Here is a 56,255-nt window from a genome sequence, read left to right as displayed (position 1 = left end):
CATCGAGGCCCCGAAACATCCCGACGGCAACCTCGATCGGCTTCCCGCCGGGATAATCGGCGTAGTGGTGTACCCGGTCGATCCGCGGGTTGGGCTCGACCCGCTCGACCTCGAGGCGAGGAACGGTGATCTCGATCCGGCCGTCCGTTACCGCGAGCACGACCGGTCGTTCCGTCTGGATGTGATGGAACCCGGTGAGATACTCGATCGACGTCGCACCGAACCACGCGGCCGCGTCGGCATCGGTGTCCGCCAACCGGTCACGGATCGCGGCCAGCCGGTCGTCGAACTCGGTGTCAGGAACTCGTGTCGCCATACGAACGATCCGGCGAACCGTCGGATAAACGGTGGGGTAGCGGCGGATCGGTTGAGACAGCGAAAACGTGAACGGTTAGTTCTCCCGTCGAGCGAACGCGAGGTTGCCGGAGACGTTCTTGATGTACGCACGAACCGTCTCGCCCTCCTGTGCGCCGGGGACGAAAACGGTGTACTCGCCGCGCTCGGCGACGCCGTCACCTTTGCGACCGGTGCCGACGATCTCCAGTTCGTACGTCTTGCCCGACTCGATCGCCTCTTCTTGGCGCTGGGTGTTCGACGTCGTCTGTTTCGCGACTGGCCGGAACGCTCCACAAGCCTCACAACGGAGCATCGGGGTGCGGTTCTCGGTTTCGAGGCGCGTGTCCGGCAACCCACACTCCGAGCAGGTGACGTACGACTCGATGTACGAGTCGATCGCGGCTTGGAAGTCCCGTTCACGGAAGTTGCCGTTGTATCTGGCGCGTCCGTCCTCGTACTGCCCGGCAGTACCGAGCTCCTGTTGGATCTTCGAATGAACGTGTTCCGGGTCCCGTCCGAGCGCGTCCGCGATATCGGAGAGGTTCGTCAGTCGAGTGAACGCGCCGTCCTTCTGGTGTTCGGGGTCGGGGACCGTCAGCCGCTCGTCGGAGCCGCCGAGGTCCGGGACCGCGTCCATGGCGCGGTCGAGGCTCGATTCGTATTCCATGTTCGGATGAACGCCCGGCGGACGGAAATCGCTTCCGGGTTGGGCCGAGAGGCCGGGGGCTAAACGGGTTCAGGCGACCGTTCTCGCCGGCAGTTCGAGGAGAAGTAGCGGGAGGTAGATTTGAACTACCGATCTCCGGGTTATGAGCCCGGCGGAATCTCCTGGCTATCCCATCCCGCTACTGGAAACAAACCTCGGTAAACTGTTAAGGGTTCTGATCCCGCCGCCAGTGTGCGGTTACTTGCCGCACGGCGAACCCCGTTACGGCCCGGGGACGTCACGCCTCGGCGGCCGCGACGTATCGTTGCCGGATCCACACACAGACGAGACTCGCAAGACCGAACACGATCGGGAGGGCGAGGTCGGCAGCGGATCCGGAGAGCGCGGGGAACACGCTCATCCCGGCCATCAGCGCGAACAGGAACGCCAACAGCCCGGTTATCGGCACGACGTATCCGTCGCTGAACGTAACGCCGCCGGACGCGTCGGTCATCGTTCGGAGTTGCCGCCCGATCGGATAAAACCCCCGTACGGATCCGGCCGAGTTGCGCCGGTCGCAAACGCTTTTTATGTTTGATCGATAGTGATGAACGATGCGAAAGCCACTACTGGTGACGGATTTCTTGGACCGAGCTCGACGACACTACGCGGACGAGGAAGCGGTGCTCGCCACGGACGGCACCCGCTACACCTACGGGGAGCTCGGCGAGCGGGCCGATCGCTTCTCCGCTGCGTTACAGGCTCGCGGAGTCGAGAAGGGGGACCGTGTCGCGGTGTTAGACCCGAACACCCACTATCACCTCGAGGCCGCCTACGGGACGATGGGGATCGGCGCGATCCACACGCCGCTGAACTACAGACTGACACCGGACGACTTCTCATACATGCTTTCGGACGCGGGAGTCGATGCGATCTACGCCGACGCCGAGTACGCCGGGAAGGTTCAGGCAGTCCGCGAGGACGTCCCCACGACGACGTTCCTCACTGACGACCCGAGTGCCGTCGACGGCGACTGGGAGTCGATCGAGGACGCCCTCGCGGACGCCGACCCGAACGGCGTCGAACGCCCGGAGATGGAGGAGGACGACGTGATTACGATCAACTACACCTCCGGGACGACGGGGGATCCCAAAGGCGTCTGTCGGACCCACCGCGCGGAAACGCTCCACGCGTACCTGATAACGATCCACCAGGAGATCACCGACGACGACGTCTATCTCTGGACACTGCCGATGTTCCACGTCAACGGGTGGGGACACATCTACGCGATCACGGGGATGGGCGCGAGACACGTCTGTACCCGTGGCGTCGATGTCGACGAGGTCTTCGAGCGGATCCGCGGGGAAGACGTCTCGTACTTCTGTGCCGCGCCGACGGTGCTCAACATGCTCGGCGACCACTACGACGAGCACGGCGGTGCGACCGCGGGAGACAACGACGTCCGCGTCGCGACCGCCGGTGCCGCCCCGCCCGAAGCCACGATCCGGACGGTCGAGGAGACGTTCGGCTGGGACCTGAAGCACGTGTACGGTGCGACGGAAACGGGACCGCTCGTCACCACGTCGGACGCGAAGCGACACTTCGACGCGGACGCCGACGGCCGGTTCGCCGTCAAGAAGACGCAGGGGATCGGCTATCTCGGGACGGACGTGCGCGTCGTCGACGAGGACGGTGCGGACGTCCCCGCCGACGGCGAGACGATCGGGGAGATCGTCGTCCGCGGGAACCAGGTGATGGACCGGTACTGGAACAAGCCCGACGCGACTGAGGAGGCGTTCTCCGAGCGGCTCGACGGCTACTATCACATGGGCGATCTCGCCGTCGTCGACGGGAACGGGTTCGTCTCGATCCAGGACCGCAAGAAGGACATCATCATCTCCGGCGGTGAGAACATCTCGTCGATCGAACTGGAAGACACCCTGTTCGAGCACGACGTCGTCTCCGATGTCGCCGTCATCCCCGTCCCCGACGACCAGTGGGGGGAGACCCCGAAGGCGTTCGTCGTTCCCGAAAGCGGTGATCCGAACGACGCAGGCGCGACCGAAGAGGAGCTCCGCGAGTTCGTTCGCGAGCGTGTCGCGACGTACAAGACGCCCGGCGAGGTCGAGTTCGTCTCGGCGCTGCCGACGACCGCCACCGGCAAGATCCAGAAGTACGAACTCAGAGAACGCGAGTGGGACGAGGAGGACCGGATGGTCGGCGAGGGGTGATCGGGTCGGCCGACGGCGTGCCGACGATCGACGGCGGGGTCGTGCCCTGACGCCGCTCGCCGTCCGGGGTTCGCCGCCTTCCGCTCACTCCTTGCCGAGAAGGCTGTCGACGAGCGCCTCGGGGTCGAACCGAGTGATGTCGTCGTATCCCTGTCCGGTCCCCAAAAACAGGATCGGCTTGCCCGTGACGTACGCGATAGATATCGCCGCTCCGCCGGAGGAGTCGGCGTCCGCCTTCGTCAACACCGCGCCGTCGATCGCCGCGGCCTCGTTGAACTCCTTGGCGCGGTTGACGGCGTCCTGCCCGGCGACCGCCTCGTCGACGAACAACGTCATGTCGGGGTCGACGACGCGGTCGATCTTCTCGAGCTGTGCCATGAGGTCGTCGCTAGTGTGGAGGCGACCCGCGGTGTCGCCGAGCACGACATCGATGTCGTTGGCCTGTGCGTACTCGATCCCGTCGTAGATGACGGCCGCGGGGTCACCGCCCTGGTCGTGGGAGATCAGCTGCCGGTCGAGGCGGTCGGCGTGCTCGCCGATCTGTTCGTTCGCGCCGGCGCGGTACGTGTCCCCGTTCGCCAACACCGATGAATAGCCGCGCTCGGCGAGCCACTCCGAGAGCTTGGCGATCGTCGTCGTCTTCCCCACGCCGTTGACGCCGGTGAAGACGATCGTGACGGGTTTCTCCGCCTCGGCGATGCGCTCCTCGAAGTCGAACTGCCCGACCGCGATGACGTCGAGCAGGGCGTCGTGTAACGCCGCCTCGACGAGCTCGCCGGTCGTTTCGACCTGTTTTCGGGATTCACCGAGCATCGTCTCGCGGACGGTTTCGAGGATCCGCTCGGCGACGCTCATTTCCACGTCGCTTTCGAGCAGCGCCATCTCGAGGTCCCACAACGGGTCCTCCAAGTCCTCCTCCTCGATGATTATCCGGCCGGTCGCGAACGCCTTCGCGCGCTGGAAGGTGCTCGGCTCGGTCGAATCGTCCGGCTCGGACGAGTCGTCGCCGGTCTCTTCCACCGGTGACGCTGTCGCTTCGGTCCGGTCGCCGGACCCCGTGGAGACGTCACTCTCGGCCGGGTCGTCGACGTCCGCCTCCTCAGGAGCGTCCGCGTCGGCGTCGGTCGACTCCTCGACGTCCTCCCGGAAGCTGTTCAGCTTGTCTTTCAGTCCGTCGAACACGGTCGATTACCTCACTCGTCGTCGGCCTGGGCCTGCATCTGCTGCATCTGCTGTTGTTGCATCTGCTGTTGCATCTGCTGGGCCTGCTGTTCGAGCTCCTTGCTCTCGGATTCGAGCTCGTCGACCTCGTCCTGCGTCTCCTCGATGCGGTCGTCGAGCGCCTCCTGTTTGCGACGGAGGACGTCGATGGCGTCGTCCTGCTCTTGCTCGGCGGAGTAGTTGCCACCGAGCGAGACGACGATCTCGTCGATGTCCTGAACCTCGGCGCGGACGTACGCGCCGCCCCCGAGCGGGACCTGAACCGTGGCACCCGTATCGAGCGTCTCGATCGCCTCGACGGCGTCGTCGATGTCGGATTGCTCCTCGCGGTACTCCTCGATCTCGGCTTCGAGCGCCTCGATCTCCTCGTCGAGCGCTTGGAGCTCCTGGGAGAGCTGCTGGAGCTGCTGTTGTCCGCCACCCATCATGCCGCGGACACCTCCTCGATCTCGATCTGGGTGCGCTTTCGGTTGTGCTGGCTCCCCACGAGCGTGTATATCCGCTCGCGCGCGAGGTCTTCGTTCTCCGCTTCGACGTCCTTGGTGAACGGCTGGTCGCCGTCACGACTCTGGAACCGCCCACTCACCGTGTAGGTACTCATGTCCACGGATCCGGTAGGGACAGGGAAGTATCTTCCTAAAAGCGGAGAGCGACTCACGGGACGGGTCCCGACGTCGGGCGGCCCTAAGCGACGCGAAACGCCTGCCGGTAGTCAGGAGAGATCAGCCCGACTGAACCGGACGACTGCGACGGTCACGAGCGCCAGCGTGACCGCGAGGAGCACCGCACCTCCGGCCCAGTCGTACTCACCGGCGACGAGCACGGCGCTCGGGTCGTAGTGGGCGGTCGGACTCACGGCTCCGAGCCAGTCGTACTCCGACACCGACGCCAGCGACTCGAACATGAACAGCGCGAAGAGCGTTCCGAGCGATACCCGTTGGGCGATCCCGGGCCGGGAGGTGATGGTCGAGACGGCGACGCCGATCGCGACACACGAGAGGTGATACGGGACCGCGAGCGCGTGGACGACGACGAGCCGCTCGACCGCGATCGTCTCGCCGACGCCGATCACTCCCGCGTAGACGACCAAGGGAAGTACGAGGTTCAACAGGAAGACCAGCGGCCACAGGCCGAGGAACTTCCCGACGACGACGTCTCGGCGCGGGACGGGTCCCGAGAGCGTCAGGTCCATCCGGCCCGACGCCACGTCCCCGGCGATACTCTCGCCGCTCAAATACGCGAGGTACAGGCCCACGAGCAGGAGCCACGCGAACTGGTAGAACTCGACGGCGAGGAACCCCTCAATCGTCGAGATGGTGACGACCCCGAACGCCTCGCGGAACGCGGGCGGGAACGCGTCCACGTACGCGTCGAGATCGATGTCGGCGGCCGCGAGCGACGGGAAGAACGCGAGGAAGACGAGCAGGAACGCCGAAAGCAGCGCCGTCAGGACGCCAGCCCCCCTCGCGCGACCCGCCGCCTCGTACCGGGCGATCGCGAGCCACGGCGCGGACCGGTCGCTCACGATACACCTCCAGCGTCCGCACCGTCACCACGCTCCCCATCGTAAAACGTCATGAACGCCTCCTCCAGCGGGGCGTCGACGACCTCCAGATCGTGAACCGTGAACCGGCCCAGCAGGTCGACGAGCGCGTCGTACTCGCCGGTCCACGTGAACGAGACGGTCTCTCCCATTCGGAGGTTCATCACGCCGCGGATCTCGAACTCGGCGCGGGTGACGTCCTCGGCGACGCGAACCCGAACCTGCTTGCCGCCGCGCGAGCGAAGCGCATCGACGGACTCGACCGCGGCGAGTCGCCCGTCGCGGATCACGCCGACCCGGTCACAGAGCGCGGCGACCTCGCCGAGGACGTGTGAGGAGAGCATGACGCTCGCGCCCGCGTTCACCCGCTCGCGTACGAGCTCGTTGAACCGCTCCTGTAAGAGCGGGTCGAGCCCCGAGGTCGGCTCGTCGAGCAGCAGCAGCTCCGGGTCGTGCATGAACGCGGCGACGAGCGCCACCTTCTGTCGATTTCCCCGCGAGAGGTCGCCGATCCGGCGGGACTCGTCGAGTCCGAACCGCGCCACCAGATCGGCCCGGCGGACCTCGCCGCGGAGGTCGGCCTGATGGTCGAGGAACGCGCCGGCAGTTCGGTCCCGGTCAAGCCCCGGGTCGCCGGGCAGGTAGCCGATCCGTTCGCGAGCGCGTTGGAGGGCAGCCCCGTCGGTGATGTCGTGGCCGAGGAGCGATCCGCCGCCGTCCGTCGGCCGAAGGAATCCGAGCAACGTCCGGATCGCGGTCGTCTTCCCGGCCCCGTTCGGACCGAGGAACCCGAACACCTCGCCGTTCTCGACAGTAAAGGAGACGTCTTCGATCCCGCGGACCTCGCCGTAGTACTTCGTGAGATCGCGGCACTCGATCGCGGGCATACCGGCGACGACTCGGTCCAGTCGGTTAAAATGGTGGGAGGAGTGGAGGTGATCGAACCGACGAGTCAGTCGATGAACCCCAGCGTCTCCTCGATCCGGCCGAGCTCGGGGCCGGTGGTGTCCTCGCCCACGACGTACCCGTCGTCGTTCGCGACGAGTCCGGAGCCGACGAGGGGCGCGCCGTAGTTGATCGTCCCGAGGTCGGCGCGAACGTCTAGGGCCTCCTCGATCGCCTGAAGTTCGGCCTCGCGGGACTTGGGATGACAGAGGACGCCGGTGTCGTTGGCGACGGCCGCGGTCCCCACGGTCCTAACGTCGGCGAGGTCGCCGCGCTCGACGGGCACGGACAGCGTCTCCTTGATCGTCGTGATCGCCTCCCGCGGGAGGTCCGGGTGGACGTACGCGCCGTAGTCGTTGGCGAGGACGACGTTGCCGGCGGCGTTGATCCGCCCGGGGAGCGCGCGGACCTCACGGTCCGCGGCCTCGGCGATCCGCTCGCGCTCACGCTCGGTCGCTCGCTCGGAGACGAGCACGCCGTTCTCGTTGCCGGCGACGAGCGAGCCGACGGTGTTCGATCCGCCGACGGTAGTCGCAAGCACGTCCGCGTCGAGCTCGTCGCCGAGGGACGCGGCGAGGTCGTCGTCGACGTCCGGCCTGACGAGCAGAAGGTCGTCGACGACGCGGGCGAAGACCCCCACGTACGACGAGCCGGTGAAGGTCGCCCGTAACACGTTACTCGGCGTGCTCGGCTTCGACGACGGGCTCGCCGTCCTCGACGAACCGGGCCGCACGGACGCGGAGCTTGCTCGGCGGGTTCTGTCGCCCGTTCGCCCAGATCGCCTCGTTGATCGAGGCGTCGAGAACGACCTCCTCGCCGTCGACGGAGAAGTGTTTCGCGAGGTGCTCGCGGACGATCTTCACGGCGTAGTCGGCGCGCTGTTGGATCGGTTTCTCCTTGGCGTCACGGAGCGGGACGGTGACCACACGCTCCTCGAACTCACTGGTGCTCATTTATTCGTCCAGGTCGTTGCGCCGCCAGTTGCGCCGCTTGGGGTTTCGCGTGACGTTCATGTCGGTCTTCATCATGACCCACGCGGGGACGCGGGTGTTCTGGCGCTCCGCCTTCGCCAGACGCTTCTTTTTGGCCTTCGATTTGTCTCCCATAGTAGCACACAGTTCCCGCGGACCGCATAAAACCCCTTCCATACGAACCGGTCGGAGCGGGCCGGGGGGCCGCGTTCCCAGTCGCCTCCGTTCCGCTCATCGCCGCGGACCGGAGTCGTCGACTGCCGTGGGTAACGATCGTAGCCGCCGCGACTCACCACTCGCGCTCGGCGAGCTCGCGGTAGGTCTCGTAACACCGTTCGAGGACACCGATCGAGACGCTCTCCGTGTCGGTGTGCGCTTCGCCCGGCTCGGAGGGACCACACACCACAGCCGCCGTTCCGGCGGCCGACAACCATCCCGCGTCGGTCGCGTGCGGCTTCACGACGTGCTCGGGCGTGTCCAGTCCGCGGTCGGCGTGGACCGCTCGCGCCGCGTCGAGCGCCGCGTCCGCGAACGTCGCGTCCCGACACGCCATCGGCGGGAGGTCCTGATCGACGGTCCACTCGACGCCGGGAACCGCATCGGTCGCGCGGCTGATATCGGCGCGGTCCCTGGGGACCGTCCGCTCGTCGATCGTAACCGTACACCGGTCGGGGACCGCGTTCCAGGTCTCGCCGCCATGGAGCTTCGTCACGACGACGGAGCCCGTCACCGACTCGCCGAAGACGGTCGCCGTCGGCGCGTCGAGCTCCCTGACGACCGCGACCGCGTCGCAGGCGCGGTACACCGCGTTCTCGCCCGCCTCCGGTTCGGAGGCGTGTGCCGCCGTCCCGGTCGCCACGAGCGTCGACGCCCGCCGTCCCTTGTGAGCGACGGCGACGTCAGTCACGCCCGGCTTCGAGTAGTCCGTCGACCCCTCGGCGACGAGCGCGTGGTTGGGGACGAACCCCGCGTCGATCGCGTGACGTGCTCCTTCCCCACCGACCTCCTCGCCGACGAACGAGGCGACCGCGAGCTCGCGGCCGGGCGGCGGGGTCGCGTCCCGAAACGCCAGCAAGCAGGCAGCGACGGCTCCCTTCATGTCCGCCGAACCCCGGCCGTGGATCCGGCCGTCACGCCGCTCGACGACGTACTCGCCGGCGGTCCCCTCGCCCGTCGTCTGTCGCTCCGCGGGGGGGACCACGTCGTGATGGCCCACGAGCGCGAGGGTGTCGACTGCGTCCGCCTCGTCGGGACCCCCGTCGCTGCCGTCGGGAGCCGTGTCGCCGTCGGGTCCTCGTTGATAAGCGATCACGTTCCCGACGGCGTCGCGCTCGACGGTCGCGTCGGTTTCTGCCCGGAGCCACGCCTCGATCGCGTCACCGGCGGCGGTCTCGTCCTCGTGGGAAGGGATCGCGACCAGCCGCTCGGTCAGCTCGGCGAGCTCGTTCGCTACTCCGGTCCTATCGACCGTCTCCGTCGCGCCGGCCGTCCCCGTCTCGTCCGTCTCCTCCATGCCGATCCCGTCCGTTCGAGGGTATATAAACCCGGTTCGGTGCGGGTCGTATTCCAACCCGGGCACCGGGGCGGATCACGTCGTGAACAGCTCGGTGTCGTCGGGCACCGCGAACAGTCCCATCCGGACCCCGGCATCGAGCCAGCCGTAGCCGTACGAGTACGACGCCAGCGCGTTCACGGGGTCGTCGTCCGCACGGAAGTGGCGGCCGTCCGCCAGATACGACTCCGCCATCTCCAAGACATCGGCGGCGGCTGTGCCGAGCGGCGTGTCCGTCGGTGGCCGGGGTTCGGCCGCCGCGATCGCGTCCGCGAGCATTCGCTCGTACCGGTCCGTCTTCTCCGCCAAGTCGGCGCTCATACGGGGACGTGTCCGGGCGTGAGTAAAACGTCGGCGGCGGAGCGGGGACGCGGTGGGGGAGAAGAGAGTATATAAGCCGGGACGACGGTCTCGGGAGGCGCTTATAACTCGTCCATGATCTCGCGGCGCTCCTCGTCGCTGAGCGAGGACCACGCTGCGATCTGTTCGAGCGTGCGCCCGCAGGCGGTACACTCGCCGCCTTCGAGCTCACAGACGTCGATACAGGGCGACTCCGTCACGCTGAGACTCCCCCGTCGTTCGCTCGATCCGCGTGCATGCCGTGAGGGTGTGGCGGAGCGAGAATAAACGTACGGGTCGGCCGTGATCCGATCGATGAGCCGAGGCGTCGACGAGGGGCGTGGGAGTGTCGCACCGACGAGATTCCGCGAGATCCGTACGCGGATCGCGTTTCTGATTTGGTCCTATCAGCACTTCGAGCGTCCCACGATCAACTGACGCCCAGACGTAATGTTCGGTGCCATCAGTCCCAATTTTCGCCTCATCGACGGCGATTTCTTGTCGATCCCGGCAGTCGGGCTCGAAGAGGTGATCCAGTCGATGAAAGCACTGTCTGTTCGCTTCATACGAACGATCAACAAACGGTTTGATTCGCCGGTACGAGAGGCCAGTATGGTCAAGAACGCCGCGAGGACACGCCGCTCCATCGACGTGTCCTCACGGGAAACTACTTCGTGCTGACGGGCCTTTTCGACCATATGGTCGAGTATTGTTCAACTCACCAAGTTACCCTTGCCCGGCCGCTTCCTTCACGCCAAGGTTGACGCTCTTTCTAGATCTCAGTTCAGTCGGTTTATTAGTAGGACCGGAAGATCATGAACCACGGTCGCTGGCGCTCCCTGATTCAAATCCCTCCTCAGCACACTGCTGCCGCTCTCGAACGTGCTCGCGACGGCAGAGAATGGGGCCGGAGGGATTTGAACCCCCGATCGACTGATATCTCCGGTACGCCTCGGAACTCCAGAGGGTCGTCAATACGACCGATGATCAGTCGGCCGCTCGGTATATCAGTCTGGAGTGTCGTCCCGGGCGTAGCCTCTGGAGTCAGTCGCCATGCCTGGCTTGGCCACAGCCCCGCGTGATCTTGCGATCAAGTGTTGCCGAAACACGGATAAAGGGGTTTCGATCCGGGACGATCCGCGGCCCGCTCACCGGCACGTCGACGAGCCTTGGATCGACGGCGCGTCCCTACCGATCGTCGTCCGCCCAATCACACTCTTGGCACTTGTATCCGGTCACGAACTCGGTGACGCTCGGCATGTAGCCGACGCTGATGACGTCGCCGCCACAATCGGGGCAGTCCCGGTCGGCGTCCGCGATATCCTCCGTCTCCAACACGGGCTCCCCTTCGACGAGCTCGGCAAGCTTGGCCGGCGTCACCATTCGACCTTGCACGACGCGGTTCGACATACCCGCTGTAGACGACGGAACTACCTAAATCCCGTCACCCGTGCCGGCCGCGGCGCAGTCGGAACACGAGGAGAAAACCCGCGACGATCCCCGGTTACAGCCACGGCGCGCGGGAGTCGTCCTCGACGAACGGATCCGTGGAGTCGTCACCGCCGGCGTCCGGCTCGTCGTCCGTGGACGCCACCGCGGGCTCGTCTTCGGCCGCCGTCACCGCTACATCGTCGTCGACGATACGGCCGGTGACCTCCGGCGCGTCGAGCGGCGTCTTCCGCGGGGTGGACGGGGCGTCCGGCGTGTCGCCCACGTCGACCTCGTCCGACGCGCTGTCGGCCGGGCCGTCACCGCGGGACCCCCCTTCGTCCGGGGTGTCGGGGTCGTCGTCGTCCGTATCGGAGCCGGTGTCGGAGGCGATCCCGGCCGCCTCGGGGTCATATGCGAACAGCGCCGTGACGCCGAGCACCGCCAGCGCGACTGGGACTTCCGTCTGCATCAGGTCGAACGGCCGCAACAGGATCGGGAGCGCGAGCACGCCGAGCGCGACCGCGGAGCCGAACCGGAAGCGGTCGATGTCGACCCGACCGCGCAGGTGTGGGGCGAGCAGCGCAACGGCGAGCGCGAAGGCGACGCCGATCGCCGCGGCCGCGGTGCCGTTAACGACGTATTCGGTCGAGGTTTCGATCGCGAATCCGCTCGGGGTCACGCTCGCGATCAGGCCGAGGCCGATGATGACTCCTGGGCTCGGCAGATACTCGCCGAACTCCGCGCTCGCCGTCTTCGCCGCGATAGCGAGGATCACGAGCCCCGCGAACCGCTCGAAGATATCGAGGTTCAAGAACCCCTCGAGCGTCGGGGCGAGCGCCGCCTGGACCGCGGCGACCGGGATAATGACTGCGCCGATGAGCAACACCGACGCCGCCATCTGCTTCCGGGATCCCTCCATCTCGGCGAGGATGACGGCCATGGTGGCCGAACCGCCGAAGATGAGGATCCCTGTCTCGATCACGCCGGTCGGCGTCGCCAACACCCCTGCGACGACGAGCGCCGCGAATATCCCGTCGATCAGCGGGAGCGCCATCACGGTAGCGAGCAGCTTCGTCGCGCCGCCGACCCGCTGTTCCAACCGCAGCGCGACGGGGTGACGTGAGACGCTCATTCAGGGACGTTGCCCGTGACCGACGGGGGCGCGGTAGGAAACAGGCGACTCACGATAGCCGAGGGACCGGCATACTGAGTCGGATCCGAAACGGGTCCGACGAGTCCATGTAAACGGTTTGCGCATATTGCCGGCTGTAAAGCGGGCGCCGAGCTCGAGGTTCGGCTGACCGGCGATGCGGACGTTCACGGGACTGTCGGAGTCCATACTTCATATATCAGTTTCGCTTGGGTTAAAGTTTGTGTGAGGGTTGTCCGCACGACACAGCAGTTCAGTAACCAGATTATATAAATACTGCCGTCGATCTCGGAGTATATCCGGACTTACATCGATGATCCATCGCTTTTGTGGCCGGAGCGCGTCATGCGGATCGATTCCCGTGGACCGCTCTGCTCGATCCGTTCGATATCGATCCACGAGAATGTATAACTAAGCGAACTGATTGATAATTAGGTGCACGTCCATGGCGACTCGCAACGTTTTTGATTGCCCCGTGACGACGGTTTATATGGCGACAGACTCCGATCCGTTTTCCTCGAAACTCGACGTGCCGGAAGCGCTGACCTTCGACGACGTGCTGCTGCGACCGAAGGAGAGCCGCGTCGAACCGGACGACGCTGATCTCTCCTCGCGGGTGTCACGGAACGTCGAGCTCACCGTTCCCGTGCTCTCGGCGGCGATGGACACCGTCACCGAGAGCGACCTCGCCATCGCGATGGCGCGCGAGGGTGGTCTCGGCGTTCTCCACCGGAACATGACCGTCGAGGAGACGGCTGCGGAGGTCGAACGCGTCAAACGAGCCCACGAGCTCGTCATCCGCCGCGAGAACGTCGTCACCGTCTCCCCGGACGACACGGTCCGGGAAGCCGATCGGCTGATGGAACGCGAGGGCGTCTCCGGGGCCCCGGTCGTCGACGACGGCGACGCCGTCCTCGGGATCATCTCGGGGACCGACATCCGTCCGTATCTGGAGGTTGGCGAGGAGGACGCGGTTCGCGAGGCGATGACGGACGAGGTGATCACCGCGCCCGAGTCGGTCAACGCCCGCGAGGCGCTCGAACTCATGTACGATCACAAGATCGAGCGCGTCCCGGTGGTCGCCGACGGGAACCGCCTCGTCGGGCTGGTGACGATGCAGGGCGTGCTCCAGCGCCGAGAGCACGAGGACGCCGCTCGCGACGAGGACGGCCGACTGCTCGCCGGCGTCGCAGTCGGTCCCTTCGAGGAGGAGCGGGCGGTCGCCGCCGACGAGGCCGGGGTAGACGTCCTGTTCATCGACTGTGCACACGCACACAACCTCAACGTCCTCGACTCCGCGAGGGCGATAAAAGGGACCGTCGACGCCGACGTCGTCGTCGGCAACGTCGGGACGCGGGAGGCGGCCGAGGCCGCCGTCGACTTCGCGGATGGGCTGAAAGTGGGTATCGGACCCGGCTCGATCTGTACCACACGGGTCGTCAGCGGCGCCGGGATGCCACAGATCACGGCCGTTTCGGAGGTCGCGGACGTCGCCGCCGATCACGACGTTCCAGTCATCGCCGACGGCGGGATCCGCTACTCCGGCGACGCGATCAAGGCGATCGCCGCGGGCGCGGACGCAGTGATGCTCGGGTCGTACTTCGCGGGGACCGAGGAGGCTCCCGGTCGCGTCATCACGATGCAAGGAAAGAAGTACAAACAGTACCGCGGGATGGGCTCCGTCGGGGCGATGAAATCCGGCGGCGGCGACCGGTACCTGAAAGACGATGACGACGACGAGGAGTTCGTCCCGGAAGGGGTCGAGGCGGCGACTCCGTACAAGGGGACGCTCGCGTCGGAGCTCCACCAGCTGACCGGCGGGATGCGCTCCGGGATGGGGTACGTCGGAGCGGACACGATCTCCGATGTCCACGAGCGTGCGGAGTTCGTCCGCGTCTCCTCTGCGGGCCAGACAGAGGGCCATCCCCACGACGTGATGATCACCGACGAGGCACCGAACTACAGCCCGAGCGAGTGATCGGGCGCCGAGCCCCTCGGTAAGGGATCGGGAGCTCGACTGGCACCTCGATCATGGCGGAGATCCGCTACGGTACACGGCTTCCGACCGCGACCGAAGAGGTATTTTAATATAGCACGCGGGGATACGAAACGTGTGAGCGATACTCGTCGCTCGGGTGACCCATGAGTGAACAACCGACCGTCCTCGTGGTGGAGGACGAACCCGATCTGGCCGACCTGTACGCCGCGTGGCTGGGCGACGACTATCAGGTCTACACCGCATACGGCGGCCAGGAAGCCCTCGAAACTCTCGACGACTTGGACGACGAAGTCGGCGCTATTCTCCTCGATAGACGGATGCCGGGGCTCTCGGGCGACGAGGTTCTCGCGGCGGTCCGCGAGCGCGGTATCGACTGCCGTGTCGCGATGGTGACGGCCGTCGAACCCGACTTCGACATCCTCGCGATGGGGTTCGACGACTACCTCGTCAAACCCGTCAGCAGCGACACCCTCCGTGACACCGTCGCGGGACTCCTCCGCCGCGGCGAGTACGACTCGGGCGTACAGGAGCTGTTCTCGTTGACCTCGAAGAAGGCGATGCTCGAGGCTGAAAAGAGCGCGAGCGAGCTCGCCGACAACGAGGAGTATCAGGAACTCTCGACGCGGATCGAGCGGCTCCGTTCGGATGTCGACGAGTCGCTTCACGCGGTCACGGAAGACGACGACGACTTCGAGGAACTGTTCCGGGAGTTCGACGCCGACGAGTAAGCGTTTCTCGCCTACCTCGGGCACGCGACGACTGACAACCCCCGATCACAGGCGTTGCCCGACCCACAGACTCTCCTCGACGCCCGGACACTATTTAAATACGGTCGCGCCGAACTCACGGTCGAATGCGTGTCTCCGATCTGCCGCTTCCAGGGCCGTTTGTCGACCACGTCGCCGAGGCGGGGATCCGCGAGCTCTACCCGCCCCAGGCGGCTGCCGTCGACGCCGGTATCTGCCGCGGTGCGAACGTCGTCGCCGCGATCCCGACCGCCTCGGGAAAGACGTTCATCGCCGAGTTGGCCCTGATGACGGCCGACGGGCCGGGGCTCTACGTCTGTCCGCTCCGGGCGCTCGCCCGCGAGAAGTACGAGACGTTCGCGGCACTACCGGGCGTCGACGCCGCCATCTCCACCGGGGACTTCGACGCGACCGGCGAGGAGCTGGCCGGACACGACGTGGTCGTCGCCACGAGCGAAAAGGTGGACTCCGCGATCCGGAACGGCGCGACGTGGGTGGACGACCTCGCCTGTGTCGTCGTCGACGAGGTCCATCTTCTCGACGCGGAACGACGGGGACCGACTCTCGAGGTCACACTCGCGACGCTCAGACGTCGGATATCCGACCTTCAAGTGGTCGCGCTCTCCGCGACCGTCGACAACCCGGAGGAGATCGCCGACTGGCTGGACGCGACGCTCGTCGAGTCGGAGTGGCGACCGGTCGACCTCCGCACCGGCGTCTGTGTCGGGGGCCATGTCGTCTTCGACGACGGGACGGAGCGGGACGTACCGGTCGACGCGAACGGCCGCGATGTGGACGACCCGAGCCAGGATCAGGGACCCGACGACACCGCGGTCACGGCAGCATTGGTGGCCGACACGGTCGCGGACGGCGGGCAGTGTCTGGCGTTCGTCCGGTCCCGAGCGGAGGCCGCCGCGCTCGCGGAGCATCTCGCGGACGCAGGGCTGGCCGAGGCGATGGGGATCGAGGACGACGCGGCACGGGTGGCCGCCGATGCGGCCGACATCGACGGGACGCTGACGGGTCGACAGCTCGCCGACTGTCTCCGGTCCGGCGTCGCGTTCCATCACGCGGGGCTCCGAGCGGGCCATCGGACGGTCGTCGAACGCGGGTTCCGCGAGCGTTCCATCGCCTGTATCTGTGCGACACCCACGCTCGCAGCGGGGGTCAACGTCCCCGCGAGACGCGTCGTCGTCCGCGATCAGCGGCGGTACACCGGCTCGTCGATGGAGTGGCTGCCGACACTCGAAGTGCACCAGATGTGCGGCCGTGCGGGTCGCCCCGGCCTCGATCCGCACGGCGAGGCGGTACTGGTGGGGGAGCCGGCGACGAGAGCGGAGCTGGTAGCGCGCTACGTCGAGGGCGACCCCGAAGCCGTCGAGTCAACGCTCGCCGACCCCGCGTCGCTGCGGACACACGTGCTCTCGGCGATCGCGACCGGGTTCGCGGGGACGGAAGCGGAGATCCTCGACGTGTTCGACGGGACGTTTTACGCGCGGGAGGCCGGTGCCGGCGGCCTGGCCGACGCGGTCGCCGTCGCCGTCGACGATCTCGTCGACGCCGGAATGGTCCGCCGCGAGACCGGGGGCGTCGACGCGTATCGGCTCGTTGCGACCCCGGTCGGCGAGACGACCTCCAGACAGTACGTCCGCCCGGAGACGGGCGAGCGGATCGTCGAGGGGCTCCACACGGCCGCCGAGATGGCGAGCGCGACGACGCTTACCGCGTTCGAGATCGTCTGTGACACCCCGGACATGCAGGACACGTATCTCGGGAACCGCGAGCGGGCCGAGATGTATAGCTTTGCCGACAACAATGCCGCCGCGCTGACGACCCGGATGGGCGAGGCCGACGACTTCGAGGGGTGGCTGGAGGCGGTGAAAACCGCGCGGATCCTCGACGAGTGGATCGGTGGCGCGACGGTGGAGGAGCTGGTCGAGGCGTACCGGATCGGGCCAGGGGACCTCGACTCGCGCGTCGAGCGGGCGGAGTGGCTGTTGAGCGCGGCCGAGGCGCTGGGTGACACGATCGAGGTGTCGGTGCCGGCAGTGCCGCGTGCGCGGTCACGGCTATAGCGGTACGGCTCCGAAGGCTGTGCGCTGGCAGTGCACCCTCGAAAGACGTTCCTACAGCGTCACCGCCCGAAAAGCGGGTTGCGGCGTTAGTCGGCCGGCTCGACGGCGCGGTGATACGGCGTTCTGGCGATCGTCTCGCGCAGCTCTGCGAGCGAGTCGCGTCCGGCGTCGCCCGCGACGGACATCACGGCAAACACTTCTTGTCTGGAGATCTTCACGCCCGCCTCCGTCAGCGCGTCCTCCGGACGGGAGCCGAGCTCGCGGAGCGTGCCCACGGCGAGCAGGTACGGTACCGTCCACGCCTCCATCGTGTTACCGTGGGACAGCGGCATCGTCTCCAAGTACGCCTGCGCGTCGTCAAGGAACGACCGAGCGTACTCGGCGGTACGGTTGACGACCCGCGCGGATGACTCGCGGTTCTCCGGATCGATCACGGCCTCCTGGTCGACGCCCTCCGCCTCCAGCCACTCGGCGGGGAGGTACACGTTGTTCTCCTCGGTGTAGTCGTCGTAGACGTCCTTCGAGACGTTCACGAGCTGTAAGAGGAGCCCGAACTCCTCGGCCGTCTCCCGGAGCTGTCGGGCGCGGTCGTCGCGGACGTCCCCCCGCGTGAGGAGGTTGGTGATGAGGTTCCCCACGGTGCCGGCGGCGTAGTAGCAGTACTGTTCGAGCTCGTCGCGGTCGTCGATCCGGAGGCCTCCTTCCGCGGCGTGGCGATCGAGGAACATCGCCATCCCGTCGACCATCTCGACGACGGGCGGGATGATAGCCTCCTGTGCGTCGGGATCGAGCTCGTTGAACGTCGCGACGACCGTTGGGGACTCGGCGACGACCTCCCAGTCGTCGTTCCGCTCGTCGGGGGCCGGGAGCCACTCGTCGACCTCCGTGCGGAACCGTTCGATCCCGACATCGGTCTCCGGGTCGATCGCCTGCTTGTACGTCTCGAGCACCGCGGTCTGTTCCTCGGGTGGGATGTGCCCTGCGTCCTCGACGGTATCGGCGACCCGACAAAGCAGGTACCCGAGACAGATCTGTGAGGCCATCGGTTCCTCCAACACGTCGACGGTCAGCGCGAAGGTACGGGACACCCCTTGGACCGCCTCGTGACACCACGGGAGGTCGGGCTCAGCGGGGTAGTGTTCTCGTCCGCTCATTCAGTTACCCGACCTTACGGTACGACCCATAAAAAAGCCTCGCGGCACGTGCCCGCATGTGATCGGTGAGGATCGCGGGTCGCTACCGGCGGATCTCGGGATGAGACACCGCCCCAGTCGTGCGATCGAGTCGACATCGACTGGTGCGCGACACGTGAAAACGGCTAAGTTCCCCGGACCGAACGAACGATCATGGACTTCACGCTCTCATCGGAGCAGGAGCAGATCCGCGACACCGTCGCGGAGTTCGTCGACGAGGAGGTCGTCCCGCGGGCCGCCGAGATCGACGAGGCCGACGAGTTCCCCGCCGACCTGATCGACGAAATGGCCGACCTCGGGTTGTTGGGGATGCCGTTCCCGATAGAGTACGGCGGGCCCGGACTCGACTACCACAGCTACGCGATCGGGCTATCGGAGATATCACGCGGCTCGGGCGGGCTCGGGACCGTCGTGGCCGCACACACGTCACTCGCCGGCAACATGGTGTACGCGTTCGGCGACGAGCGACAAAAGGAGACGTACCTCACCCCGCTGAACACCGGCGAGGACATCGGCGCGTTCGCGCTGTCGGAGGCGGAGGCCGGCTCGGACGTGCCCGCGATGTCGACGACGGCCGAACACGACGGCGACGGCTACGTCGTGAACGGCGGGAAGCTGTGGATATCGAACGGGTCCGTCGCGGACACGGTGACCGTGTTCGCGAAGACCGACCCCGAGGCGGGCCGGAAGGGGATCTCGTCGTTCGTCGTCCGACCCGAGGAGGACGACGGGTTCATCGTCGAGGGGACGGAGGACAAACTCGGCGACAAAGGGTGTCCGACGGCCGAGCTCCGGTTCGACGACATGTGGATCCCGGAAGACCGGCTCCTCGGCGACGAGGGCGACGGGTTCGTCCAAGCGCTCAAGACGTTAAACGGCGGACGGATCACCATCGCGGCGCGCTCGGTCGGGATCGCACAGGCCGCCCTCGACGCGGCCGTGGAGTACGCGACGGAGCGCGAGCAGTTCGGCGGGCCGATCGCCGACTTCCAGGCGATCCAGCACAAGCTCGCCGATATGGACACCAAGGTCCGGGCCGCGCGGCTACTGATGCACGAAGCGGCGGATCTGAAGGAGCGGGACGAGGGATTCATCAAGGAGGCCGCACAGGCGAAACTGTACGCCTCGGAGGTCTCCCGGGAGGTCGCCAACGAGGGGATCCAGATCCACGGTGGCTACGGGTACACCAAGGACTTCCCCGCCGAGCGGTTCTATCGCGACGCCAAACTCAACGAGATCTACGAGGGGACGAGCGAGGTGCTTCGGAACACGATCGCACAACAGCTGCTCGACGAGTGAGAGTCGGCATCAGCGACCATTGACATCCTCCCCGCACTGAAGCGCGAGGATTCCTTCGTGGGGCGTCGGGCCGTTCCGTCAGTCCCCGAAGGCAACTTCCTCACCTCGCGTGGTGAGTACCGGGTTCGTGCGCTACACGTCGGCCCTCGAAACGAGGGTATGGTGTATTCAACGTCCGAGATGGACGCGGTATCCGCTTGTGCCGTACCCGATACCGCTTGACCGAAGCGTCCGAATACCGGGCAACCGCCCACGGTTGGAACGGGGGCGGACACGGGTCGTGCCATCGACCGTACTCCGCCGACGAGGGCGGAGTGCAACCGCGAACGGGGCGTGTTTTGATGTGCTGTCACCCCCTCGTGTGCGCGGTCGTTGCCGACCGTCTCCAGTGACGGGTAGGGGTACTGTGAGGACGGCGGACGAACCTCAACCACGTACTCCCCACCGGGTTTGCCGGTAGTGGGCGTGGAACCGTCCGTATCAGCGGGAAGTGGCCCCGGTTCTTCCGATTGGGAGTTTACGCGAGTTGTCTTACCACATGATACGACGCCGGGATAGTTGATAATGTCGGTTGTGTAGGGTTTGTCGGCTTCATCCCCGCCCTGAAGGGCGAGGCTTTCGCCTCGTATTCTTCGTAAGGGTCGGCATCAGCGACGTGTGAGAGTCGGCGTCAGCTACCTCCCGGACTCGTCGTCGGAGGCCTCGCTGGAGGCGTCGCCGGAGGGATCCTCGGGTTCCGAATCGTCGGTGGCCGACTCGTCGCCGGAATTCTCCTGTGGACGGTGCGCCACGTCGGTGTCAGACGGGAACTGATCGACGGCGTACTCGCCCGTGTCGATACGCTCTGCGGGCTGTGAGTAGTCCCGCGTCGTCGTCGAGAAGTCCGGACGGACGACCCCGTCGTCGGGGAGATCGTCCACCGGATCATCTTGGGGTTCGCCCGTAGTCGACTCGTCGCCGTCGGCGTCGTCCGGTGCCGGTTCGACGCCGGCATCGTCTTCGACCGGCTCCTCGTCACTGGATTCGTCCCCGATCGCGTCCGCCGGCTCGTCGCTCCCGATATTCCCCTCGAACCACTCGAACGCGGTTCGCCGGGCCCGCCGGTCCGCGAGCGCGTCCCCCAGCCGGGCTCTGAGCTCGTCGCGGAGCGCGATCGCCTCCTCGGTGTCGAAGTCGATCGCGGCGGCGTCGCTCCCAACGAGCGATCCGGTTCCGGCGGTGTCCGCGACGATCGTCGCGACGTTCCAACGCCGCTGGAACACGGTCCGGCTGTCGATGACGTTCTGGATGCGGTAGTACGGGACCGCCTTCACTTCGCGACTCCAGAACCCGTTGCGGGTCAACAGGTGGTCCTCGCCCAGCCAGTAGCCGCGATGTTTCCACTTCAGGTGGGCCGCGGGCGGGACCGCGACGAGCAGCGCGAGCACCGCGTACCAGGGGAGATCAGGCGTAACGTACCAGTCGACCGCGAACGCGATCCCCGCCAGAACGCCGAGGACCATCGTGTAACGGAACACGTACCGCCACCGGATCCGCTTCGGCGGCCGGTTAAACTCGGGATCGCCGAACGACTCGACCTCGCGGGCCAGCTCGTACACGCGGTCAGTCGACGCGATGGGGACCGCCGCTTGGCTCCCGTAATCGCCGCCTTGTCCGGGCGCGTACCCCGCGGTTTCGATCGAGAGGCTTGCGTAGCCGAGCAGGCGTTTCGCCGGGTTGTCAGAGACCGTCAGGGTCTGTACCTTCTCCGTCGGGATCGAGCCGCTGTACCGGCGGAACAAGCCGCGCTCGTAGCGGAGCTCGTCGCCGGCGCGCGAGAGTCGGAACCCGTAGTAGTTCGAGAACGCCAGTCCCGCACCGATCACCCACGAAGCGAGGAAGAGGACGCCGACGGCGACGATCGCGAACGCGGTGAGCACCGCGGCCGACGCGTCGGGGAGGAACCCGGACAACACCGGGAACGAACCGGATCCGAGGAACGCGAGTAAGCCGATGAGCCGGCCGTCGAACGAGAGCGCGCCGACGAGGGCGAGCTCGCGCGGCGAGATCGCGAACAGGTCCTCCTCCGTCGGGCCGACCGGGTCGCCGTTCTCGTCGGTGTCGGCCGACGTCGACGCCGCGGACTTCCGGCGTTGGACCTCGCGCTGGAGCCGCGTGGCCTCTTCAGGGGTCACGAACCGGATCGACCCTTCGGTGCTCGAACCGCCAGCGGTCTCCAAGTCGACGGCGGCGACGCCGATCGCCCGCTGGATCACGCTGCGGCTGATGTCGACGTTCTGGATCCGCCGATAGGGGATCTCGCGTTCGCGCCGGGAGATCACCCCCGAGGAGATGTCTAACGTGTCCTCGGTGAGCTCGTACTCGAAGCGCCGGTAGTAGGCGACCTCGTAGCCGACGGAGACGAGCACGAGGGCGAGCGCGACCGCCCCGCCGACGAGTACACCCCACTCGTTGGCGGACGCGAGAAAGAACAGCAGGATAACGATCCCGAGGACTCGCTGAAGCGCACGGTACGGGATCGACTGCGGCGCGAGCTTCACACCGCGTCCTCCCCGTCGGCGCGGATCGCCAGTCGTTTCAGCTCCTCACGGAGGTCGCTGGCCCCGTCGGGGGTCAACCCGGGAATACGGACGTCCGCGCCGCGCGAGCCGGCGGTGTACACGACACAGGACGCCAACCCGACCCCGCGTTCGACCGGGCCGCGCCGGGAGTCGACGTGTTGGATACGCACGAGCGGCACGGTGGTTCTGACTTGCGTGATGACGCCGCGATCCAAGTAGAGGGCGTCCTCGCGGATCTCGTAGCTCCACCGGCGGTATCGGAGGACGGCGTGGATGACACCGAGGAGGGCGAACGTCACGCCGGCGACGGCCGGTACCCACCGTGGGAGGTAGCCGAGGTAGTGGGCGCCCGCGACGGGCACCGAGAGGAACAACGCGATGATGACGGCGCGTACGACCCACACGATCCGGACGCGTGGGTGTAGCCGCTGTGCCGTCATCGACGTTCCTCCGTCACGTGTGCGGGTCTCATACCGCTCCGTTGTCGACGGTCACTTATAAGATCCGGCGAAACGCTGGAGGAGCGGCACCCGACATGCGGCTCGGTCTTCGCCCCATCCGACGGGCGGCGTACCCCGTCGCGCCCCTCGCAATATTTGCGAAACCGATATCACCCGTCACCAGAGAGTGGCGGACGATGGCCGACGACCCGTTCGACAACATGCTCGCGCAGATGGACCGCGCCGCGGAGTACGCCGACGTCGACGAGGGCGTCTTCGAGCGGCTCAAACACCCGGAGCGGACGCTGAAAGTCACGCTCCCGGTCGAGCTCGAATCCGGCGAGGTGGAGGTGTTCGAGGGGTACCGCTGTCAGTACGACGGGGCCCGCGGTCCGTTCAAGGGTGGCGTTCGCTACCACCCCACGGTGACACAGGAGGAAGTGGAGGCGCTCGCCGGCTGGATGACGTGGAAAGCGGCGCTCGTCGACCTCCCGTACGGGGGCGCGAAGGGCGGCGTCATCTGCGAGCCCAAAGACCTCACGGAACGCGACCTCGAGCGGCTTACCCGCCGGTACACCGAGGGGATCCGGCGGATGATCGGGCCCGAGATCGACGTGCCCGCGCCGGACATGAACACGAACCCACAGACGATGGCGTGGATGATGGACACCTACTCGATGTACGAGGGGTACTCGGTCCCGCAGGTCGTCACCGGCAAGCCGCTCGAGATCGGCGGGACGCCGGGGCGCGTCGAGGCGACCGGTCGCGGCGTCTCGATCGTCACCGAGCGCCTCTTCGAGTACCTCGACCGCGAGCTCACTGACGCGACGGTCGCGATCCAGGGGTTCGGGAACGTCGGATCGAACGCGGCTCAGCTCCTCGACGAGATGGGTGCGACCGTCGTCGCGACCTCCGACGTGACCGGCGCGGCGTACGATCCCGACGGGCTCGACGTCGCGGCGCTCGCGGACCACGTCGGTGCCGGTGGCCTCATCGAGGAGTATACCGCCGGCGACACACGGAGCGAGCCGGAGCGTTCGCCCGAGGACGACGCGGAGCTCGTCACAAACGAGACGCTGTTGACGCTCGACGTGGACGTCCTCGTTCCAGCGGCGATCGAGGGCGTGATCACCGCCGACAACGTGGACGACCTGCGGGCGGGCGCGATCGTCGAGGCCGCAAATGGACCGACGACGGTGGCGGCCGACGAGGTGCTTTCCGGACGGGACGTCCCCGTCGTCCCCGACATCCTCGCGAACGCCGGCGGCGTCATCGTCTCGTATCTGGAGTGGGTACAGAACGCACAGGAGTTCTCCTGGCCGCTGGAGACGGTCAACGCGGAGCTGGAACGACGCATCGGCTCAGCGTTCGACGACACCATCGAGCGGTACGACGTGGGAGACGTCCCAGATCTCCGGACCGCGGCGTACACGCTGGCGTTGGAGCGAACCGCGAGCGCACACGAGTACCGCGGGCTGTTCCCCTGACTGCGGGAGCCCGGACCCGCCGGTCGATCGGAACCGATCGCCGGTCAACGTCGTCGACGGCCCGATTCCACCGGCCGGTCAGACCCGTCGGATCCGGTCCGCGGTCACGTCGATCGGGTCGGCGGCGTGGACGATCGGGTCCCCCTTCGGCCGATCGAAGCCGTTCGCCTCGAACAGCGTGTTGGTCCGTATTTCGGCGTCCGCCGGCCGAAGCGTCCACGGGTCGTGTCCGATCTCGCCGCAGTACAGCCGGTTCCCACGCGCGTAAAAGCGGTAGTTCTCCACGAGGAACGCCGCCAACGACCCGGGTTCGGGTGTGAACGGGTCGCCGGTCGGTTCGTACGTCGCGTCGAACGTCGCCGCGGGCGCGCCTCGATGCGTTCGATCGCTGGAGAACCGCACCGCCTCGCCATCACGAGTCACCTCCACCCGGGCTCGATAGTACGGGAGCGCGAAGAGTCGTCGTGCCACCGCAACCCCGAGGCGATCGGCCGCGTCAAGGTTGTAGAAGTAGACGCCCGGGCCGTTCGGCCCTTCGACGTAGGTCCTGAGGTTCAGCTCCGGAAAGGAGAGTCCGATCGGGGACCCACGGGGGCGGATATCCGCCATCACGAAGGGGACGACACCGAGATACGCGTCCCCGTCGTGCGTGTCGACCCGGAGCCTATCGGGAAGCGTGTCGGCGACGAGGGCGGGATCGACCGCCCAGTGGACGAACAGTCCGTCGCGCCACGTCATCTCCAACCAGCGACGACCGAACATACCGATCGTTGGGTCGTGAGCGGCATAACCCACACGCTGCCGGGTAATGGAGAGTCGTTTGCGTCCGTGCGGCTGGTCAGCCCTCACCGCGCCGACGCCGTGATCTCAGTCGGTCCCGGTCGGGGTCGACTCCTCCGCGTCCTTCCACTCGCCGACGCCGGACGGGTCGAGGTGCACGTGGACGTCCCCGATTCCCTCCAACGCCCGCAGCCGGGTGACGAGCTCGGTCTCGATGTCGTGGGCGTGTCGGAGCGTCATCTCGCCGTCGACCTCGACGTGGACTTCGACCTCCAGATCCGTCCCGTCGTAGAACACGCGAAGGTCGTGAACGCCGACCACTTCTGGATGTTCGCGGAGCGCACCGACCACCCGCTGACGGTCGCCCGCGGGCGGGGCCGCGCCAACGAGATACGTCACGTTCTCACGAGCGATGTTCACCCCTTGATACATCACGAGCAGGCTCACGAGCGCGCCCGCGACCGGGTCGAGCACCGGGACGTCGAACAGCGCGCCGAGCACCCCGACCATCGCGGCGAGCGACGTGTAGATGTCGTTCAGACAGTCGGTCGCGAGCGCGGCGAGCGCGGTCGATCCGAGATCCGTGTTCACTCGCGTCGTGTACCAGTAGAGCGCGTACATATCGGCGATCGCGAACAGCAGCGCCCCGATCAACACGGGGCTGGCGGAGACTTCAGGCACGCCGAACAGGCCGAGAGCCGACTCGCGCAGGAGAACGAGACCCAACAGGAAGATGATCGCCCCGACGAACAGCGCCGTCAGCGGTTCGATCCGCTGGTGGCCGTGCGGGTGTTCCGGGTCCGGGCCGTCGTACCGCGACCCACCCCACACGAACACGACGGCGCTGGCGACGAGGTCGGCGACGGAGTGGGCCGCGTCGGCAAGCAGCGCCACGCTCCCGAACGCGAGCCCGGCGGCCCCCTCGACGACGATCTTCGCGGTGTTCCCGACGACGTTCACCCCCGCAGCTCGACGGAACCGTCGTTTCTCGCCGAGCACTGGGGGGTCACTCATATCCGGAATCGACCGCGAGCGTTCTTAAGTGATGTGTCGCAGGGTCGCTCCACCAGCAATCGGTCGATGTCGCCGTTGGGCCGTGCAAGTGCTATCAGTCTCGATACTCGGCGGTCGACGTTTATATACTGTGACGACGAAGTGATCGTATGTTCCGCCGTGAGCGTGCCCAAAGCGAGGTCCTCGGGACGGTGTTCCTCCTGGGGATCACGATCGCCGCTGTGACGGTGACGGTGGCGACGGGCAGCGTCGCGCTCGCGGCAGTCACCGACGACGCGCGCTCCGCCGGCGTCGAGAACGGGATGTCACAGCTGACTTCGCAGGCGAGCCTGGTCGCGCTCGGCGAGACCGACGCCAAGCGGTTCGATCTCGGCGACGTCGACGGCGGCGACCTCCGGTTGGACGAGGAGGCCGGTCACGTCGAGATCCGGATCGAGGATCCGAACGGAACGGTCGCGAGCGAGTCGTTCGACCTCGGCACGCTGACGTACACCGGTGATAGTCGCCAGGTGGCCGTACAGGGCGGCGGCGTTTGGAGTCTGGAGGGTGATCGCGGTAGAATGGTGTCGCCGCCGGAGTACCACTACCGCGGGAGCACGCTCACGTTCCCGATCGTCCGGTTGACCGGCGACGACGCGGCACCGAACCGCGGGACCGGCGTCGTCCGCAAACAGGCCGTCGGCGAGCGGGTGTTCCCGAACGTGGACAACCCGCTCCAGAACGGGACCGTGATCGTCGAGATCGAGAGCGACTACTACGAGGGGTGGTACGACTTCTTCTCCCAGCGCGCCGACGGCGACGTGAGCAAGGACGACGAGAACCGGACTGCGACGGCTCGGCTGGTCGTGCCGGACGAGGTGTCACTCGACAAGCCGCTCGCGCTCGGCAGCGACGACACGGACATGGATATCCCGCTGCACGAGGACGAGTACGAGCTCGGGGCATCGAATCCGTCGCCGTCGGTCGTGATCGATGACCAGCTCGAACGCGGTGCGGACGAGGGGGCGGACATCACCGAGTGTTTGGGTGTCGACACCTGTACGGACGGTGTCTACTACAGCGACGGCGACTTCGACCTCACTGAAGATGTCGAGTTCAACACGACGGGAGGGGACATCGTTATCGCCATCGACGGGGATTTCGACAGCGGAGGAAGCGACCTCCAGATCGTCGATGAGACGGAACACGAGGTCCGGTACTACATCAACGGCGACTGGGACCTCAACAACCCGACGATAGGGACGATGGCGTCGTCAATCGACGCACAGCGGACCCAGTTCTACGTGAACGGTGGCGTCGCGGAGAACACTAACGGCATCGGGAACGCGGAGATCGACGCGATCATCTACGCGCCGAACGCGCACCTCGAAGCCAACGGGAACCCCACGCTCCGTGGCTCGTTCGTGTTCGACCGCGTCGACTTGGGTGGGAACTCCGAGATGGAGTACGATCCCGGCCTCGCCGGGATCCAGCTCACGATCACTGGCGGCCCCGGACAGAACCCGATCACGTATCTCCACGTGAGCGAGAACACGGTCGAGCTCCGGTTCGACTGACCGCCTCGGTCGACTGATCGCCCCGGTTCTCTGTTAGGTCACGCGTGAGCCATTCACGACGCGTCACCGACTGGAACCGTAGGTGCCGTAACAGGTCACCGACGGAACGAGACGTCGACCACGTACACCCGAATGTAGACGGCGTCGTCGTGTTCGAGACGCGCCGAAACGGAGGTCTCACCCGTCTCTACGACGGAGAACCCGCCTGTCCGCTCTAGGTACTCACCCCAGGCGTCCGCCCGCTGGGAGTCGATCCGGATCCGGATGTCCTCCACGTCGGCGGGGTCGACGTCCGACTCCGGATACTCGAACCACCGGAGCTCGGCGGTTTCGGTCGACACCTGCACGGTCCCGTCGCCGCGTACGGTGTCCGACCCGTCACCGAGACGGGTTCTGACGATCGGGAGCACCGTCTTCCCGTCCTCCGCGACGAACCGCGGACCGGAGCGGAACACCGTCGTGTCTCCCTGCGTCCGGAACCGGGCTCCCATGTCGTACCCGATCGTCGTGTCGTCCCGGGTGTACGTGATCGCGTTCGACGTTCGCGTCGTCACGTTCCCCACCGTGTTGTTCCCGGCGTCCAGCTGTTCGACGGTGACGGTCGTCGGCTCCGCGAGCGACATCGAACCCCCGCTGAGCCGGACCTCCGTCGCCCGGCTCGGGTCCTCGTAGCGCTGGATGTCACGGACGTTGTCGTCGAGCACGTCGAAGGCCCGCTCGACGTTTTCGACTCGCTCGGCGTCTTGGCGCTCCTCCAAACCCACGAACCCGATCGTGAACACGGCCGCGAGCGTCGCCGTCACCAACGCGAACACGAGCACGTAGCCGACCACGTCACTGACGGCCCGTTCGTCGGGAGAGTCCCCACCGGTTTCACCGAGGCGTCCACGAGTCATTGCTCTGTCACCTCGAGTGTCCCGTTCGCCGGGTCGTCAGGGTCCGCGTCGTACGCCATCCGGAGCGGACCGCCACGAAGGGTCGTTTCCGCCACGTCGACGCGAGCCGCGTGCGGGATCCGGACGCTGGCGGCCGGCCGGTCCGTCCGGACCGTCACCGCGTCTTGACCGACCTCGACGGTGTAGGGAACCCCGGCGACGCGTCTCGGCAGGTCGACCTCGATCTCGACGACGGCGGTTCCGTCCGCCGGATCGACTGCCGGATCGGTCCGCCCAGCCTCCGCCGCCCGAGCGAGCCGGTCGGTGTTCTCGAGGTTGGCGACGACCCCCTGCCCGACGACGGAGAGGTCCCCGCGGACCGCCCGGTCGGTCTGTGAGTCGAGCAGCCCGCCGACCCCGATGACGACGCCCGAGAGCAACACCGCGCCGATGGCGAGGGTCAACACGTACCCGACGGCCGTGCTCACCGCGCGCTCGTCGTCGGGCACGGACCTCCGACCGCGGGCCGGATCTCGGGTCGGACCTCGGGTCCCGCTACCCTCACGCATCGGGCTCACCCGGGGCGACCCGGAGGGTCGTCTCGAACCACAGCTCGGCGGTGCGATAGGTGAGGTCGACCGTGGCGTCGTACACCGCCCCAGCGGTGTCGGCGTCGTCGACGTCGGTGACGAGCTCGGTGTTCGTCGGCCGGACCGTCGCGCGTATCACGCCGTCGGCCGCGTCGCCGTTCCCGACTTCGAGCGTGTGTTCGTTCCCCGGGGCGAGTCGGTCCGACGGCCACAGGCCGACACACGGCTCTCCGTCCAGCCGCTCGCCGGTAACGTCGACCGACACGCGGTCGGCTCCCACCGGGTCGACAGTGCAGACGACGGCGGGGTCCTCGCCCCCGTCGCCGGCCGCGACGACGACATCGTCGGAGCCGTCGTCCCGATAGACGTACACCTCGCGGCGCTCGTTGCCCGCCGGATCGACGACGACGTGGAACGCCTCGTCGGCGGCGTCGCCGGCCGTCGAGCTCGCGAGCGAGTCGACTTCGAGGTCGAGGACGAACCCGCGCGTGCCGTCGATATTCCCTGCCACGGTGTACGACGTCGCGTTCGTCGCGTTCGCGAGCGAGGTGTCCTTGCCGGCGGTGTCGACGCGGTCGCCCCCGCTCGTGCGGCTGGCATCGGCGTCCAGCTGTACCGTAGCCCCGCGTCTGGCGTAGCTTCGACCGAGCCGCTCCTCGAGCTCGTCGATGTCGGCGAGAGCCGCGTCGGTCGGGGGATCCTCACCCTCGTGTGCCCGGTTCACCGCGTCGATCGTCTCGCCGACGCCCTCGACGGTGGCGGCCCGCACCTCCGTCGCCTCGCCGTCCGCCGCCTCGATCCCGCGGGTCGCGACGTTCTCGCTGTAGATGGTGGCGTTGAGCAGGACGACGAGCGCGACGAGCGACACCGCCATCACGAGGCCGGCGACCACCAGCAGCTGGCCGCGGTCCGACCCGCGGAAGCGCTCGCCGTCCGGGAGGTCGATGCTCACATGCGCCATACGACGATGCGCACCTCCAGATAGTTGTACGTCGGCCCGTCGCCGACGCCAGGGGCGTAGAAGCCGTCCGTTACGGGTGGGTCCGGTTCGACGTCCGAGAGCCGCCGGTCCTCGAACCCCGGCGCGGTCAGGGTCGTGTCGTTCGACACCGTCACCGTCCGGGTGGCCGTCACGGCGTTGTCGCTCGGCGACCCCATGTACACCATCCGCTGGCTGCGGAACGGTTTCTCGCCGTATGCGTGATCCCCGACGTGATACGTCACGTGGACGTTGAACGCGATCCGGGATTCGAGGAACGCCCGGTCTAGGGCCTCGCCGAACGCGTTCGGCGGCCCGCCCCCGGTGTGATACGTCAGGCCCTCTCGGGTCCCGGCGAACCCGGAGTCCCTCGACTCGTTGCCGGGATCCCAGTACAGCACCGCCTCGCGGAGGTCGCCGTTCGCGGCGCTCGTCTCGAGGAGGTCGGTCGCGGTCGCGCGCTGCTGGTTCTCGATGTGTTGGTTCGACGTGCTCGCGGACAACGGAGTCACCGCCGTCGCTTGGAGCGCGAACGTGAGCCCCGCGACGAGCAGGATCGCCGCCACGAACGCCTCCAGCGTGTGTGCCTGGCCGCGGTCGTCGCCTCCGAGGGTGATCGTTCGGGCCATCGTCACCACACCCGCACCGTCAGCCGGTACTGTTGGCCGTCGAGCGAGACGATCCGTCCCGAGACCGTGGTGTCGTCGGTGGCCCCCAGTGGATCGGCGCTCGCTCGGCTTAACGTCACGTTCTCGAACGTTCCCGCCTCGGTCGCGATGTCGACGCCGGGGAGCTCCGTCTCGTCGCGCGGTGCGCTCCCGTCGAGTTCGTGGACGATCACCTGGACGTCCCCGTCGTGGCCGAACAGCGTGGCCGGGTCGTCGCCGGCGTCGAACGGGCAGTCGAGCGTCCCGTTGAGCGTCGTGTTCGCGGTGAAGAACGCGACCGTACACCCCGGCGAGAGCACGCCCGGCTCCGTCGGCGCGTGCAGTCCCTCGGCGGACGACGCCCCGAGCGTGTCGACCGTCGCCGCGGCGATCCGGTCGCTCACGATCGGCGAGGCGCTCTCGGTGGCGGCGAACGGCTCGAACAGCGCCGGTACGAACGCGATGACGAACGCGAGCGCGACGAGGAACACGCCCGCGCCGACCGCGAAGTCGATCTGCGTCTGTGCACGGTTGCGTCCGCGGTCGGCATTGGGTTGCTCGGGGGTCATCCGACGAATATCCACACCCCCAGTGCCAGCGTCATGAGGACGACCGCGAACTTCACGCCGGAGAGGACGTTCGCGTTCCGGATGTAGCCGCTGATGAACCCGGAGAGGGCGGCCTGTATCGTCACCGCGTGGAAGAACAGCATCGAGAGCACGTCCGGGTCGACGCCGCCGCCGAAGTCGGGGCCCGCACCGCCGCCGACCGCCTCTGCCGACCCGCCGTCCGCCTCGGCCGCCAGCCCGCCCATCACGTCGATGAACTGCGTCTGGAGGATCGCCATCACACCCAGCAGGGTGACGTACGTCATCAGGATGATCGCGACCTGCATCCGGGTTCTGGAGCGTCGCTCGCGCTCGATGTCGTCCTGATTCTCGGAGGCCTGTGCGGCGGTCGTCAGCACGTCGGTGATCTGTGAGGACGCCTCCTGTGCCTCGGAGATCAGCTTGACCGTCCGGGCAAGCCTTGGGACGGCGTACTTGTTGTTGAACTCGACGAGGGCGTCGCGGAGGCTCATCCCGTAGTTCACTTTCGCGTGGATCACGTCGAACTCGTCGGCGAGCTTCCCGGAGGAGGTGTCCGCGACCGTCCGGACCGACTCGAGGAGCGTCTGACCGGTGTCGTTCGCGGAGGAGAGCTTCCGGAGGTTCTCCGAGAGCTTCCCGGTCACCGCCCGCTTGGCGCGCTGGTCCCACTCGTAGAACACCGCCAGCGGGATCAGCGTCACGTATGCCGGGACGTACACCCAGATGAACGCGGACCACACCGGGCTGTCGACCCAACCGTCGAACGTCGTCGGCGCGGAGCCAGCGGCGACCGCGACCGCGAGCAGCGCCCCGGCAGCGGGGACGGTCAGCGCGAGGGTGTACAGCGGGTTGTCCCGGAGGAAGTGGTGCGGGGCGGCGAGGATCTGCGTGGTTTTGTACGTCCCCTCGCGGTCGCGGATCCGGTCGAACACACCACCACGCCCGACGAACGCCTCGACGAGCCCGAAGTGGAACAGCCCTTCCCGGCTGGTCTGTCGGAGGCGCTCGCTGCCGCCGTCCGGGTGGAGGTAGCCGTCGCCGGGTTCGTCCTGCTTGACCGTCGAGACGAGCACGAGGAAGCCGAGCCCGGTGAGCGGGATGAGCAGGTACACCGTGGCGTACAACAGGAAGTCGTCCGACTCGCCCATCATCCCCATGATCACGAGGATGACGATGAGAAGCAGGGGGAAAAGCGAGAGCGTCATGTACATCTCGCCGAACAGCTCCAGCGTCTCGAGGGTCATCTCGCGCTCCTGTTTCGAGGTACGGAGGTGTTTCTCCTTTTTGTCCTTCAGGAACGACTCCATGTCCCCGCCGGAGTTGACGATGGAGAGCATATCCGCGAGGAACTGCGACAGCTCGTCGGAGGGGGTCTCCATCGACTGTTGCCGCAGCGCGTTCCGGTAGTCGGTGCCGAAGTACTCCGTCTCGTTGATCACGCTCTGGAACTCTTTCGATACCTCGCCGTAGGTGTCCTCGGCGGTCGCCATCGCTCGCAGGATCTCGAGCTGGTTGAGCCCTCCAACCGACAGCGCATACATGAACGAGACGGAGTCGGCGAGCAGCATGTTGATCTCACGTTCCCGCGCCGACGCCCGGGAGTACGGAACCGCGATCAGGCCACCGAACCCGAGCGCGAACCCGATCGACCCGAACACCAGCCCGCTGATGAACACCGCCCCCGGAACGACGAGCGACCGCAACAGCTCCGTCGCGGCCGGGCTCGGCGAGGGGATCCCGAGCGACAGCATCTCGGGATCGATCAGCCCGAGAGAGAACACGGCGTAGCCGATGACGGTCCCGACGATCCAGAGGAGGAATCCCACGAGCAAGCCGACACCGAGGGACCGCGAGACGTACATCTCGACGGGGTCGGGCATCCGGGCCTCCGCGAGCTTCCGCTCGACGTCTCCGACGAAGTCGCCGTCGGGATCGAACAGAAACCGGAACGCCGGGTAGAACAGCCGGCCGAGGGGGTCGTCGTCCACGGTCCCGCCCCGAAGCCCCGTATCGAGGCTCATGGTGACCCGTCCTGTGAGCTCATGTTACCCGTCCTCCTCGGTGGGCTCGACAGTCTCGAATCCCCACTCGTCGATATCCGTCTCCGACCCGGCCGCGTCGTCGCCGTCGGTCTCGTTGGCGTCGTCGCCGTCGGTTTCTTTGGTATCCTCATCGACCGTATCGCCGTCCGTGATGACCTCGGCGTCACTACGGCCGTTCTCGTCGGTCGCACCGTTGGTTTCGGTCCGCTCCCCACGGGCCTCCGAATCGGGACTGTCACTGCCAGAGTCGATATCGGAAGGCGGTCCCATCACGTCGATAGCGCCATCGAACGGGCGATCGAAGTCGATCCCGCTGTCGCCGTCGGCGGTGGTCGACTCTCCCTGACCGGTCTGTTCGATTTGTCTGTCGGGATCGCTCGACCGATCGGAGCTATCCCCGTTCGATTCGAGCGTCCGCGCGCCGTCCACGTCCGAGGACGCTGCTACCGTGTTGGTTCTATCTTCCTGTACGTTCCGGCCCGTCGCGACAGTCGGATCGTTCACGCTGGACGGTCCATCGTTGGTGCTGGGAGACATCCCATCGTCGGCGTCGGGAGACGTCCCGTTATCGGAGCCCGTGGACGCGACGGCGGCATGGACCGCCGCTGCGGTCGCGGCGGCAGCCGAGACGCCGGCTCGAAGCGCCTCGTCGAGCCGGTCGGCAGCGACCGGATCGGCCTCCTGGTGGGCCGACGCAAGCGCGTCCGCCTCTTGAGCGTTCTCCGCGAGCGTCGCGTGGTCCGCATCGGGGTCGGCCTCAACGTCTCGGGCAGGACCGAGGTCGAGGAGCGCCTCCGCGACCGAGTCGGGGATCGACCCTCGGTAGTCGGCGAGGAGGTCGTCAGCGGAGTTCAGAATGGCTTTCGCCTCCTCGCGGCCGTCCTCGTCGGGGTCGGGCCGCGGGACCATCGCCTCGGTCTCGGGGTCGACGTTGATCAGGACCGACTCCATCTCCCGGAGGTCCTCGAGAGAGCGTTCCAGCTCGTCGTTCGCCATGAGCGCGAGCACCGTTTCGGGGTCGTTGATGAACGCCTGAAACGTCGCCGCGACCTGCGCGTAGCTGTTGAGTCCGCGGTCGATGAGATACGCCAGCACGAGTCGCCGCTTCCGGAGCTCGTCGTTGAGGGTCTCCCGGCTCCACCCCCGGTCGAACATGATCTCTTCGAGCGTGTTCGAGTCGCCCATCTGGAGGAACTCGTCCGTCTCCGCCTGCCACTGATACACGTCTTGCACGTTGATCTCGTCGTTCTCGGCGTCGTAGTGGTTGATCTCGGTGAGTGACTTGTTCCGCCGAACTTTGCGCCCCTGGACTCGCGTCGACGTCTGGATCGAGACCAGATCGAGGGCGGTGAACATCGTCTTCGAGACGTTGATCGGGTCCGTCGTGAACCGCTTGAGCACCTCGCCGACGGAGTCGGCGTGGAACGTCGTGTACGTGGTGTGTCCGGTCGACATGACCTGGAACGCGGTCCGACCCTCCTCGCCGCGGATCTCGCCCATCACGATGTAGTCGGGGCGCTGTCGGAGCGCCGCCTCCAGGAGGTCGAACTCGTCGACGTCGCCCTTGTCGTCGTCGGAGAAGGACGGGCGGGTGACCGAGGCGATCCAGTTGCGCTGTGGGAGCTCGACCTCGCGAGTGTCCTCGATCGAGACGATCTTGGCGTTCGACGGGATGAAAAGCGAGACGGCGTTCAGGCTCGTCGTCTTCCCGGAGGCGGTCCCGCCGGCGAATATCAGGTTCTTGTTGTTCTCGATACAGAGCCACAGGAACGCCATCTCGTCGAGCGAGAACGTCTTCCAGTTGATGAGGTCCACCGGCGTGAACGGGACGTCCTTGAACTGACGGATCGTGTAGTTCGTCCCGTGGTCGGACACCTCCTTGCCGAGGGTGAGCTGGGCGCGGGAGCCGTCCGGCAGCGTCGCGTCCACCTGTGGCCGCCGCTTCGAGATCCCCTTCCCGGAGCGCTGGGCGAGCTTGACGACAAAGTCGTCGAGCTCGTCGGTCCCGTGGTACACGTTCGTGATTATCTGCTCGTACTCGGAGTGGTAGACGAACACCGGCGACTCGTATCCGTCACACGAGATGTCCTCGACGTTGATGTCGTGTTTGATCGGGTCGATCCGCTCGTATCCGATGAAGTCGCGTTTGAGATAGTACAGCAGCTTCTCGACCTGATACCGCGAGAGCGTCCGCGCGTCGTCAGCGAGCACCGCCGGCTCGGGGCGGGCACTGATCCCCGACGGGCGCTCCGCGCGCTGGTCCGGCGGCTCGTAGTCGATCGCGTCGACGATTCGGCCGCGAAGCGTCTCGAACCCGTCATTGAGCGAGCCGAAATCCATTCGATCGAGTCCCACGCGGTCGAGCCCCATCCGGTCGAAGCCGACGCGGTCGCCGAGGCGACCGAGGTCGAAGCGTCGGTTCCCCGAGCCGCCGCCGCGGTCGAGTCGGCCGTCGAGTCGGTCGATGAGGTCGACGATCAGTCCCTCGTCGTCTTCCTCGTAGAGGTCATACCGGTCGAGGAGGGTCCGCGTCTCGTCGGCGATGACCTCCTCGCGGAACGCCTCGTCGCCGCCGGCGATCGACTCGTCGGCGTACTTGATCGAGGTCCGGAGCTTCCCGGTGAGGAACTCGGCGAGGTCCGACTCGATCCGGGTCAGGTACGGCTGGACCGCGTAGTATTTCACCTCGTTCTCCTTCGTCGAGCGGAACACGATCACGAACGCGTACGGCTCGTTCACCCAGTAGCGCTCGATCTCACGGAAATGCGTCTTTTTCGCCATCGGAACCGCCTTCTCCAGGTCGTATCGGTTCGCGAGCGTGGTCTCGCCGTCCGCCGTCGAAAAGAACGCGTCCTCGTCGAGGTCGGGGTTCACGTTCACGGTCCGCTCGTCGATCAGGTCGGAGAGCTGGGCTGCCGTGTCCGCGCCTGCAGCCAGCACGTCCTCGATCCCGTCGGGGTCGAACCCCAACGCCTCCACTTTGTGCTCGTGGGTGAACGGTATCGGTTCGTCCGCCTCGTCGGTCGGAAGCTCGCCCGCCTCGTCGCGGTAGCACTGGTCGACGTAGTCGTCCCACGTGTAGTACCCCTTGAGCACGGGGACCTCGTAGAGGTTGTACCGGGCGTGACACAGGTCCCAGAGCGCGTCGCCGACGGCGTCGGCGGCCCACAGCCGGTAGCCGAGGTCGTCGGGGTCGAACCCGAGGAACGTGGCGGGATCGATCGGGACCCGTTCCCAGTCGATGGCCGCCGGCGGCCGAGCCGGAACGGGCTCGACGTCCGCCCCGTCGACCACGACGAGTCCGGAGACCCCGTCCGGACCGACCTCGACATCCACCCCGCGCCAGTCCGCCTCGTCCGATGCGTCCGATGCGTCCGTATCCGGGGCTGAGGGCACCGGCCCGGAATCCGATCCGTCGTCCGCGATCACGTCGTCGCCGCCGTCCGTCATCGCGTTCCCGTCGGTGTCGCGCTCCTCGTCGGTGTCGCGCTCCTCGTCGGTGTCGCGCTCCTCTGCGGTATCTCCGCTCTCGTCCGTGGTCGCCCCGTCCCCGTTCTCATCCGCGATCGCCACGTCCCCGTTCCGGTCCGGGTCGGCGTTGTCCGAGTCGCCATCGCCGGTCGACGAGTCGTGGTCCCCCTCACCGCGACGATCATCGTCGCCGTCATCGCCGATAGTGACGGTGCCGTCGTCCGAGTCGGCGTTGTCCGAGTCGGCTACGTCGTCGTCCGCCTCGTCGTTGGGGGACCCAAACAGGTTCCTGTCGTCGTCCGCGGTCGACTCGCCGGGAGGATCGACTCCGAGGAGGTCCGTGGACTCGGAGTCGACGCCGGTTGCGGAGTCATCGGATCCGAGATCCGCTGTCGACGAGTCATCTCCGTGTTCGTCGGTCGCAGAGTCGTCGTCCGAGCCGGCTACATCCGGGGGCTCCACCGGGTCCGCCGGTGTGTCCTTGGCCTCGTGCTCGACCGATTCTATCCCCGCCGCTTCTCGCTCCGCTGCTTTTTGCTCTCCATCTCGCTCCGCCGCTTCCCGCTCTGCTTCCTCCCGCTCCGCTGCCTCCCGCTCTGCTTCCTCCCGCTCCGCTTCCTCCCGCTCCGCTGCCTCCCGCTCCGACTCCAGCCGTTCCGAGATGCTTCTCCGCCGGTCTTCGACTACCGCCGAGCCACTTACGACGACGTCGTCGCCCCCGATCACGAGCGTGCCGGCATCGGGGGTGCCGTGACCATCGACCGGCGTCTCGCCGTCGACACGGTACGGCCGCTCGACGCCATCGACCCGAACGACGGGCGTCGATGGGTCCTCGACGCGTGTCTTCACGACGCTCGCCGGAACCGAAGGCACGTCCGGTATCCACTCGTAGAGGTCGGCGGCGGCCGCCTCGTGGCCGTGCTCCCGGAGGAACTCCCGCCACGTGTATCGTCCTACCGCTACCGGGACGTCGGCGTCCGAACGCGCCACGTCGCCCGTCTCGTCCCCGGGCGTGCGCTCGGCGTCCGTGCGATCCATATCCGATTGCACCCGACACGTGGTTAAAAAGGTGTCTCGCAAATACCCGGGTTTGATAACGTCGTCTGTCGGATCAGTGGGGTTTTAGCCGCGGGAGAGCCGAATCGCGGCCGTGAGGCGACCTCTCGATCCCGGCCGGCTCCGCGCCCTCGGACGGCTCCGGGAACCGGCGGTTCGTCGGCGGGTCAGGAACGCGCTCGCGGAGGAGCTGCTCGGAACGACGCGAAGCCTCGCAGCCGTGCTCGCGTTGACCGCCCTCATGTTCCTGATCGGCGTCGACTACTACGCGCCGACGCTCGGCGACGTCCCGACGCTCCTCTGGCCGCTGTACGCCGACTCGGCGGTCGCCGTGGCGCTCGGCGCGCTCTCGCTCGCGACCCTCCTACCCACAGTCGGCGGGGGCGGGCGGCTCGCGGAGGTCCCGACGAACCGCGCGCTCGCGTACCTTCACACCATCTCGTTCGTCTGGCTGGTGCAGTTCGGGCTGTGGCCGGTGGTCTCGCTGAACCTCGCGTTCGAGGCGTACGTCACCGCATCCGACGCGTGGATCTACTACTGGGGCGTGCTCGGAACCCACCTGTGTTTTGTCGGGCTCGCACTGCTGTTCCCCGCCTTCGGTCGGACGACGCGCGGCGCGCTCGCGGTCGCGTTCGCGATCGGCGTCGCCAACGTCGTCGTCGACTACGGATTCGGCTACCACCCGCCGCTCCTGTACGACCCCGGTCCCGTCCTCGCGGGAGCGACGTTCGGGATCGCTGTCGGGTCCGTGTGGCTCGCCGATCGCTCGTTCAGGCGGCTGGGCGACGACCCTGAGAAGGAGTCGCGGTGACAACGAGATCAGGGAAGTAGCCGTCACGCACTGGCCGAGTTAGAGGTCCTCGACGGCGGCCACCGCGTCGTCGATCGGCGGCGCGTCGAACCAGTCGGTCCCGGTGTAGGCGTTCGCGCCGGCCGCGTACAGATCAGTCACGTGCCCGAGAACGTCTTTCGGGAGCGCGATCGGCTCCACGTTACAGATCGACCGCCAGTCGTCCGTGTCCCGCCCGTCGACGGCCGACTTCGCCGCCGAGACGGCCTCGACCCACTCCGGCTGAGCGCGCTTATACCACTGCCGGACCACCTCTTTCGACACCTGTGTGCCGCCGTAGGAGAACCGGTTCTCGTCGAAAGTGCCCACCACGTCGGCGACGCGCAGGTCCCCGTCGACGTAGAGACACTCGATCTTCCCGTCCTCGTGGACGAACCCCGCGTCGGCGGCACGGTCGGTGACGACGCGGTTCACCTCGCGGGCGAGCGATTCGAGCGCGTCTATGTCCGCGACGCCAGCGATCCGGTCCGCTTCGGCGCGCGAGAGGTATCGGTCCTGTCGTTCGTACTTCGTCGAGAACTCCACCACGGGCTCCGGGAGGTCCACCGTCGTCTCCGGCCACTCGTCGGCGTCGATCCCGACGGCCGCCGGCTCGACTCGTCGCCGGAGGCTCGACCCGACGGGAACGGTGTTTCGGAACACGACCTCCAGCGGGACGAGGTAGTTCTCTCCGCCGGCGGCGTGGAACGCGTCGTAGTCGTACCCCGCGTCGGGGCCGCGATACGGGAGGTCCGGCACCTGGGTCAGCTCGATCGCCATCTCGGTCGGCGGCCCCTCGGCGTCCGCGAGCGGAACGACCGCGTCCTCCGGGTCGGATCCAGCCCCGACCGCTGCCGGGTCCACGATGCCACGGTAGTGCGTGGATATCCCGGCCGACTCCAGCCGTTCGAAGTTGAACGCGCCCATGGTACAGAGGCTTGCGCCCTTCTCGGGCACGGTATCGGGCATCCGTCCCCAGTCGAACACCGAGTAGGCGTCGGTGAAGGCGAACCGACCGCGCCCGAGGTGCTCGGGTGTCGCGGGCTCGACGACGCGGAACTCCTTGACGCTCGTCATACCGGATCCGGCGACGGCCGGCCCCATGAATCTTTCACTTACGTGGCTACCTCATCGACGTACGACCGATACTGATCCATATATGTGGATATGGCTACCCCGCCGCGCATCGAAAGTACCACCCGTCCGCCGCGCGGATCCCGGGTATGAACGACGAACGCGAGGTCGTCGTCCTCCGGTACGGCCACCGGCCCGGACGCGACGACCGGATGACGACGCACGTCGGGCTGACGGCGCGGGCGCTCGGCGCCGACCGGGCGGTCTTTCCCGACAACGCGGGGCAGTCCGCGGAGACGGTTCGGGACATCACGGACCGGTTCGGCGGGCCGTTCGCAGTCGAACTCCGCGAGGACCAGCGGGCCATCGTCCGCGAGTTCGACGGGGTCGTCGTCCATCTCACGATGTACGGCGAGCGGATACAGGACGTCGAGGCGGCGATCCGGGAGGCGGTCGGACTCACCCATTGCGACAACATTGACGGCGACAACACCAACGGCGACAACACCGGCTGCGACGCCGGTACCGACATCGACGGTACGGACGACCACCGTGATACCTCCCCGCCCCGCGACCTCCTCGTCGTCGTCGGCGGCGAGAAGGTACCGTGGGCGCTGTACGAGCGCGCCGATTTCAACGTGGGCGTGACGAACCAGCCACACTCGGAGGTCGCCGGCCTCGCCGTGTTCCTCGATCGACTCTTCGAGGGGACGGAGCTCGACCGGGAGTGGACCGACGCCGACCGCCGGGTCGTCCCGGAGGCGACCGGCAAAACCGTGGTCGACGCCGACGAATCGTAGGTTCTATTTATAAGGGAACGCCACCGGAGCCGTCCCCGCTGTGGTCGCTCCCCCGAACCGCCGACGCGTACCGCCAGCCCACGAGACAGCCGAGCGGGACCGTGATCCACCACGTAAGTGTGAACGCGATGAATATCACGCCCCATGAGAACGCGGCCGCGCTGAGCGGCGTCGCCCCGCTCAACGAGAGCACCGCCGCGCCGACGACGACGCTGCCGAACCCGAACAGGGTCAGGAGGTACGTCGCGATCGTCCCGAAGATGCCGGCGACCGCGCCGGCAACCGGGCGACGCGACGGCAACAGCCGCCAGCCGACGACACCGACGAGGAACGCCGCAGGCAGGACGAACGGGAGCACGAGCAGCGCGAACGCCGCCATCACTGCCGGCTCGGAACCGACACCGATCCAGTCGGCGGCCACAGTCGTGCCCGCGTACAGGAGCGCGGCGGCCAACGCGGCGATCACTGCCGCGTAGCCTGCGCCGAGCGCCGGGCTCCCGGCAGCTGTGAATCGTCCGGGACCGTATCGCTTATAAATCGTTTCGAGCGCGCCGTTTCGCGATGGAGAGCCGTTCGGGGACGACATAGCGGCGATTTCGGCGAGTTTCGGCATAATCCTTCCGGGCGTGAGCGTCTCGGGCGGCAACAGCGGGGATCGACCGGCTGAGTCAGCCGACTATATAAGTGGAACGAGGAACCATCAGTGTCTCAGTCGCCGCCGAACGAGACGGCGACCGCAACCCAGGGTATCTGCAGTCGCGACGGTGCCGTCGACGTTTTGACACCCCTCTGTCGACGTTTTGAGACACGCTTTCGCTGGAGTCGTTTATAAGGCCACGTTCGATCTAAGTCGTGCGAGCCGGACCCGTGCCTCCTGTCGACTGTAGCCGCGGACGCGGCCCGTCTCGTCGTCCGCCATCGAGACGAGCGAGAGCCGGTCCAAAAGCGGCGGCCAGTCGGCCGCACCGGCGGCGTCGCCGGCGAACGCGACGGCGTTCGCGAGGCCGTCGCGCTCCGTCTCGCCGACCCGAGCGACCGCGGCGTCCGCGGCGCGCCGCCGCCCGGCGACGAACAGCCGATCACCGACGATCGCGGGGGTCCAGGCCGGGAGCAGGAGGAACCAGAGCAGCAACCCGGCTGCGGTGTACACCGGCGCGGGGATCCGTTCGCGGTCGGGCTCGTAGCCGTGGATACGGTTCACACGGCGGTCGGCCGGGCTTCTGTCGACCCGACGGCCGACGAGGAGCGTCGCGAGGAGCGCCACCGTCTCGACGACGAGGAGGGCCGGTAACACCGCGGTCGTGAACGCGGCCTCCCGCCGTCGGAGCCGGACGAGCGCGTGTCGGAGAGCGGCATCGCGGTCCGCCGCCGGCAACGAGAGGAGTCGCGTGGAAGCCACGATCCGGGCACCCCGATACCCGTCCGTAACGGCGACGTTGGGGGCGTCGGCGCGGACGATCGTCACTGCGGGGGCGTCCACGCCGATGTCGTCGGCGAGCTCGTCGACGCGATACTCGACGAACGCGGCGGGCCGTTCGTCGAGGTCGGCGTCCGGGAGTCGGGCGATCCGCCGATCGACGAGCATCGGCCCGAGGGCTGCCGAAACTAGTGCTCCGACGGCCGCGGCGACGAGGAGACCGACGCCGACCCCGGCGTCGAGGAGCCACGCGAGCGGAACGATCGGGAGCGCTGCGAGCAGTACCGGGACCGCGAGGAGCCCCACCGCTCCGACGCCGGTTCGTATCGTTCGGGTCGGCCCGCCTGCCATACGCGGAACCGGTGAGCGTGGGCGTATATGTCTGCCGGAGGCGGTCGACCCGTCATCGTCTGCTAGCGGCGGTCGACCCGTCATCGTCTGCTAGCGGCGGTCGACCCGTTACTGTCTCCTGAAGGTGGTCGACCCGCCACGGGGCCGACTGATCGCGGCCCGACCGATCGAGCCGCGACGCGATCCGTCCCTTCCGGAGCTTTTAACCTCGTTCCACCGCCAGTTTCAGTCAATGGCTTTTGAGGATCTACTGAACGACCCCGTCATCCAGAAGTACCTCCACGAGCTCGTGGGGCCGACGGGGATGCCGGTCGCCGCCGCGCCGCCCGACGGCGAGGTCACCGACGAGGAGTTGGCCGAGGAGCTCGGATTGGAGCTCAACGACGTGCGCCGCGCGCTGTTCATCCTGTACGAGAACGACCTCGCCACTTACCGGCGGGTCCGCGACGAGGACTCAGGGTGGCTCACGTACCTCTGGACGTTCCACTACGACAACATCCCGGAGAACCTTCAAGAGGAGATGTACCGGCTGCTCGACGCCTTAGAGGAGCGCGAGGAGTACGAGCGAACCCACGAGTTCTACCTGTGCGAGGTGTGTTCGCTCCGCTTCGAGTTCGGCGAGGCGATGGACTTCGGCTTCGAGTGTCCCGAATGTGGCTCGCCGGTGGACGCGATGGAGAACGAGCGGCTCCGCGAGGCGATGGGCCAACGCGTCGAGGAGCTCCGCGACGAGCTCAACGTGGACGTGACCGGCTGATGGTCGTCCTCGCAACCAAGTGCTACGTCGAGGGTGACGCCCGCGACCGTGCGCTCGACGGTATGTACTCGCTCGTCGACAACGATGTCGGCGATCTCGCGGTCGACTGGCAGGTCGGCGTCCGCGACGACGGGTTCGTCCAAGTGGACGTAACCGGCGAGGACGCGACCGTCGCCCGGAACGTCCTCGCGGAGACGTGGGGCGAGATCGTCGCCCACGACGAGGGGTTCACGGCAGGCGAGACGTACGTCGGTACTCTCGAATCGTGGGATGCGGACGGGTTCGTGCTCGACGCCGGGGTGGAGATCCGCGTTCCGGCCGACGAGATCGGTCTGGGTGTCGGATCACCCGAACAGGTCGTCGAGCGGTTCGGACTCGTCCAGCATCTCCCATTGCGGTTCGTGTATGCAGACCCCGCCGAGTCCGACGCGGACCATCGGCTCGCGGACGCGGAACGTGACCGCCTCTACGACTGGCAGCGCGGAGCCGGGCGGGTAAACGTCAACTCCGCGACCCGTGGCGAAGTCCGTGCGACGGTGAATCGTGCCGGCCACGCACAAGACATCGTCACCGTCGAACGGCTCGGGCTCCTCGAACAGAGCATCGTCTGTGCGGACGGGACCGACCCGCCGGGACTGCTCGCCGCCATCGGCAGTTATCTCCCGGCCGAGATGCGCTGTGTCGTCTGACCCGTGAACCGACGCTTCGCCCTCGCCGTCGCCGCCGTCGCGCTCATCGCCGTGACAGCCGGCTGTCTCGGCTACGTCACCGGCGGCGGCGAGGTCGACAACGCGACGTTGGACGCGGAGCCGCACGCGCCGTACGAGTTCGAGACCGACCGCGACGCCGAGTTCGACCTCGCCGCGAACGGCACGTATCAGGTGGTGTACAACGTCTCCGAACGCGACGAGCTCCGCCTGTACGAGGGAACCGTCTACGCCGGTGACCAGCCTCTAGAGTTCGAGGCGTTCCGGTACCAGTACGCCGATGGTGAGGTAATAAACGGAAGCGAGTTCCGCGCCCGCGGCGGCGAGGTGGACCGGACGCCCGACGAGACGTGGGTCCGATTCGCCGACGACATGGAGGACGGGAAGCTCGCGTTCTCGGGCACTGGATCGCCGAGACGGTTCACGTTCCTCGCGTACGTACAGGGGTCACACGCGGTGACGCTCCCGCCCGGGTTCAGCACCGACGTTCCGATCGTCGGACACGTCTCGCCGCGGAGCCACGAGATCGAGACGGTCGACGGCCGCAACCGTATCACTTGGGAGTCGGTCTCCGGGTCGTTCGTCGTGCAGTCGTACCGGGAGACCGATCTGCTGATATTCGGCGGGATCGTCGTCATCGCGTCGATCGTCGCGATCGCGGGGACGCTCCGGTTCCGGCGACAGCTGGAGACGCTCCGGGAGGAGCGACGGCGGATGGGGCTCGGGGTGTACGACGACGAGAACGCCGGAGACGAGGGCGACTCCGAGGACGACGACCGCGGGCCGCCCTGACAGGGTTACGGACGCCCTGGCGCGGTCGCGGGCGACCGTCCCCGTGTATCCGTGACCCGGCGTTCTTTTGAGTCGCCACCGCGTCGATCGGGTATGAACGCTGCCGTCGTCACCGTCGGGGACGAGCTCCTCGTCGGCGACACCGAGAACACGAACGCGACGTGGCTCTGCGGCCGCCTCGCCGATCGGGGAGTGCCGGTCAGACGCGTGACCGTCGTTCCGGACGAGGTCGCCGAGATCGCCCGTGTCGTCAACGAGTATCACGCGGAGTATGACGCGGTAGTCGTCACCGGCGGGCTCGGTCCTACTCACGACGACGTGACCATGGAGGCGGTGGCCGCCGCGTTCGGCCGTGAGGTCGTCGCGAACGACGAGGCGGCCGCGTGGCTCGCCGACCAAGGGTACAGCGCGGACGAGCTCGTGACCGGAACCACCCACGTCCCGGCCGGGAGTCGGCCGCTTCGCAACGAGGCGGGCGTCGCCCCGGGGTGTGTCGTCGAGTCCGTCTACGTCCTGCCGGGCGTCCCGCGGGAGATGCAGGCGATGTTCGAGACGGTCGCGGCGGAGTTCGAGGGGACGCCGACACACACCGTGAGCGTCGACGTCGAGGAGCCGGAGAGCGCGCTCATCGAGCGGTTCACCGAGCTACAGGAGCGGTTCGACGTGAGCGTCGGATCGTATCCCGGCGAGCGGGTGACCGTGAAGATCACGGCGAGCGAGTCGGAGACAGCGGCGGCGGCCGCCGACTGGCTCAGGGAGCGCTCGAAACCGGCCGCGTCGGATCGGGAGACCGGTCAGTCGGATCGGGAGACCGGTCAGTCGGATCGGGAGACCGGTCAGTCGGATCGGGAGACCGGTCAGCGATAGAGGTACGCGACCCATGCGACGATGAGCAGGAGGCTGAGAGCGAGCAACGCGGCCGAGGTGGCCGCGATCGTCTCCGGCTGAAGAGTTGACAGTAGCATACCTGCGGGTTGTCCGGGTCTCGTCTTAAACGTTGATCTTCGCGCACGACCCGGTGCGTTCCGATCCGAGGGTCGGTTGGGAACCGTGTCCGGAGCCGTTTAACCGCCCGGCGGCGAAATGTCCGGTATGCACGTCGGCGTCGTGGTGAACCCGATAGCCGGAATGGGGGGTCGAGTCGGGCTGAAAGGGACCGACGGGAAGGTCGCCGAAGCGCGGGCCCGCGGAGCCGAGCCTCGGGCCCCCGACCGGGCGCGTCGGGCGCTGACGCGGCTCGCCGAGATCGCGCCGGAAGCGACCGTCTCGACGGTCGTCGAGCCCATGGGCGAGCGCCTCGTTCGGGAGTCGGGCTTCGAGCCGGTCCGCGTCGTCGACCCGTTTGACGAGGCGGAGACCGATGCGGAGACGGGAAGTCACCCGGAGCAGGCCGGGAAGCGTGCTGAGCACGCGGAAACGAGCGCCGATCACACCCGTCGAGCGGTTCGAGCGTTCCGCGACACTGATGTCGACCTGGTGTTGTTCGTCGGTGGCGACGGGACGGCCACGGACGTCGCGGCGGCACTGGAGGGCAGCGAGGTGCCGATGCTCGGGGTGCCGGCGGGCGTGAAAGTGTACTCCTCGGTGTTTGCTGTCTCGCCGGAGGACGCCGCGGACGTGGCGGCCACGTTCTCGCGGACCGAGCGCCGCGAAGTGATGGACATCGACGAGGACGCCTACCGCGAGGGTGAGGTCCACCCGGAGCTCCGCGGGATCGCTCACGTCCCGGTCGCTGAGGACCTCCAGTCGTCGAAACAGACCGGGAGCGGCACCGTCGAGTCGCTCGCCGAGGGGGTCGCAGCCGACATTCGCGACCGCGACGGCGACGGAGTGACGTACGTCCTCGGCCCGGGGTCGACCGTCGGCGCGATCAAAGCCGAGCTCGGGTTCGAGCCCTCCCCCATCGGCGTCGACGTCTGGCGTGACGGCGAGGTGATCGTCCGCGACGCGAGCGAGGCCGAGATCCTGGCGACGCTCGGCGAGGAGAACGTCATCGTCGTCTCGCCGATCGGCGGACAGGGGTTCGTGTTCGGCCGGGGGAACCCGCAGCTGTCGCCGGCGGTGATCCGCGAATGCGACGTCACGGTCGTCGCCTCCCGGACGAAACTCGACGACGTGCGCGCACTCCGGGTCGACACCGACGATCCCGATCTGGATGAGGCGCTCGCGGGGTGGGTGAAAGTACGTGTCGGGACGTTCGAGACGCGAATGATGAAGATCGTCTAAAGCGGGTCGGGTTCGGGTGCGGGTGCGGATGCAGGTTCGGGTGCGGGTGCGGATGCAGGTTCGGGTGCGGGTGCAGGTTCGGGTGCGGGTTCGGGAACGACAGCGTGATCGCCCGCGTCGCCTGCGTCACCAACGTCACCCGTATCGTCAACTCCGTCGCGGTCAGTCGAAGCCGTGGATACCCGCGGTCGTTACCTCCACGCCGTCGTCGGTGACGAGCAGCGTGTGTTCCGCCTGGCTCACGAGCGCGTCGTCGTCCTCCTTCAACACCGGATACCCTTTGACGACGCTCGCCTGTTTCAGCCGTCGGAGCGCCATGTCGGTTCGGTCGCCGGAGAGCCAGCGGGCGGCGAACGGGAGCCCGTCGAACTCGCCGATCTCCTCGAGCGCCTGCCGGGCGCGACGGTCGCGGACGCTCCGTTCCCGCTGGAGCTCGTATATCTCCTCGGCGGTCCCCTCGCCGACCTTCCCGCGGCCGTCCGTGGCGAACGGCTCGATCGCGATGGCTTGGCCGGGTTCCAGCTCGACGGACCGGTCGACCCCGCGGTTCGGGACGCTCGGCTCGGTGTGAGCGTCGTATCGCTGGACGCCGTGTCCGGAGAGGTTGAGGACGGGTGTGTAGCCGTACCCGCGGATCACCTCCTCGATCGCCCGTCCGACGACGCCGACCTCGACGCCTGGCCCCGCCTCGTCGACGGCGGCTTCCAGCGCCATCTCGGCGGCCTCGACGAGCTCGGTGTGCCCCGTGTGGTCGACGGTGACCGCCGCGTCGGCGATGTAGCCGTCGACGTGGACGCCGATGTCGAGACACACCATCTCCTCCCCGAACGTGGTCCCGTCGTCGCGCCCGGGCGTCGCGTGTGACGCCTCGGGGTCGACGCTGATGTTGACCGGGAAGGCGATCCCCGCGCCCTGCTCGCGAATGTAGTCCTCCGCCCACTCCGCGACCTCGAGGTGTGTGCGACCGGGCTCGACCATCTCCCGGGCCTCGTTCATCGCCTCGACCAGCACTGCACCGGCCTCCCGATAGCTCTCGACCGCGTCGTCGTCGAGGGGTCCGTGACTCATAACCCACGGTTCGAACAGGGAGCGCAAAGAGGTTGCGGGAACGGACGACGAGGAGTCGGTGGCTCCGGCCGCTTGCGTTCATGACCGTCCACCTTCCCGACCCTCGCCGTCGTCCACCCCCTCGATCCCTGCCCGATCGTGGGACTACTCTACGCGGACGATTCCGCCGTGATTTCTCCTATGCCGGCGGTTCCGCCCCGGGGAACCGCATCGTAACGACGGTTCCAGTCGGTTCCCGGGAGGCGATCTCCAGCTCGCCGCCGGAGCCGGTGACGATCCAGTGAACCAACCAGAGGCCGAGCCCGCTCGCGTGTTCGAGCGGGGTCTCACGCCCCTCAGTGAACACGGTCCGCTCGATCGGCGGGATCCCCGGCCCGTCGTCCGCGACCTCGACCCGATACCCGTCGTCCGCCTGCCTGACCGTCACCTCGATCCGTGCCGCGTCGCCGTCGTTGTGGACGACCGCGTTCTCCAGAACGTTCCGGATCGCCGATTCGAGCAGCTCGTCCGCCAGCACCACGGCCCGGTTCGGCGTCGACACCGTCACCGTAGCGGTCGGAAACGAGGTTTCCAACGAGGTACAGAGCCGCGGTACGAGCGTGGCCAGATCGATCCGAGCGCGATCGGGGTCGCCGTGGAGCGCCACGTCGATCTCGCGGGCCTGGTCACTGAGGTGCGTGAGCGTCTCCACCTTGCGGTCGATCACGTCGAGGTGGTCGTGGCCGGCCTCGTCGACGTGGTCGCGGAGGAGGTCGGCGTAGCCGCCGATCACGTTCGCGTCGTTCTTTAGATCGTGTCTAAGCACACGGTTCAGGACCTGTAGCCGCTGTTCGTAGCGTCTCCCCTCGGTCACGTCCGTGGCCGTGATAACGACTTCGTCGCTCGCGTCCTCGAACAGCCGTTCGATCACCGTCTCGAAGCGCCGCCAGTTCCCGTTCGCGTGGGCGATCCGGTGTTCGAACGTCTGTGGCTCGCCCGTTTCGAACGCTTCCTCGAACCGTCGTTGGCTCTCCTCGCGGTCCTCCGGGTGTACCAGATCGAGGATCGGCCGCCCCTCAAGCGACGCCGGTTCTCGGCCGAGCAGTCGTTCGATCGACGGGCTGACGTATCTGAGGTAGCCGTCCACGCCCGAGACCGCGATCACGTTCGGCGACTTCTCGATCAGGGCGCGATACCGCCGCTGGAGCGTCTCGCGTTCGGTGATGTCGCGGATCAGGAGCACAACCCCGCTTTCGGCGTCGTCCGTGGCGAGTCCGGGCGCGGAGAGTCCGTGTGTCGTCACCGTGAGGAACCGCGGGCCGGAGCCGCTCTCGATCGTCACGTGCGTCTCCTCTACCTCACCGGTGCCCCGGACGGATTCGATGACCCCGGGAGTCCCCTCGAAGGCCGACTCGACCGCCTCCCCGACCCCTACCGACGGGAAGAGCTCGCGCGCCCGATCGTTCGCGTCGACGACGCGGTTCTCGCTCCCGACGACGACGATCCCGTCCGAGAGGTTCGCGAACACCGCCTTCCGGGCGACGGGGGAGAGATCCAGGAGCCGGTACCGAAGCAGCACCCATCCCAACAGCCCGGAGGTCACGGCGAAGGAGATCGGCGTGAGATCGACGAGTGCGGGGCCGACCGACCCCCAGACGTTGAGGACGCCAACTCCCATCGGGATGACGCCCGCGAGGAACAACAGCGCCGCCTGCCGCCGGAACACCCCGGTCCGCTGTATCGCGGTGCGAGCGAGCACCACGAACGTGATCAGGTTCACCACGTAGGTGTACGCCATGAACGCCAACAGTCCCGGTGTCGGCGAGAACGATAACACCAGATAGCCGCCGTCGGCCACGATGAGCGAGGGGGACTCGTAGAACAGCGGGACCGATCCGACCGTCCACACCGCGACGACGACGACGGTCGGGACGAACGCGAGGATCCCGACCCGTGGGAGCCGGAGCCACGCCGGTCGGTCCACGTACGCGGCGACGAAGGCGGGCCACGCTGTCGCGAGGACGGCGACGCCGACCCAGACGATGCGGTTCCAGAACAGCGTCGCATCGAGCGTCGTCGCCGACAGTTGAGCCGCGTACGCCAGCGCCCACGTGCCGCCGCCGACGGCGACGGCGAAGAAGGACCAGACGAGCCGTCCGGAGCCGTGAAACCGACGAGAGACCACGTACGCAGCGAAGACGAACGACGCCAACCCGGCGACGAGGAGCGGGACCGTGTACGGCGTCGTCTGCCATGCCATCGATACCCGGGTCGACGCAGCTGTGGTGTAAAAAGCATACGGACGAGCAGTGTCGTGCCGGATACGCCGGTCGTGGTTCGGGACCGAACCCGCACCCGCGATCGAATCGCCTAAGCGACTCCCGTCGCGAGAGACGGACATGCTCGATCCAGGCGACGACGCCCCGTCGTTCACGCTCACGAACCAGCGCGGCGAGTCGGTCTCCCTCGGCGGCACCGACGCGGCGTACACGGTCGTGTACTTCTACCCGCGGGCGGACACCCCCGGCTGTACGGCGGAAGCCTGCAGTTTCCGCGACGAGTGGGACGCCTTCGCTAACCGCGACATCGCGGTGATGGGGGTCAGCGACGACCCCGTCTCCGACCTCGCCGACTTCGCCGAGAAACACGACCTCCCCTTCGACCTGCTCTCGGATCCCGACGGGGCGGTCGCGAGCGCGTACGACTCCTACGGCGAGAAGAACATGTTCGGGAACACCTTCGACGGCGTGTTCCGGAACACGTACGTCGTCGACACCGACGGCCGAGTCGTTCTCGCCTATGAAGGCGTCTCGCCGGAAGACCACGGCGCGCGGATCGTCGCGGATATCGACGGGCTCGACGATAACGCGCCGTGAACCGAAGCGCGGAGGGGGTGTGAGCTGAGTCCTCCAACAATTCGAGTTTAGACGATCCGAGCCGTCAGAAGAACCCGCCGGCCCGCGAGACGAGCTTCGGTACTTCCTCGGCGATCGCGTGCCGCTTGACGAGTACGAAGCCGGCGACGATGACGACGAAGCCGGCGACGGTGAACGCCGTCACCGGCTCCGAAAGCAGCAGGACGCCGGTCACCGTCGCGACGACCGGCACGACGTAGGAGACGAGGTTGATCTCGAAGGGACCCAACCGGTCGAGCAGCGTGAAGTAGATGGTGTACGCCACCGCCGAGGCGAGCACGCCGAGGAACACCAACGCCACGAGCGCCGGCAGCGCCGTCACCGGTAACTGCTGTGGTTCGCCCGCGCCGATGCTGATCCCGTGCATACAGAGCGCGCCGAACAGCATCGCCCAGCCGGTGAGCGCGATACTGGAAAAGGAGGTTTCGACGACCCGGAGCCCGACGCTGCCGACCGCGACGGCGAGCACGCCGATGAAGATGAGCCCGACACCGATCGTGACGCCGCCGGCGAGGTTCTCCGGGTCGGGCTGTGCGACGAGTCCGACGCCGACGAACGCGAGGACGACACCCAACATCCCGCGCGCGTCGAGGTCCGACTCACCGACCCACGCCGCCGCGACCGCCGCGGTCGCGATCGGGACGAGACTGTAGGTGATCGCGGCGATCCCGCTCGTCGTGTACTGCTGGCCGACGAACAGCAGCGAGTTGTTCGCGGCCACCGAGAGGCCGCCGCTGAAGCCGATCGCAGCGAGGTCGCCGCGGGTCCGGGGGAGCGGCCCCCGCTCGGTCAGGAGGACGTAGCTGACGAGGAGGAGGGCGGCCAGATCGAACCGGTAGGCCGCGTACAGCACGGGCGGGTAGTACTCCAAGCCGACCTCGATAGCGACGAACGAGCCGCCCCACAAGCCGGCGAGCAGAAAGAACAGGACGACGTCTCGATACCGTGACACGGGCGACCGGAGGACGGCCACGCGTAAATCCGTGTCCGTTCCGGCCGTCCGGACCGGTGTTGGACCCGCCGCTGGCGCGGTCGTGACTGATAAGCGAGATCGGCGGCCGACCGGCTGTGCTAGCCGTATCGCCGACTCATAAAACGAGCCGGGCCACACGTCGACACCGGACCGACTCCCGACTAGGAGTCGACGGGCGGCGTCGATCCCGGATCAGCTCTCGATCTCGATCTCGGTTCCCGTGGCCGCGGCGTCGACGACGGTCGGGAGGGTTATCGTCAGGATGCCGTTCTGATACGACGCCTCGATGGCGTCGTCGTCGACGGTTTTCGGGAACCGGAACCGACGGTGGTAGGTCCGGCGCGTGTTACGGAACTCGTCCTCGTGTTCGCCGGCGACGTTCAAGACGCCGTCGTCCCACGTGACAGTGATCTCCGCGGGGTCGAACCCGGGGAGCTCCACGGTGAGGACGAACTCGCCGTCTTGCTCGTACAGTTCGTAGTCGTTGCTACCGCGTTCGAACAGTCGGTTCGGGAAGTCGAGTCCACTGCTCCACGTGTTCGCTGTGCGTGGGAGAGCCATCGGGTTCCACCTCCGATGCAAATGGCAGTACGTTCGCGGTTCTATATAAATCCATCGTATTTTGTGATGTATTAACTATTCTCAACCACGTTTGAATGGGTCGATCACGGGAGGACCCGTATCCATCCGCCCACCCTTTTAGGCCCGTGGACGTGCCAGCATCGGTATGGATCCAGACCCCGATCGGTTCGCGTCACGACGATCAACCGTCTATGGCCAGGGAGGCGTCGTCGCTACCAGTCAACCGCTCGCCAGCCAGGCGGGGATCGAGACGCTCCGTGACGGCGGCAACGCTTTCGACGCCGCGGTCGCGACCGCGGCCGCGCTCAACGTCGTCGAGCCGACCTCGACCGGGCTCGGCGGCGACGTGTTCGCCCTGTATCGGACCGCCGATGGCGACGTGGGGGCGATGCGGGCGTGCGGCGGTGCCCCGGCCGACGCGACCATCGAGAACGTCCGTGAGGCCCTCGCCGCGGACGACGACGCGGCCGACTACTACCCCGACGACGGCGGGTACGCCGTCGACGACGTGGGCGAGGCGGGGATGCCCTTCTACGGGCCGCACGCGGTCACCGTCCCCGGGACGGCTCGCGGCTGGGAGGCGACGATCGAGGAGCTCGGCCGGCTCACCCTCGCGGACGCGCTCCGACCGGCGATCCGCTACGCCACGGAGGGGTATCCGGTCTCGGAGGTGATCGCCACCTACTGGTCGAGCGCCGAGTCGCTGTTCACCGACCCGCACGCCCGCGAGGCGTACCTGTTCGACGACGCGGCACCCACGGTCGGGCAGGAGGTGACCCTCCCGCGGCTCGGGCGGTCGATGGAGCGGATCGCCGAGGAGGGCGCGGACATCGTGTACGAAGGGGAGATCGCGGAGGCGATCGCGGACGAGGTGCAGCGGGCGGGCGGGTTCATGACCGTCGACGATCTGGCGGCGTTCGAGGTCGAATGGCCCGATCCGGTGTCGACGACGTACAACGGCGCGGAGGTGTACGAGCTGCCGCCCAACAACCAGGGACTCATCGCGCTGGAGGCGCTCAACATCGCCGCGGAGCTGGGGGCGGGCGAGCACCCGTACGACTCCGCCGAGCGCGTCCACTACTTCGCTGAGGCGATGAAGCTGGCTTTCCACGACGGCCATCGCTACATCACCGATCCCGAGTACGAGTCGATCCCGCCGCTCGCCTCGGACGAGTGGGCCGCGACGCGTGCGGCCGAGGTCGGGGAGACCGCGAACCACGACGTGAGCTTCGGCGTGCCGAACGCGAACGCCGAGGACGCCGACACGGTGCTTCTCACCGTCGCCGACGACGAGGGCAACGTCGTCTCGTACATCAACTCCCGGTTCGCCGGGTTCGGATCCGGGCTCGTCGCGGGCGACACCGGGATCGCCTTACAGAACCGTGGCGCGTCGTTCTCGCTCGATCCCGACCACCCGAACAGCCTAGAGCCCGGCAAGCGGCCGTTCCACACGCTGATCCCCGGGCTCATCGAGTTCGGTGAAGACGACTGGGCGGCGTTCGGCGTAATGGGTGGGTACATGCAGCCACAGGGGCACGTTCAGACTGTCTCGAACATGGTCGACTACGGGATGCCGCTCCAGCGCGCGCTCGACGAACCGCGGTGGCGCTACCGGGAGAGCGGTGAGCTCGCGTTAGAACCACGCTTCGACGACGACGTGGCGGCGAAACTGGTCCGGAAGGGCCACGACGTCACGCTGCTCTCGCCGACCCTGTTCGGCGGTGCCCAGATCGCCCGCGACGATGCCGGGACGCTTTCCGCGGCGACCGAACCCCGAAAGGACGGGAACGCGCAGGGGTACTGACCGCATCACGGTCCGAGCGATCCACCGACGAACGACGTGTTGGCTCGGGCCCCGGTCGGCCTCTGTGACCACGAACACCGGAATAGTATCTGTAGAATTACCTTTTTGTATCGGTCACGATCCGGCCGCCGTGAAGGTAATACCGACGCCCGCGTCGAAGCGTCGGATCAATCGACGGTACGTGGTTGCTGAGAAAAATGGGCTGAGAGATGCCGAGAATCGGGTTTACTGATCGCGGATCTCATATAATTCGTGAAACGATCGATCGTCCTCGAAGACACGTTTATAAACACTCGTGTGGTATGACCTCACAGTATGACGCGAAAGTTACAACGGCGTGACGTTATCAAGGGAGCCAGTGCCGCGGGGGTCGTGGCGCTGGCCGGCTGTACGACCGAGGAGGACAACGGCGACGGAAACGGTGCCGGGAACGGCGACGACAACGGCGGCGACGGTTCGGAGACGCCGGACGCGGTGATGGTCGTCGGGTTCCCGCAGTCGGGGATCCAGCTGTTCCGGGACTTCTACTCGGAGTTCGCGAGCGACGTGCCGGACGTGGACATCATCGTGCCGGACGGGCTCATCGACGCGGACCTGCCGGGCGAGGTCGACAACGACATGGACAACGTCATCGGGACGGCCCCCTCCGCAGGCGGCCCCGGTGCCGAGTTCTTCGCGGCCGAGTACGAGGCGGCCTACGACCGGGAGCCCGGCGTGTTCACGGCGCAGGCGTACGACGCGATGGCGGTCAACGTGCTGGCGGCCGTCGCGGCCGGGGAGAACGACGGCACCGCGATCCGTGACCGGGTCCGCACGGTCGCGAACCCCGGCGGTGAGCAGTTCGGTCCGGAGACGCTCGTCGACGCGGTGGAAGCGGTCGCCGCCGGCGACCCGGTTCACTACGTTGGGGCGTCGTCGAGCGTCGACTTCGACGTCAACGGCGACATCGTCACCGCCGCCTACGACATCGTCGACTTCGACGGCGGGGAGCTCGTCACGCTCGACACGCTGGAGTTCGGCGACGAGCTCACCGACGAGGACAACGCGGCGACTGCCGAGGATCCGGTCGGCGTCGGCGAGTTCGAGGCGATGGTCGGCGTGTTGATGCCGGAGACCGGCGACCTCGGCCCGCTCGGCGGCCCGATCCGTGACGGCGCGCTGCTCGCAGCGGACCAGATCAACGACGCGGGGATCGACGTCACCGTCGACTATCGCGTCGAGGATACACAGACCGACCCCCAAGCGGGGATCTCGGGTGCGAACGCGCTGGTCGACGCGGGGTATCCCGCGATCGTCGGCCCCGCGTCATCGAACGTGAACCTCCAGGTCTCCGATCAGGTGCTCATCCCGAACGGCGTGGTCGGCATCTCGCCGTCCTCGACGGACCCGGACGTGACGAACCTCGCCGACGACGGCTACATCTTCCGGACCGCACCGTCCGACTTCCTGCAAGGCCCCGCGATGGCCGACCTCGCCCGCGGCGAGCTCGTCGGTGCCGACTCCACGGGGACGCTGTTCCTCAACGACGCCTACGGGCAGGCACTCGAGGGCGAGTACGTCCGCGGCTTCGAGGAGCGCGACGGCGAGGTCCGTGAACGGGTCTCCTTCGAGCCCGAGCAGCCGTCGTACTCCAGCCAGTGGTCGGACGTGCTGGAGCTGTAACCGGGGACGCGCGGTCCACACACGTTTTCACGTTCTTATCACTCGGCCCTCAAGCCACTCACCAGGCACCCCTCGTCGAAACGTCAGCGTTTAGCGGTCGCCGGTCGTCGCTCCAGTAATGACCGTTCCCTGTGTCGCCGTCGAACGCGAGCTGGGCGAGACCGTCCGCGAGCGGCTCGCCGAGGCCGACGTGCTCGACGGCGATCACCGGATCGAGGTCGCTGACGGGACGATCTACCTCCCCGTGACGGACCCCGCGGCGGTCCCCGGAGACCTCGCCGAGCGAGTCGTCGAACGCGATGCCGCGGAGCGGGAACGCGTGCGGAGCCCTGCCGACATCCTCGGCTACGACCCCTCTATCGAGCGACTCGGCGATATCGTCATTCTCGACGAGGACGACGACGACCGCGCCCGCGAGGTCGCAGACGCCGTGATGGCCTCCGACCTCCCGTGTGCGACCGTCCTGAACCGGGCGTCACCGATCGAGGGCGAGCTCCGCGTCCGCGAGTGGGAGGTGCTCGCCGGAACCGGCACCGAGACCGTCCACCGCGAGT

54 protein-coding genes and 2 tRNA genes (2 of these 56 only partly in view) are annotated in these 56,255 nt (G+C 67.3%); 18 read left to right on the top strand and 38 right to left on the bottom strand.

Annotated elements, in window-relative coordinates; all coding sequences use genetic code 11:
* The 4 genes from ACZ5TV_RS14410 to ACZ5TV_RS14395 form a co-directional block, all read right to left on the bottom strand.
* Window positions 1-316, bottom strand: partial view of a M24 family metallopeptidase gene (locus tag ACZ5TV_RS14410; RefSeq protein ID WP_379778657.1) — the 5' portion only. Its footprint begins 860 nt before the window's first position; 316 of the gene's 1,176 nt are visible here — the first part of the coding sequence; it begins with the start codon at window positions 314-316; its stop codon lies beyond the left edge, outside the window.
* A gap of 75 nt (window positions 317-391) precedes the next feature.
* Window positions 392-1,003, bottom strand: coding sequence for a translation initiation factor IF-2 subunit beta (locus tag ACZ5TV_RS14405; protein ID WP_379778659.1), 612 nt, complete (start codon window positions 1,001-1,003; stop codon window positions 392-394).
* A 105-nt stretch (window positions 1,004-1,108) separates the two neighbouring features.
* Window positions 1,109-1,183, bottom strand: a tRNA-Met gene (locus tag ACZ5TV_RS14400).
* Window positions 1,184-1,280: 97 nt separating this feature from the next.
* Window positions 1,281-1,496 (bottom strand): hypothetical protein, encoded by a 216-nt coding sequence (locus ACZ5TV_RS14395; RefSeq protein ID WP_379778661.1) that lies wholly within the window; start codon window positions 1,494-1,496, stop codon window positions 1,281-1,283.
* A 100-nt stretch (window positions 1,497-1,596) separates the two neighbouring features.
* Between ACZ5TV_RS14395 and ACZ5TV_RS14390 the strand changes: the two genes are divergently transcribed.
* On the top strand, window positions 1,597-3,213 hold the full coding sequence (locus ACZ5TV_RS14390; protein ID WP_379778663.1) for a long-chain-fatty-acid--CoA ligase: 1,617 nt from the start codon (window positions 1,597-1,599) through the stop codon (window positions 3,211-3,213).
* A gap of 84 nt (window positions 3,214-3,297) precedes the next feature.
* Here the strand turns inward: ACZ5TV_RS14390 and ftsY are convergent, their stop codons facing one another.
* From ftsY to ACZ5TV_RS14315, 15 genes are all read right to left on the bottom strand, one after another.
* Window positions 3,298-4,395, bottom strand: coding sequence for a signal recognition particle-docking protein FtsY (gene ftsY, locus ACZ5TV_RS14385; protein ID WP_379778665.1), 1,098 nt, complete (start codon window positions 4,393-4,395; stop codon window positions 3,298-3,300).
* An 11-nt stretch (window positions 4,396-4,406) separates the two neighbouring features.
* A complete protein-coding gene (pfdA, locus tag ACZ5TV_RS14380; protein ID WP_379778693.1) occupies window positions 4,407-4,859 on the bottom strand; it encodes a prefoldin subunit alpha in 453 nt (150 codons plus the stop codon).
* Window positions 4,859-5,035 carry a 50S ribosomal protein L18Ae gene (gene rpl18a, locus ACZ5TV_RS14375; RefSeq protein ID WP_379778667.1) on the bottom strand — a complete coding sequence of 59 codons (177 nt, stop codon included), beginning with the start codon at window positions 5,033-5,035 and terminating at the stop codon, window positions 4,859-4,861. The genes pfdA and rpl18a overlap by 1 nt, the downstream gene beginning before the upstream one ends.
* A gap of 111 nt (window positions 5,036-5,146) precedes the next feature.
* Window positions 5,147-5,959 (bottom strand): ABC transporter permease subunit, encoded by an 813-nt coding sequence (locus ACZ5TV_RS14370; RefSeq protein WP_379778669.1) that lies wholly within the window; start codon window positions 5,957-5,959, stop codon window positions 5,147-5,149.
* Window positions 5,956-6,864: an ABC transporter ATP-binding protein gene (locus ACZ5TV_RS14365; RefSeq protein WP_379778671.1), complete on the bottom strand. Its 909-nt coding sequence runs from the start codon at window positions 6,862-6,864 to the stop codon at window positions 5,956-5,958. Before ACZ5TV_RS14365 ends, ACZ5TV_RS14370 begins: the two co-directional genes overlap by 4 nt.
* A gap of 65 nt (window positions 6,865-6,929) precedes the next feature.
* Window positions 6,930-7,595 (bottom strand): translation initiation factor IF-6, encoded by a 666-nt coding sequence (locus ACZ5TV_RS14360; protein WP_464383941.1) that lies wholly within the window; start codon window positions 7,593-7,595, stop codon window positions 6,930-6,932.
* A 1-nt stretch (window position 7,596) separates the two neighbouring features.
* Window positions 7,597-7,875: a 50S ribosomal protein L31e gene (locus ACZ5TV_RS14355; RefSeq protein WP_379778675.1), complete on the bottom strand. Its 279-nt coding sequence runs from the start codon at window positions 7,873-7,875 to the stop codon at window positions 7,597-7,599.
* Complete coding sequence (locus tag ACZ5TV_RS14350; RefSeq protein ID WP_023498294.1) at window positions 7,876-8,028, bottom strand: 50S ribosomal protein L39e; 153 nt, start codon at window positions 8,026-8,028, stop codon at window positions 7,876-7,878.
* 154 nt (window positions 8,029-8,182) lie between these two features.
* Complete coding sequence (locus tag ACZ5TV_RS14345) at window positions 8,183-9,406, bottom strand: M20 family metallopeptidase (protein ID WP_464383940.1); 1,224 nt, start codon at window positions 9,404-9,406, stop codon at window positions 8,183-8,185.
* Between the two features lie 75 nt (window positions 9,407-9,481).
* Complete coding sequence (locus tag ACZ5TV_RS14340; protein ID WP_379778679.1) at window positions 9,482-9,766, bottom strand: DUF357 domain-containing protein; 285 nt, start codon at window positions 9,764-9,766, stop codon at window positions 9,482-9,484.
* Between the two features lie 101 nt (window positions 9,767-9,867).
* Window positions 9,868-10,005 (bottom strand): DUF1289 domain-containing protein, encoded by a 138-nt coding sequence (locus tag ACZ5TV_RS14335; protein ID WP_379778681.1) that lies wholly within the window; start codon window positions 10,003-10,005, stop codon window positions 9,868-9,870.
* A gap of 681 nt (window positions 10,006-10,686) precedes the next feature.
* A tRNA-Trp gene (locus tag ACZ5TV_RS14330) sits at window positions 10,687-10,860 on the bottom strand.
* Window positions 10,861-10,972: 112 nt separating this feature from the next.
* Window positions 10,973-11,194, bottom strand: a complete 222-nt coding sequence (locus tag ACZ5TV_RS14325) for a DUF5795 family protein (protein WP_379778683.1) — start codon at window positions 11,192-11,194, stop codon at window positions 10,973-10,975.
* 94 nt (window positions 11,195-11,288) lie between these two features.
* Entirely contained in the window at window positions 11,289-12,347 is a 1,059-nt protein-coding gene (locus ACZ5TV_RS14320; RefSeq protein ID WP_379778685.1) for a DUF5794 domain-containing protein, read from the bottom strand.
* Window positions 12,348-12,554: a DUF8099 family protein gene (locus ACZ5TV_RS14315; RefSeq protein WP_464383939.1), complete on the bottom strand. Its 207-nt coding sequence runs from the start codon at window positions 12,552-12,554 to the stop codon at window positions 12,348-12,350.
* A gap of 301 nt (window positions 12,555-12,855) precedes the next feature.
* On the opposite strand from ACZ5TV_RS14315, the gene guaB reads away from it, so the two are divergent.
* The 3 genes from guaB (at window position 12,856) to ACZ5TV_RS14300 (ending at window position 17,185) form a co-directional block, all read left to right on the top strand.
* Complete coding sequence (gene guaB, locus ACZ5TV_RS14310; RefSeq protein WP_379778687.1) at window positions 12,856-14,343, top strand: IMP dehydrogenase; 1,488 nt, start codon at window positions 12,856-12,858, stop codon at window positions 14,341-14,343.
* A gap of 164 nt (window positions 14,344-14,507) precedes the next feature.
* The gene (locus ACZ5TV_RS14305) at window positions 14,508-15,092 is read left to right on the top strand and encodes a HalX domain-containing protein (RefSeq protein WP_379778689.1); all 585 of its coding nucleotides are present in this window, start codon (window positions 14,508-14,510) and stop codon (window positions 15,090-15,092) included.
* A 125-nt stretch (window positions 15,093-15,217) separates the two neighbouring features.
* Window positions 15,218-17,185, top strand: coding sequence for a DEAD/DEAH box helicase (locus ACZ5TV_RS14300; protein WP_464383938.1), 1,968 nt, complete (start codon window positions 15,218-15,220; stop codon window positions 17,183-17,185).
* Window positions 17,186-17,271: 86 nt separating this feature from the next.
* Here the strand turns inward: ACZ5TV_RS14300 and ACZ5TV_RS14295 are convergent, their stop codons facing one another.
* Complete coding sequence (locus ACZ5TV_RS14295) at window positions 17,272-18,339, bottom strand: phytoene/squalene synthase family protein (RefSeq protein ID WP_379779461.1); 1,068 nt, start codon at window positions 18,337-18,339, stop codon at window positions 17,272-17,274.
* Window positions 18,340-18,531: 192 nt separating this feature from the next.
* Here ACZ5TV_RS14295 and ACZ5TV_RS14290 point away from each other — a divergent pair, with 192 nt between their 5' ends.
* Window positions 18,532-19,677 (top strand): acyl-CoA dehydrogenase, encoded by a 1,146-nt coding sequence (locus ACZ5TV_RS14290; protein WP_379779459.1) that lies wholly within the window; start codon window positions 18,532-18,534, stop codon window positions 19,675-19,677.
* A gap of 674 nt (window positions 19,678-20,351) precedes the next feature.
* Here ACZ5TV_RS14290 and ACZ5TV_RS14285 read toward each other — a convergent pair.
* Both ACZ5TV_RS14285 and ACZ5TV_RS14280 read right to left on the bottom strand, forming a co-directional pair.
* Window positions 20,352-22,217 (bottom strand): PH domain-containing protein, encoded by a 1,866-nt coding sequence (locus ACZ5TV_RS14285; RefSeq protein ID WP_379779457.1) that lies wholly within the window; start codon window positions 22,215-22,217, stop codon window positions 20,352-20,354.
* On the bottom strand, window positions 22,214-22,678 hold the full coding sequence (locus ACZ5TV_RS14280; RefSeq protein WP_379779455.1) for a PH domain-containing protein: 465 nt from the start codon (window positions 22,676-22,678) through the stop codon (window positions 22,214-22,216). Before ACZ5TV_RS14280 ends, ACZ5TV_RS14285 begins: the two co-directional genes overlap by 4 nt.
* A 197-nt stretch (window positions 22,679-22,875) precedes the next feature.
* Between ACZ5TV_RS14280 and ACZ5TV_RS14275 the strand changes: the two genes are divergently transcribed.
* On the top strand, window positions 22,876-24,165 hold the full coding sequence (locus ACZ5TV_RS14275; protein WP_379779453.1) for a Glu/Leu/Phe/Val family dehydrogenase: 1,290 nt from the start codon (window positions 22,876-22,878) through the stop codon (window positions 24,163-24,165).
* 78 nt (window positions 24,166-24,243) lie between these two features.
* On the opposite strand, the gene ACZ5TV_RS14270 is transcribed toward ACZ5TV_RS14275, so the two are convergent.
* A complete protein-coding gene (locus ACZ5TV_RS14270; protein WP_379779451.1) occupies window positions 24,244-24,927 on the bottom strand; it encodes a YqjF family protein in 684 nt (227 codons plus the stop codon).
* Window positions 24,928-25,032: 105 nt separating this feature from the next.
* Window positions 25,033-25,959 carry a cation diffusion facilitator family transporter gene (locus tag ACZ5TV_RS14265; protein WP_379779449.1) on the bottom strand — a complete coding sequence of 309 codons (927 nt, stop codon included), beginning with the start codon at window positions 25,957-25,959 and terminating at the stop codon, window positions 25,033-25,035.
* Window positions 25,960-26,108: 149 nt separating this feature from the next.
* Here ACZ5TV_RS14265 and ACZ5TV_RS14260 point away from each other — a divergent pair, with 149 nt between their 5' ends.
* Entirely contained in the window at window positions 26,109-27,515 is a 1,407-nt protein-coding gene (locus ACZ5TV_RS14260) for a DUF7289 family protein (protein WP_379779447.1), read from the top strand.
* 95 nt (window positions 27,516-27,610) lie between these two features.
* On the opposite strand, the gene ACZ5TV_RS14255 is transcribed toward ACZ5TV_RS14260, so the two are convergent.
* From ACZ5TV_RS14255 to ACZ5TV_RS14225, 7 genes are read right to left on the bottom strand one after another with little or no spacing between them, the layout of a single operon-like run.
* On the bottom strand, window positions 27,611-28,411 hold the full coding sequence (locus tag ACZ5TV_RS14255; protein ID WP_379779445.1) for a DUF7289 family protein: 801 nt from the start codon (window positions 28,409-28,411) through the stop codon (window positions 27,611-27,613).
* Complete coding sequence (locus tag ACZ5TV_RS14250; RefSeq protein WP_379779443.1) at window positions 28,408-28,899, bottom strand: DUF7266 family protein; 492 nt, start codon at window positions 28,897-28,899, stop codon at window positions 28,408-28,410. Before ACZ5TV_RS14250 ends, ACZ5TV_RS14255 begins: the two co-directional genes overlap by 4 nt.
* 52 nt (window positions 28,900-28,951) lie before the next feature.
* Entirely contained in the window at window positions 28,952-29,941 is a 990-nt protein-coding gene (locus ACZ5TV_RS14245) for a DUF7261 family protein (RefSeq protein WP_464383937.1), read from the bottom strand.
* The gene (locus tag ACZ5TV_RS14240) at window positions 29,929-30,588 is read right to left on the bottom strand and encodes a DUF7288 family protein (RefSeq protein WP_379779439.1); all 660 of its coding nucleotides are present in this window, start codon (window positions 30,586-30,588) and stop codon (window positions 29,929-29,931) included. Before ACZ5TV_RS14240 ends, ACZ5TV_RS14245 begins: the two co-directional genes overlap by 13 nt.
* Before the next feature lie 2 nt (window positions 30,589-30,590).
* A complete protein-coding gene (locus tag ACZ5TV_RS14235; protein ID WP_379779437.1) occupies window positions 30,591-31,175 on the bottom strand; it encodes a DUF7287 family protein in 585 nt (194 codons plus the stop codon).
* Window positions 31,172-33,217, bottom strand: coding sequence for a type II secretion system F family protein (locus tag ACZ5TV_RS14230; RefSeq protein WP_379779435.1), 2,046 nt, complete (start codon window positions 33,215-33,217; stop codon window positions 31,172-31,174). The genes ACZ5TV_RS14235 and ACZ5TV_RS14230 overlap by 4 nt, the downstream gene beginning before the upstream one ends.
* A gap of 24 nt (window positions 33,218-33,241) precedes the next feature.
* Window positions 33,242-37,747, bottom strand: a complete 4,506-nt coding sequence (locus tag ACZ5TV_RS14225; protein WP_464383936.1) for a type II/IV secretion system ATPase subunit — start codon at window positions 37,745-37,747, stop codon at window positions 33,242-33,244.
* 112 nt (window positions 37,748-37,859) lie between these two features.
* Between ACZ5TV_RS14225 and ACZ5TV_RS14220 the strand changes: the two genes are divergently transcribed.
* Window positions 37,860-38,576, top strand: a complete 717-nt coding sequence (locus ACZ5TV_RS14220) for a DUF1405 domain-containing protein (protein ID WP_379781230.1) — start codon at window positions 37,860-37,862, stop codon at window positions 38,574-38,576.
* Between the two features lie 39 nt (window positions 38,577-38,615).
* On the opposite strand, the gene ACZ5TV_RS14215 is transcribed toward ACZ5TV_RS14220, so the two are convergent.
* A complete protein-coding gene (locus ACZ5TV_RS14215) occupies window positions 38,616-39,671 on the bottom strand; it encodes a phosphoribosylaminoimidazolesuccinocarboxamide synthase (protein ID WP_379781232.1) in 1,056 nt (351 codons plus the stop codon).
* A gap of 146 nt (window positions 39,672-39,817) precedes the next feature.
* Here ACZ5TV_RS14215 and ACZ5TV_RS14210 point away from each other — a divergent pair, with 146 nt between their 5' ends.
* Window positions 39,818-40,468: a tRNA (cytidine(56)-2'-O)-methyltransferase gene (locus ACZ5TV_RS14210; protein WP_379781234.1), complete on the top strand. Its 651-nt coding sequence runs from the start codon at window positions 39,818-39,820 to the stop codon at window positions 40,466-40,468.
* Window positions 40,469-40,475: 7 nt separating this feature from the next.
* Here the strand turns inward: ACZ5TV_RS14210 and ACZ5TV_RS14205 are convergent, their stop codons facing one another.
* Together ACZ5TV_RS14205 and ACZ5TV_RS14200 are read right to left on the bottom strand one after the other, a co-directional pair.
* Window positions 40,476-41,054: a hypothetical protein gene (locus tag ACZ5TV_RS14205; RefSeq protein WP_379781236.1), complete on the bottom strand. Its 579-nt coding sequence runs from the start codon at window positions 41,052-41,054 to the stop codon at window positions 40,476-40,478.
* Between the two features lie 240 nt (window positions 41,055-41,294).
* Complete coding sequence (locus ACZ5TV_RS14200; RefSeq protein ID WP_464383935.1) at window positions 41,295-42,236, bottom strand: hypothetical protein; 942 nt, start codon at window positions 42,234-42,236, stop codon at window positions 41,295-41,297.
* Between the two features lie 232 nt (window positions 42,237-42,468).
* Here ACZ5TV_RS14200 and ACZ5TV_RS14195 point away from each other — a divergent pair, with 232 nt between their 5' ends.
* The 5 genes from ACZ5TV_RS14195 to ACZ5TV_RS14175 all read left to right on the top strand — a co-directional run bounded on the left by ACZ5TV_RS14195 (window position 42,469) and on the right by ACZ5TV_RS14175 (window position 46,718).
* Window positions 42,469-42,993, top strand: coding sequence for a transcription factor (locus ACZ5TV_RS14195; protein ID WP_379780452.1), 525 nt, complete (start codon window positions 42,469-42,471; stop codon window positions 42,991-42,993).
* Window positions 42,993-43,682, top strand: coding sequence for a DUF2110 family protein (locus tag ACZ5TV_RS14190; protein WP_379780454.1), 690 nt, complete (start codon window positions 42,993-42,995; stop codon window positions 43,680-43,682). The genes ACZ5TV_RS14195 and ACZ5TV_RS14190 overlap by 1 nt, the downstream gene beginning before the upstream one ends.
* 3 nt (window positions 43,683-43,685) lie before the next feature.
* Complete coding sequence (locus ACZ5TV_RS14185; protein WP_379780456.1) at window positions 43,686-44,492, top strand: DUF5803 family protein; 807 nt, start codon at window positions 43,686-43,688, stop codon at window positions 44,490-44,492.
* 93 nt (window positions 44,493-44,585) lie between these two features.
* Window positions 44,586-45,359 carry a competence/damage-inducible protein A gene (locus ACZ5TV_RS14180; protein ID WP_379780458.1) on the top strand — a complete coding sequence of 258 codons (774 nt, stop codon included), beginning with the start codon at window positions 44,586-44,588 and terminating at the stop codon, window positions 45,357-45,359.
* Window positions 45,360-45,584: 225 nt separating this feature from the next.
* Window positions 45,585-46,718, top strand: coding sequence for an ATP-NAD kinase family protein (locus ACZ5TV_RS14175; RefSeq protein WP_379780460.1), 1,134 nt, complete (start codon window positions 45,585-45,587; stop codon window positions 46,716-46,718).
* A gap of 162 nt (window positions 46,719-46,880) precedes the next feature.
* Here ACZ5TV_RS14175 and map read toward each other — a convergent pair whose 3' ends face one another.
* Both map and ACZ5TV_RS14165 read right to left on the bottom strand, forming a co-directional pair.
* Window positions 46,881-47,786 carry a type II methionyl aminopeptidase gene (gene map, locus ACZ5TV_RS14170; RefSeq protein WP_379780462.1) on the bottom strand — a complete coding sequence of 302 codons (906 nt, stop codon included), beginning with the start codon at window positions 47,784-47,786 and terminating at the stop codon, window positions 46,881-46,883.
* Window positions 47,787-47,964: 178 nt separating this feature from the next.
* A complete protein-coding gene (locus ACZ5TV_RS14165) occupies window positions 47,965-50,025 on the bottom strand; it encodes a histidine kinase N-terminal 7TM domain-containing protein (protein ID WP_379780465.1) in 2,061 nt (686 codons plus the stop codon).
* Window positions 50,026-50,164: 139 nt separating this feature from the next.
* Here ACZ5TV_RS14165 and bcp point away from each other — a divergent pair, with 139 nt between their 5' ends.
* Window positions 50,165-50,641 (top strand): thioredoxin-dependent thiol peroxidase, encoded by a 477-nt coding sequence (gene bcp, locus ACZ5TV_RS14160; protein WP_379780467.1) that lies wholly within the window; start codon window positions 50,165-50,167, stop codon window positions 50,639-50,641.
* A 64-nt stretch (window positions 50,642-50,705) separates the two neighbouring features.
* Here bcp and ACZ5TV_RS14155 read toward each other — a convergent pair whose 3' ends face one another.
* Together ACZ5TV_RS14155 and ACZ5TV_RS14150 are read right to left on the bottom strand one after the other, a co-directional pair.
* Window positions 50,706-51,632, bottom strand: coding sequence for a DMT family transporter (locus ACZ5TV_RS14155; protein WP_379780469.1), 927 nt, complete (start codon window positions 51,630-51,632; stop codon window positions 50,706-50,708).
* A gap of 213 nt (window positions 51,633-51,845) precedes the next feature.
* A complete protein-coding gene (locus ACZ5TV_RS14150; protein ID WP_379780471.1) occupies window positions 51,846-52,214 on the bottom strand; it encodes an Hsp20/alpha crystallin family protein in 369 nt (122 codons plus the stop codon).
* A 166-nt stretch (window positions 52,215-52,380) separates the two neighbouring features.
* On the opposite strand from ACZ5TV_RS14150, the gene ggt reads away from it, so the two are divergent.
* From ggt to ACZ5TV_RS14135, 3 genes are all read left to right on the top strand, one after another.
* A complete protein-coding gene (gene ggt / locus ACZ5TV_RS14145) occupies window positions 52,381-54,039 on the top strand; it encodes a gamma-glutamyltransferase (protein WP_464383934.1) in 1,659 nt (552 codons plus the stop codon).
* A gap of 315 nt (window positions 54,040-54,354) precedes the next feature.
* On the top strand, window positions 54,355-55,701 hold the full coding sequence (locus ACZ5TV_RS14140; protein ID WP_379782326.1) for an ABC transporter substrate-binding protein: 1,347 nt from the start codon (window positions 54,355-54,357) through the stop codon (window positions 55,699-55,701).
* A gap of 118 nt (window positions 55,702-55,819) precedes the next feature.
* Window positions 55,820-56,255 carry the beginning of a class I SAM-dependent methyltransferase gene (locus ACZ5TV_RS14135; RefSeq protein ID WP_379782324.1) on the top strand. Its footprint extends 554 nt past the window's final position, so the window shows 436 of its 990 coding nt (coding positions 1-436); it begins with the start codon at window positions 55,820-55,822; its stop codon lies beyond the right edge, outside the window.

It is taken from the genome of Halorubrum tibetense (assembly GCF_055396225.1).
Note: the sequence above shows the minus strand (reverse complement) of the source record. Positions and strands in the feature narration are given on the sequence as shown.

Bases quoted from the DNA above. Each gene is read 5' to 3' on its own strand.
- ACZ5TV_RS14200 (WP_464383935.1), bottom strand. From the start codon at position 42,236: ATGGCAGGCGGGCCGACCCGAACGATACGAACCGGCGTCGGAGCGGTG.
- ACZ5TV_RS14350 (WP_023498294.1), bottom strand. From the start codon at position 8,028: ATGGGAGACAAATCGAAGGCCAAAAAGAAGCGTCTGGCGAAGGCGGAG.
- ACZ5TV_RS14320 (WP_379778685.1), bottom strand. From the start codon at position 12,347: ATGAGCGTCTCACGTCACCCCGTCGCGCTGCGGTTGGAACAGCGGGTC.
- map (WP_379780462.1), bottom strand. From the start codon at position 47,786: ATGAGTCACGGACCCCTCGACGACGACGCGGTCGAGAGCTATCGGGAG.
- ACZ5TV_RS14290 (WP_379779459.1), top strand. From the start codon at position 18,532: ATGGACTTCACGCTCTCATCGGAGCAGGAGCAGATCCGCGACACCGTC.
- rpl18a (WP_379778667.1), bottom strand. From the start codon at position 5,035: ATGAGTACCTACACGGTGAGTGGGCGGTTCCAGAGTCGTGACGGCGAC.
- ACZ5TV_RS14260 (WP_379779447.1), top strand. From the start codon at position 26,109: ATGTTCCGCCGTGAGCGTGCCCAAAGCGAGGTCCTCGGGACGGTGTTC.
- bcp (WP_379780467.1), top strand. From the start codon at position 50,165: ATGCTCGATCCAGGCGACGACGCCCCGTCGTTCACGCTCACGAACCAG.
- guaB (WP_379778687.1), top strand. From the start codon at position 12,856: ATGGCGACAGACTCCGATCCGTTTTCCTCGAAACTCGACGTGCCGGAA.
- ACZ5TV_RS14150 (WP_379780471.1), bottom strand. From the start codon at position 52,214: ATGGCTCTCCCACGCACAGCGAACACGTGGAGCAGTGGACTCGACTTC.
- ACZ5TV_RS14230 (WP_379779435.1), bottom strand. From the start codon at position 33,217: ATGAGCCTCGATACGGGGCTTCGGGGCGGGACCGTGGACGACGACCCC.
- ACZ5TV_RS14355 (WP_379778675.1), bottom strand. From the start codon at position 7,875: ATGAGCACCAGTGAGTTCGAGGAGCGTGTGGTCACCGTCCCGCTCCGT.
- ACZ5TV_RS14245 (WP_464383937.1), bottom strand. From the start codon at position 29,941: ATGGCGCATGTGAGCATCGACCTCCCGGACGGCGAGCGCTTCCGCGGG.
- ACZ5TV_RS14395 (WP_379778661.1), bottom strand. From the start codon at position 1,496: ATGACCGACGCGTCCGGCGGCGTTACGTTCAGCGACGGATACGTCGTG.
- ACZ5TV_RS14345 (WP_464383940.1), bottom strand. From the start codon at position 9,406: ATGGAGGAGACGGACGAGACGGGGACGGCCGGCGCGACGGAGACGGTC.
- ACZ5TV_RS14240 (WP_379779439.1), bottom strand. From the start codon at position 30,588: ATGGCCCGAACGATCACCCTCGGAGGCGACGACCGCGGCCAGGCACAC.
- ACZ5TV_RS14195 (WP_379780452.1), top strand. From the start codon at position 42,469: ATGGCTTTTGAGGATCTACTGAACGACCCCGTCATCCAGAAGTACCTC.
- ACZ5TV_RS14205 (WP_379781236.1), bottom strand. From the start codon at position 41,054: ATGTCGTCCCCGAACGGCTCTCCATCGCGAAACGGCGCGCTCGAAACG.
- ACZ5TV_RS14225 (WP_464383936.1), bottom strand. From the start codon at position 37,747: ATGGATCGCACGGACGCCGAGCGCACGCCCGGGGACGAGACGGGCGAC.
- ACZ5TV_RS14340 (WP_379778679.1), bottom strand. From the start codon at position 9,766: ATGAGCGCCGACTTGGCGGAGAAGACGGACCGGTACGAGCGAATGCTC.
- ACZ5TV_RS14275 (WP_379779453.1), top strand. From the start codon at position 22,876: ATGGCCGACGACCCGTTCGACAACATGCTCGCGCAGATGGACCGCGCC.
- ACZ5TV_RS14255 (WP_379779445.1), bottom strand. From the start codon at position 28,411: ATGACTCGTGGACGCCTCGGTGAAACCGGTGGGGACTCTCCCGACGAA.
- ACZ5TV_RS14265 (WP_379779449.1), bottom strand. From the start codon at position 25,959: ATGAGTGACCCCCCAGTGCTCGGCGAGAAACGACGGTTCCGTCGAGCT.
- ACZ5TV_RS14300 (WP_464383938.1), top strand. From the start codon at position 15,218: ATGCGTGTCTCCGATCTGCCGCTTCCAGGGCCGTTTGTCGACCACGTC.
- ACZ5TV_RS14270 (WP_379779451.1), bottom strand. From the start codon at position 24,927: ATGTTCGGTCGTCGCTGGTTGGAGATGACGTGGCGCGACGGACTGTTC.
- ACZ5TV_RS14405 (WP_379778659.1), bottom strand. From the start codon at position 1,003: ATGGAATACGAATCGAGCCTCGACCGCGCCATGGACGCGGTCCCGGAC.
- ACZ5TV_RS14295 (WP_379779461.1), bottom strand. From the start codon at position 18,339: ATGAGCGGACGAGAACACTACCCCGCTGAGCCCGACCTCCCGTGGTGT.
- ACZ5TV_RS14190 (WP_379780454.1), top strand. From the start codon at position 42,993: ATGGTCGTCCTCGCAACCAAGTGCTACGTCGAGGGTGACGCCCGCGAC.
- ACZ5TV_RS14305 (WP_379778689.1), top strand. From the start codon at position 14,508: ATGAGTGAACAACCGACCGTCCTCGTGGTGGAGGACGAACCCGATCTG.
- ACZ5TV_RS14175 (WP_379780460.1), top strand. From the start codon at position 45,585: ATGCACGTCGGCGTCGTGGTGAACCCGATAGCCGGAATGGGGGGTCGA.
- ACZ5TV_RS14165 (WP_379780465.1), bottom strand. From the start codon at position 50,025: ATGGCATGGCAGACGACGCCGTACACGGTCCCGCTCCTCGTCGCCGGG.
- ACZ5TV_RS14325 (WP_379778683.1), bottom strand. From the start codon at position 11,194: ATGTCGAACCGCGTCGTGCAAGGTCGAATGGTGACGCCGGCCAAGCTT.
- ggt (WP_464383934.1), top strand. From the start codon at position 52,381: ATGGATCCAGACCCCGATCGGTTCGCGTCACGACGATCAACCGTCTAT.
- ACZ5TV_RS14210 (WP_379781234.1), top strand. From the start codon at position 39,818: ATGAACGACGAACGCGAGGTCGTCGTCCTCCGGTACGGCCACCGGCCC.
- ACZ5TV_RS14140 (WP_379782326.1), top strand. From the start codon at position 54,355: ATGACGCGAAAGTTACAACGGCGTGACGTTATCAAGGGAGCCAGTGCC.
- ACZ5TV_RS14390 (WP_379778663.1), top strand. From the start codon at position 1,597: ATGCGAAAGCCACTACTGGTGACGGATTTCTTGGACCGAGCTCGACGA.
- ACZ5TV_RS14365 (WP_379778671.1), bottom strand. From the start codon at position 6,864: ATGCCCGCGATCGAGTGCCGCGATCTCACGAAGTACTACGGCGAGGTC.
- ACZ5TV_RS14235 (WP_379779437.1), bottom strand. From the start codon at position 31,175: ATGACCCCCGAGCAACCCAATGCCGACCGCGGACGCAACCGTGCACAG.
- ACZ5TV_RS14180 (WP_379780458.1), top strand. From the start codon at position 44,586: ATGAACGCTGCCGTCGTCACCGTCGGGGACGAGCTCCTCGTCGGCGAC.
- ACZ5TV_RS14280 (WP_379779455.1), bottom strand. From the start codon at position 22,678: ATGACGGCACAGCGGCTACACCCACGCGTCCGGATCGTGTGGGTCGTA.
- ACZ5TV_RS14315 (WP_464383939.1), bottom strand. From the start codon at position 12,554: ATGGACTCCGACAGTCCCGTGAACGTCCGCATCGCCGGTCAGCCGAAC.
- ACZ5TV_RS14215 (WP_379781232.1), bottom strand. From the start codon at position 39,671: ATGACGAGCGTCAAGGAGTTCCGCGTCGTCGAGCCCGCGACACCCGAG.
- pfdA (WP_379778693.1), bottom strand. From the start codon at position 4,859: ATGGGTGGCGGACAACAGCAGCTCCAGCAGCTCTCCCAGGAGCTCCAA.